At 61.6% G+C, this 57,671-nt stretch carries 56 protein-coding genes and 1 tRNA gene (2 of these 57 running past the window's edge); 35 read left to right on the forward strand and 22 right to left on the reverse strand.

Features of this window, described 5'->3' with window-relative positions:
- The 3 genes from WH87_RS12015 to WH87_RS12025 all read right to left on the reverse strand — a co-directional run.
- On the reverse strand, positions 1-382 hold the 5' end (the start) of the coding sequence (locus WH87_RS12015) for an NAD(P)H-dependent flavin oxidoreductase (protein WP_046137525.1). The gene continues 668 nt to the left of window position 1, outside the view; the window shows 382 of its 1,050 coding nt (coding positions 1-382); its start codon is at positions 380-382; its stop codon lies off the left edge, out of view.
- Between the two features lie 126 nt (positions 383-508).
- Positions 509-985 carry an ureidoglycolate lyase gene (locus tag WH87_RS19075; RefSeq protein ID WP_052726191.1) on the reverse strand — a complete coding sequence of 159 codons (477 nt, stop codon included), beginning with the start codon at positions 983-985 and terminating at the stop codon, positions 509-511.
- A gap of 11 nt (positions 986-996) precedes the next feature.
- On the reverse strand, positions 997-2,301 hold the full coding sequence (locus tag WH87_RS12025; RefSeq protein WP_052726190.1) for an aminotransferase class III-fold pyridoxal phosphate-dependent enzyme: 1,305 nt from the start codon (positions 2,299-2,301) through the stop codon (positions 997-999).
- A 146-nt stretch (positions 2,302-2,447) separates the two neighbouring features.
- Here WH87_RS12025 and WH87_RS12030 point away from each other — a divergent pair, with 146 nt between their 5' ends.
- A complete protein-coding gene (locus tag WH87_RS12030) occupies positions 2,448-3,494 on the forward strand; it encodes an amidohydrolase family protein (RefSeq protein ID WP_046137524.1) in 1,047 nt (348 codons plus the stop codon).
- Here WH87_RS12030 and WH87_RS12035 read toward each other — a convergent pair.
- From WH87_RS12035 to WH87_RS12070, 8 genes are all read right to left on the reverse strand, one after another.
- Entirely contained in the window at positions 3,491-4,384 is an 894-nt protein-coding gene (locus WH87_RS12035; protein WP_046137523.1) for a hypothetical protein, read from the reverse strand. The genes WH87_RS12030 and WH87_RS12035 overlap by 4 nt on opposite strands.
- A 69-nt stretch (positions 4,385-4,453) precedes the next feature.
- Entirely contained in the window at positions 4,454-5,383 is a 930-nt protein-coding gene (locus tag WH87_RS12040) for a dihydrodipicolinate synthase family protein (RefSeq protein ID WP_046137522.1), read from the reverse strand.
- A gap of 23 nt (positions 5,384-5,406) precedes the next feature.
- Positions 5,407-6,453, reverse strand: coding sequence for an ABC transporter ATP-binding protein (locus WH87_RS12045; RefSeq protein WP_046137521.1), 1,047 nt, complete (start codon positions 6,451-6,453; stop codon positions 5,407-5,409).
- Positions 6,440-7,456 (reverse strand): ABC transporter ATP-binding protein, encoded by a 1,017-nt coding sequence (locus tag WH87_RS12050; RefSeq protein WP_046137520.1) that lies wholly within the window; start codon positions 7,454-7,456, stop codon positions 6,440-6,442. Before WH87_RS12050 ends, WH87_RS12045 begins: the two co-directional genes overlap by 14 nt.
- Positions 7,457-7,460: 4 nt before the next feature.
- Positions 7,461-8,396 carry an ABC transporter permease gene (locus WH87_RS12055; RefSeq protein WP_046137519.1) on the reverse strand — a complete coding sequence of 312 codons (936 nt, stop codon included), beginning with the start codon at positions 8,394-8,396 and terminating at the stop codon, positions 7,461-7,463.
- 5 nt (positions 8,397-8,401) lie between these two features.
- Complete coding sequence (locus WH87_RS12060; RefSeq protein ID WP_046137518.1) at positions 8,402-9,364, reverse strand: ABC transporter permease; 963 nt, start codon at positions 9,362-9,364, stop codon at positions 8,402-8,404.
- 74 nt (positions 9,365-9,438) lie between these two features.
- Entirely contained in the window at positions 9,439-11,064 is a 1,626-nt protein-coding gene (locus tag WH87_RS12065; protein ID WP_046137517.1) for an ABC transporter substrate-binding protein, read from the reverse strand.
- A 114-nt stretch (positions 11,065-11,178) separates the two neighbouring features.
- Positions 11,179-12,048 carry an FCD domain-containing protein gene (locus WH87_RS12070; protein WP_082092664.1) on the reverse strand — a complete coding sequence of 290 codons (870 nt, stop codon included), beginning with the start codon at positions 12,046-12,048 and terminating at the stop codon, positions 11,179-11,181.
- Positions 12,049-12,265: 217 nt separating this feature from the next.
- Between WH87_RS12070 and WH87_RS12075 the strand changes: the two genes are divergently transcribed.
- Genes WH87_RS12075 through WH87_RS12105 form a run of 7 tightly spaced genes read left to right on the forward strand, consistent with a single transcriptional unit; the run spans position 12,266 to position 19,461 of the window.
- Positions 12,266-13,273 carry a Gfo/Idh/MocA family protein gene (locus WH87_RS12075; protein WP_046137516.1) on the forward strand — a complete coding sequence of 336 codons (1,008 nt, stop codon included), beginning with the start codon at positions 12,266-12,268 and terminating at the stop codon, positions 13,271-13,273.
- A gap of 11 nt (positions 13,274-13,284) precedes the next feature.
- A complete protein-coding gene (locus WH87_RS12080; protein ID WP_052726188.1) occupies positions 13,285-14,061 on the forward strand; it encodes an SDR family oxidoreductase in 777 nt (258 codons plus the stop codon).
- 5 nt (positions 14,062-14,066) lie between these two features.
- Complete coding sequence (locus WH87_RS12085) at positions 14,067-15,029, forward strand: Gfo/Idh/MocA family oxidoreductase (protein ID WP_046137514.1); 963 nt, start codon at positions 14,067-14,069, stop codon at positions 15,027-15,029.
- A 2-nt stretch (positions 15,030-15,031) separates the two neighbouring features.
- Positions 15,032-15,817, forward strand: a complete 786-nt coding sequence (locus WH87_RS12090; RefSeq protein WP_046137513.1) for an SDR family oxidoreductase — start codon at positions 15,032-15,034, stop codon at positions 15,815-15,817.
- A gap of 20 nt (positions 15,818-15,837) precedes the next feature.
- Positions 15,838-16,650 carry an HpcH/HpaI aldolase family protein gene (locus WH87_RS12095; protein ID WP_046137512.1) on the forward strand — a complete coding sequence of 271 codons (813 nt, stop codon included), beginning with the start codon at positions 15,838-15,840 and terminating at the stop codon, positions 16,648-16,650.
- Between the two features lie 11 nt (positions 16,651-16,661).
- The gene (locus WH87_RS12100; RefSeq protein WP_052726186.1) at positions 16,662-17,942 is read left to right on the forward strand and encodes an amino acid deaminase; all 1,281 of its coding nucleotides are present in this window, start codon (positions 16,662-16,664) and stop codon (positions 17,940-17,942) included.
- A 22-nt stretch (positions 17,943-17,964) separates the two neighbouring features.
- Complete coding sequence (locus WH87_RS12105; protein WP_046137511.1) at positions 17,965-19,461, forward strand: M81 family metallopeptidase; 1,497 nt, start codon at positions 17,965-17,967, stop codon at positions 19,459-19,461.
- A 98-nt stretch (positions 19,462-19,559) separates the two neighbouring features.
- Here WH87_RS12105 and WH87_RS12110 read toward each other — a convergent pair whose 3' ends face one another.
- Entirely contained in the window at positions 19,560-20,336 is a 777-nt protein-coding gene (locus tag WH87_RS12110) for a phytanoyl-CoA dioxygenase family protein (protein WP_197410798.1), read from the reverse strand.
- Positions 20,337-20,563: 227 nt separating this feature from the next.
- Here WH87_RS12110 and WH87_RS12115 point away from each other — a divergent pair, with 227 nt between their 5' ends.
- From WH87_RS12115 to WH87_RS12125, 3 genes are read left to right on the forward strand one after another with little or no spacing between them, the layout of a single operon-like run.
- Positions 20,564-21,286 (forward strand): helix-turn-helix transcriptional regulator, encoded by a 723-nt coding sequence (locus tag WH87_RS12115; protein ID WP_197410799.1) that lies wholly within the window; start codon positions 20,564-20,566, stop codon positions 21,284-21,286.
- Positions 21,287-21,293: 7 nt separating this feature from the next.
- Complete coding sequence (locus WH87_RS12120; RefSeq protein WP_046137508.1) at positions 21,294-22,373, forward strand: sialidase family protein; 1,080 nt, start codon at positions 21,294-21,296, stop codon at positions 22,371-22,373.
- A gap of 41 nt (positions 22,374-22,414) precedes the next feature.
- Complete coding sequence (locus WH87_RS12125) at positions 22,415-24,667, forward strand: MFS transporter (protein WP_156458210.1); 2,253 nt, start codon at positions 22,415-22,417, stop codon at positions 24,665-24,667.
- Positions 24,668-24,726: 59 nt separating this feature from the next.
- On the opposite strand, the gene WH87_RS12130 is transcribed toward WH87_RS12125, so the two are convergent.
- From WH87_RS12130 to WH87_RS12140, 3 genes are read right to left on the reverse strand one after another with little or no spacing between them, the layout of a single operon-like run.
- Complete coding sequence (locus WH87_RS12130) at positions 24,727-25,215, reverse strand: hypothetical protein (RefSeq protein ID WP_156458211.1); 489 nt, start codon at positions 25,213-25,215, stop codon at positions 24,727-24,729.
- A complete protein-coding gene (locus WH87_RS12135; protein WP_156458212.1) occupies positions 25,212-25,673 on the reverse strand; it encodes a hypothetical protein in 462 nt (153 codons plus the stop codon). Before WH87_RS12135 ends, WH87_RS12130 begins: the two co-directional genes overlap by 4 nt.
- Positions 25,663-26,847, reverse strand: a complete 1,185-nt coding sequence (locus tag WH87_RS12140) for an N-acetylglucosamine-6-phosphate deacetylase (RefSeq protein ID WP_046137504.1) — start codon at positions 26,845-26,847, stop codon at positions 25,663-25,665. The genes WH87_RS12135 and WH87_RS12140 overlap by 11 nt, the downstream gene beginning before the upstream one ends.
- Positions 26,848-26,911: 64 nt before the next feature.
- On the opposite strand from WH87_RS12140, the gene WH87_RS12145 reads away from it, so the two are divergent.
- The 21 genes from WH87_RS12145 (at position 26,912) to WH87_RS20075 (ending at position 48,123) form a co-directional block, all read left to right on the forward strand.
- Positions 26,912-27,676 (forward strand): SDR family NAD(P)-dependent oxidoreductase, encoded by a 765-nt coding sequence (locus tag WH87_RS12145; protein WP_046137503.1) that lies wholly within the window; start codon positions 26,912-26,914, stop codon positions 27,674-27,676.
- Positions 27,677-27,723: 47 nt separating this feature from the next.
- Positions 27,724-28,674: a GntR family transcriptional regulator gene (locus WH87_RS12150; RefSeq protein WP_046137502.1), complete on the forward strand. Its 951-nt coding sequence runs from the start codon at positions 27,724-27,726 to the stop codon at positions 28,672-28,674.
- A gap of 19 nt (positions 28,675-28,693) precedes the next feature.
- Entirely contained in the window at positions 28,694-29,092 is a 399-nt protein-coding gene (locus WH87_RS12155) for a RidA family protein (RefSeq protein WP_046137501.1), read from the forward strand.
- Positions 29,093-29,254: 162 nt separating this feature from the next.
- Positions 29,255-31,492, forward strand: a complete 2,238-nt coding sequence (locus WH87_RS12160) for an AI-2E family transporter (RefSeq protein ID WP_197410800.1) — start codon at positions 29,255-29,257, stop codon at positions 31,490-31,492.
- A gap of 137 nt (positions 31,493-31,629) precedes the next feature.
- The gene (locus WH87_RS12165; RefSeq protein WP_046137500.1) at positions 31,630-33,249 is read left to right on the forward strand and encodes an ABC transporter substrate-binding protein; all 1,620 of its coding nucleotides are present in this window, start codon (positions 31,630-31,632) and stop codon (positions 33,247-33,249) included.
- A gap of 65 nt (positions 33,250-33,314) precedes the next feature.
- Positions 33,315-34,064, forward strand: coding sequence for a glycerophosphodiester phosphodiesterase family protein (locus WH87_RS12170; RefSeq protein WP_046137499.1), 750 nt, complete (start codon positions 33,315-33,317; stop codon positions 34,062-34,064).
- Positions 34,061-35,044, forward strand: a complete 984-nt coding sequence (locus tag WH87_RS12175) for an ABC transporter ATP-binding protein (protein WP_046137498.1) — start codon at positions 34,061-34,063, stop codon at positions 35,042-35,044. The genes WH87_RS12170 and WH87_RS12175 overlap by 4 nt, the downstream gene beginning before the upstream one ends.
- On the forward strand, positions 35,041-36,021 hold the full coding sequence (locus tag WH87_RS12180; RefSeq protein WP_046137497.1) for an ABC transporter ATP-binding protein: 981 nt from the start codon (positions 35,041-35,043) through the stop codon (positions 36,019-36,021). The genes WH87_RS12175 and WH87_RS12180 overlap by 4 nt, the downstream gene beginning before the upstream one ends.
- On the forward strand, positions 36,018-36,944 hold the full coding sequence (locus tag WH87_RS12185; protein ID WP_046137496.1) for an ABC transporter permease: 927 nt from the start codon (positions 36,018-36,020) through the stop codon (positions 36,942-36,944). Before WH87_RS12180 ends, WH87_RS12185 begins: the two co-directional genes overlap by 4 nt.
- Positions 36,941-37,822 carry an ABC transporter permease gene (locus tag WH87_RS12190; RefSeq protein ID WP_046137495.1) on the forward strand — a complete coding sequence of 294 codons (882 nt, stop codon included), beginning with the start codon at positions 36,941-36,943 and terminating at the stop codon, positions 37,820-37,822. The genes WH87_RS12185 and WH87_RS12190 overlap by 4 nt, the downstream gene beginning before the upstream one ends.
- 41 nt (positions 37,823-37,863) lie before the next feature.
- Positions 37,864-38,706 (forward strand): inositol monophosphatase family protein, encoded by an 843-nt coding sequence (locus tag WH87_RS12195; protein WP_052726183.1) that lies wholly within the window; start codon positions 37,864-37,866, stop codon positions 38,704-38,706.
- A gap of 42 nt (positions 38,707-38,748) precedes the next feature.
- Positions 38,749-39,537: a MurR/RpiR family transcriptional regulator gene (locus WH87_RS12200; protein WP_281175249.1), complete on the forward strand. Its 789-nt coding sequence runs from the start codon at positions 38,749-38,751 to the stop codon at positions 39,535-39,537.
- A gap of 345 nt (positions 39,538-39,882) precedes the next feature.
- The gene (locus WH87_RS12205) at positions 39,883-41,460 is read left to right on the forward strand and encodes an ABC transporter substrate-binding protein (RefSeq protein WP_046137493.1); all 1,578 of its coding nucleotides are present in this window, start codon (positions 39,883-39,885) and stop codon (positions 41,458-41,460) included.
- 79 nt (positions 41,461-41,539) lie between these two features.
- The gene (locus WH87_RS12210) at positions 41,540-42,520 is read left to right on the forward strand and encodes an ABC transporter permease (RefSeq protein ID WP_046137492.1); all 981 of its coding nucleotides are present in this window, start codon (positions 41,540-41,542) and stop codon (positions 42,518-42,520) included.
- 4 nt (positions 42,521-42,524) lie between these two features.
- The gene (locus WH87_RS12215; RefSeq protein WP_046137491.1) at positions 42,525-43,484 is read left to right on the forward strand and encodes an ABC transporter permease; all 960 of its coding nucleotides are present in this window, start codon (positions 42,525-42,527) and stop codon (positions 43,482-43,484) included.
- The gene (locus WH87_RS12220; RefSeq protein WP_046137490.1) at positions 43,484-45,124 is read left to right on the forward strand and encodes an ABC transporter ATP-binding protein; all 1,641 of its coding nucleotides are present in this window, start codon (positions 43,484-43,486) and stop codon (positions 45,122-45,124) included. Before WH87_RS12215 ends, WH87_RS12220 begins: the two co-directional genes overlap by 1 nt.
- A gap of 14 nt (positions 45,125-45,138) precedes the next feature.
- Complete coding sequence (locus WH87_RS12225; RefSeq protein WP_197410801.1) at positions 45,139-45,795, forward strand: TetR/AcrR family transcriptional regulator; 657 nt, start codon at positions 45,139-45,141, stop codon at positions 45,793-45,795.
- A complete protein-coding gene (locus WH87_RS12230; RefSeq protein WP_046137488.1) occupies positions 45,782-46,300 on the forward strand; it encodes a sigma-70 family RNA polymerase sigma factor in 519 nt (172 codons plus the stop codon). The genes WH87_RS12225 and WH87_RS12230 overlap by 14 nt, the downstream gene beginning before the upstream one ends.
- Positions 46,300-47,061 carry an anti-sigma factor family protein gene (locus tag WH87_RS12235; protein WP_046137487.1) on the forward strand — a complete coding sequence of 254 codons (762 nt, stop codon included), beginning with the start codon at positions 46,300-46,302 and terminating at the stop codon, positions 47,059-47,061. Before WH87_RS12230 ends, WH87_RS12235 begins: the two co-directional genes overlap by 1 nt.
- A 51-nt stretch (positions 47,062-47,112) precedes the next feature.
- Positions 47,113-47,553, forward strand: a complete 441-nt coding sequence (locus WH87_RS20070; protein ID WP_245622401.1) for an NADP-dependent oxidoreductase — start codon at positions 47,113-47,115, stop codon at positions 47,551-47,553.
- Positions 47,554-47,586: 33 nt separating this feature from the next.
- Positions 47,587-48,123 (forward strand): NADP-dependent oxidoreductase, encoded by a 537-nt coding sequence (locus tag WH87_RS20075; RefSeq protein ID WP_245622402.1) that lies wholly within the window; start codon positions 47,587-47,589, stop codon positions 48,121-48,123.
- A gap of 1 nt (position 48,124) precedes the next feature.
- Here WH87_RS20075 and WH87_RS12245 read toward each other — a convergent pair whose 3' ends face one another.
- The 7 genes from WH87_RS12245 to WH87_RS12275 form a co-directional block, all read right to left on the reverse strand.
- Positions 48,125-49,123, reverse strand: a complete 999-nt coding sequence (locus tag WH87_RS12245; protein WP_197410802.1) for a LacI family DNA-binding transcriptional regulator — start codon at positions 49,121-49,123, stop codon at positions 48,125-48,127.
- Positions 49,124-49,269: 146 nt separating this feature from the next.
- Positions 49,270-50,214, reverse strand: a complete 945-nt coding sequence (locus WH87_RS12250) for an ABC transporter substrate-binding protein (RefSeq protein ID WP_082092668.1) — start codon at positions 50,212-50,214, stop codon at positions 49,270-49,272.
- 81 nt (positions 50,215-50,295) lie between these two features.
- Positions 50,296-51,291 (reverse strand): ABC transporter permease, encoded by a 996-nt coding sequence (locus WH87_RS12255; RefSeq protein WP_046137484.1) that lies wholly within the window; start codon positions 51,289-51,291, stop codon positions 50,296-50,298.
- Entirely contained in the window at positions 51,288-52,817 is a 1,530-nt protein-coding gene (locus tag WH87_RS12260) for a sugar ABC transporter ATP-binding protein (RefSeq protein ID WP_197410803.1), read from the reverse strand. The genes WH87_RS12255 and WH87_RS12260 overlap by 4 nt, the downstream gene beginning before the upstream one ends.
- Before the next feature lie 121 nt (positions 52,818-52,938).
- The gene (locus WH87_RS12265) at positions 52,939-53,742 is read right to left on the reverse strand and encodes an SDR family NAD(P)-dependent oxidoreductase (protein WP_245622404.1); all 804 of its coding nucleotides are present in this window, start codon (positions 53,740-53,742) and stop codon (positions 52,939-52,941) included.
- Between the two features lie 247 nt (positions 53,743-53,989).
- Positions 53,990-54,065 (reverse strand) — tRNA-Ile (locus tag WH87_RS12270).
- Between the two features lie 178 nt (positions 54,066-54,243).
- A complete protein-coding gene (locus WH87_RS12275; protein WP_046137482.1) occupies positions 54,244-54,990 on the reverse strand; it encodes a ThuA domain-containing protein in 747 nt (248 codons plus the stop codon).
- A gap of 199 nt (positions 54,991-55,189) precedes the next feature.
- On the opposite strand from WH87_RS12275, the gene WH87_RS12280 reads away from it, so the two are divergent.
- The 3 genes from WH87_RS12280 to WH87_RS12290 form a co-directional block, all read left to right on the forward strand.
- Positions 55,190-56,197 carry a Gfo/Idh/MocA family protein gene (locus WH87_RS12280; protein ID WP_046137481.1) on the forward strand — a complete coding sequence of 336 codons (1,008 nt, stop codon included), beginning with the start codon at positions 55,190-55,192 and terminating at the stop codon, positions 56,195-56,197.
- Between the two features lie 33 nt (positions 56,198-56,230).
- Positions 56,231-57,205 carry a LacI family DNA-binding transcriptional regulator gene (locus WH87_RS12285; RefSeq protein WP_046137480.1) on the forward strand — a complete coding sequence of 325 codons (975 nt, stop codon included), beginning with the start codon at positions 56,231-56,233 and terminating at the stop codon, positions 57,203-57,205.
- A gap of 325 nt (positions 57,206-57,530) precedes the next feature.
- Positions 57,531-57,671, forward strand: the 5' end (the start) of a protein-coding gene (locus tag WH87_RS12290) for a substrate-binding domain-containing protein (RefSeq protein WP_052726182.1). It continues 873 nt past the right edge of the window; only the first 141 of its 1,014 coding nucleotides appear in the window; it begins with the start codon at positions 57,531-57,533; its stop codon lies off the right edge, out of view.

A 57,671-nucleotide genomic window follows, 5' to 3' on the forward strand; every position in this document is an offset into this window, starting at 1 on the left:
CCACGGGCGGGGCGAGATCGACCAGCAGATCCTGCATGGCGCGGTCGTCGGCAAAGCTCTTGTAGATGGTCCGAAGATGCGTGGGCGGGCTGGCCTGATAGGCCGAAAACAGCGGCGCGAGGTCGTCCAGCCAGGCCGTCTCGCGCGCCGGATCGGCCAGCTCAGTGGCATGGACGAACACATTGACGTTGAACGCGCGCCCGGTCAGCTGCCGCGTCTCGGCGATCATGGCGCGGGCACCATCGCTATCGGTAGCGCCAATGCCGATCGAGCCAAGCGCGCCAGCATTGGACACCGAAGCGGCCATGGCCGGGGTCGACACACCCGCCATGGGGGCCTGGATGATCGGGAGGGCAATCCCGATCCGTTCGAGGAGCGTCATGAATTGCCTCCTGCAGATCAGATCGATTGACGGCAGCGATGAGATCACGGCTAGCCGCTTCTACGGCCCCACCCATAATCCCATCACCACCATTTGCAATCACCGATGCAGGTACACCGCCTTGGCTCAGATAGTGACGGCGATCGGCGTGTCGAGCTGATGGAGAATGCCGTCATCGCCAGCATCGGCCTTCCACATCACCATGCCGAATTCGGCTGGCTGATCAAACACAGTCAGACCGGCGTGCCAGACGTTGCGGCCAATGCAGATGGCATCTTCGGGACCTGCGACGAAGGCCTTGGCCCCAGACAGATTGGGCGAGCCATCGGCCGCCGTCGGCGCGACGAGAACCAGCCAGCGGCCCGCCGTGATAGGCAGGAAGCTCTGGGTGGAATGGGCATGCCGCTCCAGCGCCGACACGCTGATCACGCTGGCATCAACCGGGTTCGGGCACAGGATGGTGAAGGCGTGATGGCCGGGAACGTCGCCCTTTTCCAGCACCTCGGGCAACACGACCGCCTTGCGCTCGGGGGCGCGCAGCACGGTGGCGTAAGGCGCCAGCGCAGCAGCGGTCAGGGGGGCGGCTTTCAAGACGTAATTCATCGCAGGATTTCCTAGTTCAGGCGTTTGAAGCCGCTGTGGCAGACGGGGCCCTTGAGCAGGCTCATGACGTCGCGACCATTCTCGCATTCAGCGATGAGGCCAAAGACCGGGTCGAGCGCGTCGAAATAGCCGTCGACAATGTCGGGGGTGTGCTGGGTGCAGACATAGACGCTGTTGCCCGCAAGATAGCCCTTGGCTAGCATTTCCTGGGTGATCAGCGTCTTGTAGGCGAGCGCGTTGGGCCCGGCAAAACTAAAGCCGGTGAGCGCGGGCAGGCCAGCGGTGGTGATGGTCAGGCCATGCTTTGTGGCGAGCGTTTTCCAGCGCTCGGTGATGGCGCGGCCAGTCTGGGTGATGAACTCCCAGGACTGCTCCCGCTCCATTTCCTTGAGTGTCGCCAGCGCCGCCACCGACCCAATCCGCTCGGTCCAGAATGTGCTGCTGATAAAGGTATTCTGCGCGGCCTGCATGACCTCCCGCCGCCCGATGACGGCGGTCACCGCATAGCCATTGCCCAGCGCCTTGCCGAACACCGCCATATCGGGATCGACCCCGTAAAGCTTGTGCAGACCGCCAAAGCTCTGACGGAACCCGGAGGTGCATTCGTCGAAGATCAGCACGATGCCGTTGGCCGTGGCGAGGTCGCGCACCTTTTGCAGGAACGGGATCGATGGCTCGAAATTGCGCGACACTTCCATCATGATCACACCGATCTTGCCGGTAGCGATCAGGGTCTCAAGGCCCGCCGTGTCATTCGCGGCAAAGGGATAAACGCTGCCGCGTAGCGAGCGCGGCACGCCCTGCGGGTTGAGGCCGGGGAGCAGGTGACCAGCCAGGCTATCGTCTTCGCCCAGATTGCTGGCCAGATACCAGTCGTGCCAGCCGTGATAGCCGCAAATGGCCACGCCATCGCGACCGGACGCAGCGCGGGCAATACGCACGGCGACGGCGTCAGCCTCGCCACCGCTTCGGGCAAAACGCGCCATGTCGGCCCAGGGGTGCAGCTCGATCAGACGCTCGGCCAGCTCGACTTCTTCGGGAGCGTTGAGCGTCGACATGTTGCCGTCCGCGACGGTGCGCATCACCGCGGCATCCACCGCCGCATTGCCATAGCCCAGCGTATTGGCACCGACACCCATAATGGTCATGTCGATCAGCTCGACCCCGTCGAGGTCCCAGACGCGACAACCTTTTGACTTGCTGAAATAGGCTGGCCACTGCTCAGGCAGGAACATTTCCGGGCGCTTGGACAACAGCATATTGCCCCCCGGAATGAGTGTCTGCGCCTTGCGCCACAGGTCTTGCCCCTTACCCAAAATCTTCCTCCCAGAATGAGCTTGATTGACAACTTATATGGTTATCAGCGTAATATGATAGCCGTCAATTCATCGGTCTTTGGGGAGAGGCGGATGAGACGTTCACGACACCTGGTTATCCGTCCCCACCAGACAGGATTTCATTCGTGACCCACTACGCCCCCACCGACCTCGATACCCGCATCTGGACCGAAGAGCTCGACAGCTTTGTGCCGCAAAAGGTGTTCGATGTGCACACCCACATCTATCGCTGGGATTTCAATATCGACCCGGACAAGGCCACCGGCCCCTATCATGCGAGCATCGGGCGCTATTTCCCCGAGGTCAGCTGGGAAGTGGCGGACGCCTTTGACGCGGCGCTGATGCCGGGGCGGCAGGTGGACCGACTGGCCTTTCCATTCCCCTTCCCCCAGCCCTGCGATTTCACTGCGTCCAACGCCTATATCGCCGAGCAGACCGCCAAGGCCCCGACCTCGTCTGGCCTGATGCTGGTGCATCCGGGCATGAGCGATGCCGAGATCGAAACCACCATTCGTCGCCATGGCCTGATCGGCCTCAAGCCCTATCTGCTCTACGCCACCAATGGCGACCGCGCCGAAGCCGGGATCACCGACTTCCTGCCGGAGCGCCAGATCGCGTTGGCGAACCGGCTGGGGCTGCTGGTGATGATGCACGTGTCCAAGCGCCTCGCCATCAGCGACCCCGACAACATCTCCGAACTTCGCCGCCTCAGCGAGAAATACCCCAATGTGAAATGGATCCTGGCCCATTGCGCGCGCAGCTACTCCGCCTGGGCCATCGAGAAGGCAGCGACCAGTCTGCGTGGTCTGCCCAATATCTGGTACGACACCTCGACCGTGTGCGAGGCCGATGCACTGGACGCGCTATATACCGGCGTTGGCGTTGACCGCGTCATGTATGGCGGCGACGACATGATCGGCCCGACGCGGGGCAAATACATTGCCTTCGGCTATGCCTGGGCCTTCCTCTCGCCCGAAAACCACAGCCTGAGCCTGGGCCACTGCGACAGCCGGATGACCTATATCCGCTATGAGCAACTGCGCGCGATGAAGCGCGGTGCCCGCCAAATCGGCCTCAGCACGTCCCAGCGCGAAGCCCTGTTCTACGACACGGCCCGCAATCTGGTGGATCAGGTGCGGGCCGATGTCAGTACGGCGCTCAGTCGCGTCTAGGGCGCGACGAACCAGCGGATGGCGTGTCGGGTGCGGCTGCGCTCAAACTTGAGCGTATAGGGATTGCACAGCCAGCGCTCGACTTCGCCATCGGTACGGGCAACCAGCCAGCCAAAGTCCCAACCCTGGCTGGTATAGCGCAAGGGCATGTCGGGGCGCACGCGCACAACGGGGTGGGTGCCGGTGAGAAACAGCTTCTGCTCGGTGTAATAGTAGCAGGACCCGGCATGGACGAAGACTTCGTGCGCCAGCGGGGCATCCGGCGCCAGATCGGAGCAGAGACCGGCGATAGCCAGCTTGACCGGCAGCCCCTGCTTGAAGGCGTCCGTCAGATCGGAGAGCTCACCCGAGACAGCTCGTCCGGCGCTGTCATGGGCGAACACCTCCTGCCAGCGATCATTGACGAGAAAGCCATAACTGTCGAAGTCATAGATGAAGTTGCTGCTCGGCGCGTTGGTGCCCGCGTCCCAGCTATCGGCCTGGTGATAGCGCGGCATGGCGCTGTGATCATCGAGCGGCGACGGTCCCAGTGCACCATTGGCAGGCTGGCCATCCAGAAACGGACGAGCGATGGCCTGGTGGGCGTCCTGATTGTAGATGAAAAACGACATGGACGGGCGCGGGCCAAAGCCCGTCGGGATTTCCACCGGCATGCGGAGCGTCATGATCCCTGCCGACCATTGATCGTCCAGAAGCAGGGTCTGGCGAAACTCGGCTACCTCATCAACCAGCTCGGCGCTCGATGAGCTGGGATCGATATGTTCGTTGTGGCGGAAAGCCGTGCGCACGCGCAGATCGCCGCCGCGCCTGATGGCATCGGCCAGTGCAGACGCGCTGCCATTGCGCACGCTGCGGTCGCCATTCAGCGTCAGTGGATTGATAATGGGCATGCTCAGGTCCCCTCCCTCACGCCAGATTATGGAGCCACCGCCGACGGATCGGCGGTGGCAACGACAGGCTTACAGAGCGTCGAGGAACGCCACGCCGGTCAGACCGCGATCACGCTTGAGCCCACGGAAGTCTTCCTTGAGCTTGGCTTCGGACTCTGCGTCATAAAAATTGCCGAACGGCTTGCGGCAGTAGCCAGCATCGGCGCCGAGCCAGGCCATGCCGCGCTTGATGGCGGCGATTGGATTGCGGCTGAGCGAGAAGAAGATGATGGCGTTGGCCGTTTCCTGCAGGTCCTTGGCGCGCGCCATGTCGCCCGATTTGACGGCGTCATAGATGCCCAGGAACGTCTCGGGGATCAGGTTGTAGAACGAGCCGATAATGCCATCGGCACCGAACGACAGGCCCGACATCGCCATCTCGTCGGCACCCGAATAGATGATGAAATCCTTGCCGATTTCCGCCTTGATGCGCATGATTTCGAAATGCGTGGGGGCGGTATATTTGATGCCTTCCACGCCCTTGATCTCGGACAGGCGCTTGATCATGTCGAAGCCGAACAGACCTGCCAGCGGCACGTTGTAGGCGATCATCGGCAAGTTGGTGGAATTGGTGATGTCGGTGTAGTAGCCGATCACCTGATCCTGCGAGAAACCCCAATAGAACGGCGGCACTGAGGACAGCGCATCCGCACCTGCCTTTTCGGCGTGCTGCGCCAACTCGATGGACAAACGCGTGCTGATCGCGCCGATATGGGCGATCACCGGAATCCGGCCCTTGACCTGATCCACGACGACTTCGAGCGCACGCTTGCGCTCTTCGAGCGTCATCATGAACGCCTCGCCGGTGCTGCCGGTGAGATAGAGACCGTTGATGCCGCGCCCGATGAGGAACTCGACGATCGAGCGCATGCGCGCTTCGTCGAGATTTTCATTCTCGTCAAACGGGGTCACCAGCGCCGGGATGACGCCAGTTATTTCAGACAGCTTGAAGGCACACATATTGGCTCCGGGAACAGATAGGCTCAGGCCGAGATCGCCAGCGGCGCTGGCTCCATCTCGGGAAGATCGATGCGATGGCAGGAGGCAAAATGCTCATGACCATTGGTTTCGTAGCGCTTGAGCGGCGGCACGACGCTGCTGCACATCTCGATTGCCTTGGGGCAGCGCGGATGAAAGGGGCAACCGGACGGCGGGTTGACGGGGCTGGGAACGTCACCCTGCAGCACGATCCGGTCGGTCTTTTTATCGAGATCGGCCACCGGGATCGCCGATAGCAGAGCCTCGGTATAGGGGTGCAGATTGCCCTCGAAGAGATCTTCCGAACGGCACAGCTCAACCACGCGACCAAGATACATCACCGCGATACGGTCGCAGATATATTCGGTGACACTGAGATCGTGGGTGATGAACACATAGGTGAGGTTTTTCTCACGCTTCAGCTTCATCAACAGCTGCAACACCTGCGCCTGGATCGACACGTCGAGCGCACTCACAGCCTCGTCGCAGACGATCAGTTCTGGCTCGATGCTGAGCGCACGGGCGATGCCGATGCGCTGACGCTGGCCGCCCGAAAATTCATGCGGATAGCGATCCATATATTCGCGGCGCATGTTCACCGCTTCAAGCAGATCGCCGATGATCTTGCGACGTTCTTCGCGCGATTTGACCCCGTATTTCTTCAGCGGATCTTCGAGCGAACCAAAGATCGTAAAGGCCGGGTTGAGCGAGGAATGGGGGTCCTGAAAGACGATCTGCAGCCGCTTGCGGAACGGCACAAGGCCGGGATCATCCAGCTTGGTCAAATCGGTTTCTTCCGCTTCGGGTGAGCGATAGACGATCTCGCCATCGCTGGAACGCACCAGTTGCAGGATGGCCTTGCCCAATGTGGTCTTGCCGCAGCCGCTCTCGCCGACAAGGCCGAGCACTTCGCCGCGATAGATGTCGATATCGACGCCGTCGACCGCCTTGACGTGGCCGACGGTGCGCTTGAACACACCCTGCTTGACCGGAAAATGCGCCTTGACCCCGCGTAGCCGCAGGATGACGTCCTTGTCCTTACTCTGCTGCATGGCCCGAGAGCTCCTTATAGCGCCAGCACATGACCCGATGGGTCGGCGTGATGTGGGTTTCGGCGGGCATGGCCTCGCACTGGGCGGTGGCAAAGTCGCAGCGCGCCGCGAACTGGCACCCCTTGGGTCGATCATAGGGATCGGGCGTGGAGCCACGGATCGCCTGAATGTCCTGGTTCTTGCCCTTGCCGAGCACCGGCACCGAAGCCAGCAGCGCCCTGGTATAGGGGTGGGCCGGATTGCGCAGCACTTCGTCGACCGTGCCGGCTTCCACGATATTGCCCATATACATGACGGCCACATCGTCAGCGAGTTCGGCCACCACACCCATATCGTGGGTGATCAGCATGATGCCGGTGCCATGCTCGCGCTTGAGCTTGTCCATCAGCTCAAAGATCTGCGCCTGAATGGTCACGTCGAGGGCCGTTGTCGGTTCGTCGGCGATCAGCACTTTGGGGCTGCAGGACATGGCCATGGCGATCATGGCGCGCTGGCGCATGCCGCCCGAGTACCGATGAGGAAAGTCGTTGACGCGCTTTTCGGGCATCGAAATACCCATCTCGCGCAGCAGGTCCACGGCCTTCTCATGCGCCTTCTTGCGCCCGAGATTGGTGTGGTATTTGAGGCTTTCCTTGATCTGAAAGCCCACCGAATAGACCGGGTTCAGCGCGGTCATCGGGTCCTGGAAGATCATGGCGATCTCGGACCCGCGAATGCGCCGCATGTCCCGACCATTGCGCTCCAGCGCGTGCAAGGGAATGTCCCCGTCCTCGCTGTGATAGATGATCTCGCCTTCCTCGATCCGCGACAGGCGCGGCAAAAGCTGCATGATGGTCGCCGCCGTCACGCTCTTGCCGCAGCCGCTTTCCCCGACGATGCACAGCGTCTTGCCCTTTTTGATATCGAAGGAGACGCCGTTGATCGCCCGGTTGCAGCGATTGTTGGTGTAGAAAAAGGTCTTGAGATCCCTGACGCTGATGGCGACGTCTTGCGTGTCGGTCATGTCATTATCCTTGCTGTGTCGGGTCGGTCGCATCGCGCAACCCGTCGCCGATGAAATTGACGCTCAGCACGAACAGCGAAATCACCGTTCCGACAGGCAGCCAGATCCACCAATTGTTCTGCAGCACGCGCAGGTCCTGCGCGACATTGAGGATGTTGCCCCAGGTCGGCAGCGACAGCGGCACGCCAAGCCCGAGGAACGACAGCCCGGCTTCCTGCAGGATGAAGGCCGCCGTGCTGAGCGTAATGTTGACCATGATCGGGCCCAGAGCGTTGGGCAGCATGTGCTTGTAGGCAATCAGCGGGCGGCTGAGCCCGAAGCTGCGCAGGGCCAGCACATATTCCTCTTCACGCAGGCTCAGCATGCGGGCACGCGACAGACGATAAATACCGCCCCAGCCGGTGAGGGTGAAGATGATGATCAGGTTGAGCAGCGACTGGCCCAGGATCGACACCAGCAGCAGCACCAGAATGATCTGCGGGAAGGCCATGAAGATTTCCGAGACGCGCATCGCCAGCGCATCGAGCCAACCGCCGACATAGCCGGTGTAAACCCCGATCACCACGCCAAGCGCCGCCGACAGGATAGCGCTGCCGAGCCCGACAAGGATCGAGATGCGGCCGCCATAGAGCACGCGGGCGAACAGGTCGCGCCCGGTGCGGTCCGTACCGAACCAATGCTCCCAGGATGGCGCCTGCAGGATCGCCCGCAGGTCGATCTTTTGCGGGTCATAGGGCGTCAGCAGCGGCGCACAGATCGACGCCAGCACGATGATCGTGAAGATGATCAGCCCGATCAGCGCGAGCCTGTTGTTCTTGAACTTGTTGAAGAAGCGCGAGCCGCCAGCGGAGCGGGCAAGACCGGCCTCTTCAAGGGCGCGGATCTTGTCGAACTGGCTATCGAGGCGGGTGCGTTTGGCGAGTTTGATATTGGTGGTCATGCTGATCAGTCTCCCAGCCGGACGCGTGGATCGATAACGGCGGTCAGCACGTCAACGATGAGGCTGGCGACGAGCACGGTCATCACCGAGAGCAAAGCGATGGTCATCACCACGGGATAATCCTGGCCACGCACCGCCGAGATGAACTCGTTGCCGATGCCGGGCCACTGGAACACCTGCTCGATGATCACCGAACCGCCGAGCAGAACCGGCAGGCGGAAGCCGATCAGCACGACCACCGGGGTCAACGCGACGCGGAACCCGTGCAGCAGATTGACCCGCCACTCCGGAATGCCCTTGCTGCGGGCGGTCTTGATGAAATCCTTGCTGAGCGCATCGAGCATGGAGGAGCGCGCATAGCGCATCACGCCGGCCGTCAGCATGATCGAGAGCACCGAAGCGGGCATGATCAGATGCGGCAGGCGATCCCAGAACGTCACATAGCCCGGCATCATGCGGCCGCCGACCGGCAGCCAGCCAAGGTTGAGACCAAAAATCAGGATGGCCACGAGGCCGAAGAAAAACTCGGGCACCGAGACGCCCAGCATACCCACGACAGTGAGCGCGCTATCGGTCTTGCTGCCGCGCTTGAGCGCGCTGATGACGCCAAGCAGCGAACCCAGAATAGTCGAGAGCACAAGGGCCGCGACCGACAGCTCGAGCGTCGCCGGCAAACGGTCCGACAGGATGCGACCGATGGGCACGCCGCCGCTGGTGGAGTAGCCGAAATTGCCCTGCAACAGGCTAGACAGCCAAATCCAGAACCGCACGATGAACGGCTGGCCAAGGCCCAGCGCTTCGCGCATCTCTGCGAGCTGGGCGGGGTCCATGCTGCTGAGAGCATCTGGACTGATCATGAAGGAAACGGCATCACCCGGCGTCATTTCCAGTCCGAGATAGACCAGAAAACAGATCACCAAAGCCATGGGAATAAGGATCAGGACGCGCCTGATAATATAGGTCAGCATGAATACCTCGCTGGCGCGGTCCGACAGACGAGATGCCGCGCGCGCAGGCGCGGCATCTCCAGATTATCGAGCGATTATTTCGCCGGGTGCGGGAACTGGTTGATCCAGATCATGCGGGTGTACGGGATATCGATCGGCTTGACCGTCATGTAGCTGAGGCCTTCAAGGCCCGGCACGTCGCCAGCCGACTTGGTGTAGCCGAAGTCGGCCTTGCCAGCGGTCGCGTTCACCAGAAGGTTGCCGTCATTGTCGCCCGATGGACGTGCAATGATCTGCTCGATCTTGGGTGCACCACCATGATAGGCCGCAAAAGGCACCAGCGTGGTGTAGTCATTCATGCGCACTTCATCGATCATGAACGGACCCGAGCCGATTGGCTTCTGCCAGTATGCCGACTGCTGCAGTTCAACCGGATTGACGCCAGCAAACTGTGCCTTTGGCAGTGGTGCAAACTGGCTGAAGCTCAGCAGAACGTTCGGATCGATGTGATCGAACTTGAGCTTGACCGTATTGCCCTCGACAGAGACGCCCGAGACGTGATCGGCAGCGCCGGTCTGGAAAGCTTCAGAGCCGTCGATGGCCTTGAAGGTCGCCATCAGCACCGGATGGGTGATCGGGAACTTCAGCGCAGCTTCGATGCTCCAGGCCAGATCGTCGGCCGTCAGCGGTGTGCCGTCATGCCAGGTCAGGCCGTCCTTGAGCGTGAAGCTGACATCGAGGCCGTCTTCGCTGACCGAATAGCTCTCGGCCAGCTCACCGCCGATTGGCGTTAGGTTGCCATCAGCTTCAAGAACGGTGTCGAAGGCGAACTTGCTGTGCACCCAGATGCCAAGGTTCTGCCATGGCACTTCAAAGAACTGCGCTGGGGCAGCGTTGGTGTAGAGGACATTCTTGCCGTCCGCCGTCGGATCGACCGTCCAGTTCTGCACATCCCAGTTGTAGTTGTACTGCTCGTTGCCATAAGGCGCGCCGTTGCGGTGCAAACGGTTGCTCTCGTAGGTGTAGAGCTGCTGGTAGTAGAGCGGGATGATGTAGGCGTTCTTGTTGATGACGCGTTCCATCTGATGATAGCCCTCACGCTGGACTTCCGGGTCCGTCGTGCTGTTCACCTGGGCAACCAGATCGTTCATCTCAGGAACGTTTGGAATGGTCGGCATCAAGCCGTAACCGAACTGGTTGAAATATTCCTGCAGGGCCAGCGCAGCGCGGGCACCATAGAGGATATCCCACTTCACACCGGACGGACCGGCCACAGGATCGGCTGGCAGTGCTGTGATCTGTGGACCGACATCGCCTTCCAGCATGCGGTAGTTCATCGAAATACCCACGTCGGCCAGATAGGCCTGCATGGTCGCCATCAGGTCAGCGGTGCCCTGATCGGCGTAGTAATAGACAACGTCCAGCTCGCGGCTCGAATCCCAGCCGGCTTCGGCCAGAAGTTCACGCGCCTTGTCTGGATTGTAATCGTAGCGTTCCAGATCGTCTGGCTTGTTTGGTCCGTCTGGCAAGAGGCCGACGGCGCGAATGGCATTTCCCTCAAACAGCGTCTCGACAATCGTGTCCATGTCGATGGCGTAGGCGATAGCCTGACGCACGCGTGGATCAGAAAGCGGATTGCTGTTGATCGCCTGAGCCCAGGCACTCCCGATTGCAGTTGTCGACAGCAGCAGCGCCGTGCCGAGCATGAGCAATTTCTTCATTTTCGTTCCCCTTAATTGCATCAATTGTTTTCGTCTAACGCGATCCGCACCCCTCGCTGCGCAGACCCCGGACCAGCCCCAATGGCGCCGGAAATAAACCGATGAATTCCTCCCCTAGTCGCTCATTGAAGTTGTCGATGCGCGCCCGCCCACCGGGGTCAGCGCGTTGTGGACGTAAACCGTGTAATTGCGCGTCAGGTGACGGGTCAGCGCCGCAACAGCCGCATCGGCATCCTTGGCCACCAGCGCCTGCGTGATGGCCTTGTGCTCATCATTGATCCGCCGATTGTGCCCCTGCACATCCGGCGGCGCCGCCCTGCCCCGCATAAGGCGATCAACAAACGTGTCGTGCAATGCGACGAAAATCGGATTGCCAGGAATTTCGGCCAGCACACGGTGAAACAACACGTCGGCATTGCGGAACGCGGTGGCATCGTCGATGGCGGCATCGCCAGCCTCGATCGCCGCGATCAACCGCGCGATCTGCGCCGTTGTCACATGCTGGGCGGCATAGCGAACCATGCTGGTTTCCAGAAACAGCCGCGCTTGCTCAAGATGAGCCATGCCCTCGCCGTCGCGAAAGAAATAGCCCACAGCCTCAGCCGCGCCCGCCATCACATGCGACAAGGTCGGCGCCAGAACGCGCGGCCGAAACCCCTTCTGCTGCGAGATCAGGTTCATCGCCTCAAGCGTCGTCAGCGCTTCCCGCACAGCGGTCCGCCCGACGTTGAACCGGACGCATAGATCACGTTCCGATGGGATCATATCTCCCGGTTGCAGCACCCCGGAATGCACGTCTTCTGCAATGAGTCTTGCGATTTCAGCACCGTCGACCGCCGCCATGTCACCCTCCAGCGAAGTAGCGCCGGACTGTAACCACAGTCCACCATTTGGTGTCAAATTCCTATTTTTTGGTCGACCAAAAATAGAATCAACATCTCCAAAGGCTGTGAATCGTGGCGATGTGTGCGCCGCAATGCTCATGCTCAATCACCCTCCTTCACAGCCATTTTGCGCAAAGCCGACCAATCCGACTCGCCAGCAGAATTCAGTTCCCATAAACACGTGGACAGCAGACGTTTCTTCCCCAAAACTCCTGCCCGTGCCTTGTTGACACCCTAAGATATCTCATTAACATAACAACATACCTTTTAAAGGTGTCAAGCGGCAATCATCGGCCGTCTTGGAAGGGGGAGGGTTTATGCATAAGGTCTTGGTCATAGGCACCGGCGGTATCGGTAAGCGGCACCTGATCGGCTATTCGCAGACAGGTCGCGCGACGCTTTCGATTGTCGAGCCCGATCTGGGTCGACGCGGACAGGCGGTCGAGCAGTTCGAAATCGACCAAAGATTCGGCAAGCTTGAAGAGGCGGATCTGAGCCAGTTCGACCTGGCCGTCATCTGCGCGCCGGGCCATGTGCACGTGCCAATCATGCAGGCCTGCGCCAAGGCGCGCCTGCCCTTCATGGTGGAAAAGCCACTGTCGGTGACCATGGATGGCGTCGATGCCGCCCTCGCCGCCGTTGCCGAAACCGGCATTCTGGCGCGCGTTGGCTATATCCGCCGCGTCGCTCCTGAAGTGCTGGCGCTGCGCGAGCAGATTGCCGCCGGCAAGATCGGCGACCTGCGTCTGGCCTATCTCAATTCCAGCCAGGAATTCCCCAAATACCGCCCCGACTTCCAGCGCACCTATTATGCGCGCCCCGAAATGGGCGGCGGCGCCATTTTGGATGCGGCCAGTCACCTGTTCGACCTGCTGATCTGGCTGATGGGGCGTCCAGTCTCGGTCGCCGCCATGTATGACCGACTGGTTCTGCAGGGCACTGAGACCGAGGACACATGCCTGGTCACCATCCACTTTGAAAGCGGCGCCATGGCCAATGTGACGGTCAATCAGTTCCAGAAGCGCAATACCGCGCAATTCGAGTTCATCGGCACCGATGGCAATCTGATGCTGGAGCACTCCGTGTTGCAGTTCGGCGATACCGACGCCAAGGCCTGGGCCGAAAGCCGCGACTATATGGATGGACTGGTGCCCACCGAGGCCCATCAGGCGCGCTTCACCATTCAGGCCAATGCCATGCTCGACGCGCTCGAAGGCAAGCCATGCCATCTGGCGACGCTGGAAGAGGCGCGGCAGAACCTGCAGGTGGCTCTTGCCGCCAAGCAGTCATGGACCGACAAAACCATCGTCACCATTGCAGCCTAAGGGGGCAAACAGTGTTCGAACTCACAGGCAAAACCGTCCTAGTCGCAGGCGGCGCGGGCTTTCTGGGCACGCCGGTTTGCGAGGCCGTCGTCCGCCTCGGCGGCAGGGTGTTCATCGCGGACATCAATGAGGAGCGTTTGGAGCAGTCGCTGGCCACGGTCCGCGCCATTGCTGGCGCCGATAAGGCGGATGGCGCACGGCTTGATATTGGCGACGAGGCCTCGATCAGCGCAACCGTCGCAGCCTGCACCAAGGCCTTCGGCGTTTATGACGGCCTCGTCAACGCCACCTTCGGCTCCACCGGCAAGCGCTTTGACGATCTGACGGCGGAAGACTTCGACCGCACCAATCGCCTCAACCTGACCGGCTCGTTCCTGTTGGCCCGCCAGTCGGCCGCCCAGATGAGCGGGCCCGGCAGCATCGTCATGTATGCCTCGATGTATGGCGTGGTTGCCCCCAACCCCGCCAACTACCCCGAAGGCATGGCCCCCAACCCCATCGAATATGGTGCAGGCAAAGCCGGCATGATCCAGATGGTGCGCTATATGGCGGGCCATTTCGGTCCGCGCGGCATTCGGGTCAATGCGGTGGCCCCCGGTCCCTACCCGCACGCCGCGACCGTCGCTGGCTCCGACGAATTCAGCAACAATCTGCGCCGCGCCACCATGCTTGGCCGGTTGGGCGAGGCCCACGAAACGGCCGGCCCCGTCGCGTTCCTGCTGTCAGATGCGGCCAGTTACATCACTGGCCATGTTCTCAATGTCGATGGCGGCTGGACCGCGTGGTGAGTGAAATGAGCCGTTTCCCCCTGGGCGACAAAGAGCTGAAGCTGGGCATGCTGGGCATGGTGGAGGGCAATGGCCATCCCTTTTCCTGGAGCATCATTTTCAACGGCAGCTATGACCCTGATGCGCTGGCAAAATGCCCCTACCCGGCCATCAAGGACTATATCGGCAAGCAGCCGGCCTCGACGCTGGGCATTCCCGGCGCCAAGGTCACCCATGTCTGGACCGATAACCCCGCCGACGCCGTGTCGGTCGCTGCCGTCGCCAATATCCCCAATGTCGTAGCGCGCGCCGAAGACGTGATCGGCCATGTCGATGCCGTGCTGGTGGCCACCGACAAGGGGCACGAGCACGTCGAGCGCTGCCGCCCGTTTGTCGAAGCGGGCATTCCCATCTTCGTCGACAAACCGCTCTGCACCAGCGCGGAAGACCTCGCGACCTTTTCCAAGTGGGTTGACGAGGGCAAGGCCATCATCAGCTCGTCGGCCATGCGCTATTGCAAGGAGTTCGAGCCCTACCACAACGGCGCCACGCACGAATTCGGCGAGCTGCGCCATATCAGCATGACCATGGTCAAGAGCTGGGAAGCCTATGGCATCCACGCGCTCGAAGCGGTTTATCCCATTGTCGGACCCGGCTTTGTCTCGGTGCAGAACATTGGCGATGACAAGACCAATATCGTCCATCTGCGCCATCGCAGCGGCACCGAAATCACGCTGTCGGTGATCTCAGATCTCTATGGCGGGTTCGGACTGATGACGCTGGCCGGCACCCGTGCCAATGCCCAGCTCAAGTTCTTCGACAACTACTATTCGTTCAAGAAGCAGCTCGAGTCCTATGTCGGCTATCTGCGCACCGGCGTGCCGCCTGTGCCGTGGAGCGAGACGGTCGAGCTGATGCAGCTGGTGATTGCCGGCCTCGATAGCCGCGCCCAGGGCGGCGCCAAGATTTACCTCAACGAGAAGCACTGACCATGGCCGTCCTCGACACATTTTCCCTCAAGGGCAAGGTCGCCCTCGTCACCGGCGGCGCGGGTCTTTATGGCCGCCAGATCGTGGCTGCCCTGGCCGAAGCCGGTGCCACCACTTTCCTTGCCGCACGCGACCAGACCAAGCTCGAAGCCGTCGCCGCTGAAGAACGCGCTCTGGGTCGCGACGTGACAGCCCTGTCGCTCGACCTGTCGTCCGACGCCTCCATCGAGGCCCTGCACAAGACCGTCATCGAGCGTGCCGGTCGCGTCGATGTGCTGGTCAACAATGCCGTCACCCGTTCGGCCCTTTCCGGCTGGGGGCACGATCTCGACGCGTTCGACCAGAGCCTGCGCGTCAATGCCTCGGCCCTGTTCAAGATCACCCATCTGTTCGGCCAGACCATGCGCGCCCAGCGCTCGGGTTCGGTGATCAATATCGGCTCGATGATGGGCATGGTCGGCGTCGAAATGGCCAACTATGCCGGCACCGACATGACGCCTGACCCGTCCCCGATCTACCACTACGAGAAGGGCGGCATGGTCAATTTCACCCGTTGGGCCGCCAGTATCTTAGGCGCCGACAATGTGCGGGTGAACTGCCTGTCTCCCGGCGGCTTCTTCAACGGCCAGCCTGAGCAGTTCGTGAAGAACTACAACGCCCGCACCCAGCTCGGCCGCATGGCCAATGACACCGATCTCAAGGGCGCCATCGTCTTTCTGGCGTCAGACGCCTCCGCATACGTCACCGGCGTCAACCTGCCCATCGATGGCGGTTACACGGCCAAATAGTCTTTTCCGGAACAATCATCATGACCGACAAGCAAGCCTACTCCGCCACCCCCGCCACCAAATATCGCATGCGCCCCAGCCGTGTGCTGCGTACCATCGCTGCAGGTGGCGTGGCCAAGGTGCTCAAGCTCAATACCTATGACACCAAGGTCGCCGAGATTTTCGCGCAGTCCCAGCCGGACGCGCTGTGGCTCTGCATGGAACATACCTCGTCCAATTACGAGCAGATAGAAAACCAGATCCGCGCCGCCAAGATCTATGACGTCGACGCTGTCGTCCGTGTCGGTCGCGGCAGCTATAGCGACTATATCCGCAGCCTTGAGATGGACGCGGCCGGCCTAATCGTGCCGCATGTGATGAACGCTGCCGACGCCCTCGCGGTGCGCGATATGACCAAGTTCGCCCCGCTCGGCCGCCGCGCCGTCGATGGCGGCAATAACGACGCCCAGTTCACCCGCGTCGGCTTCCTCGACTATCTCGAGACCGCCAACAAGGAACGCTTCGTCTGCCACCAGATCGAAGACCCCGAGGCGCTCGACCAGATCGAAGCCATCGCCGAAATCGACGGCGTCGATTGCCTGTTCTTCGGCCCCGGCGACTATTCGGTGGCGCTGGGCATTCCCGGCCAGATCCAGGCGCCCGAGATTACCAAAGTGCGTGAACGCGTGGCCGAAGTCGCCCGCAAGCACGGCAAAATTGCCGCCACCGTCGCCGGCAAGGCCAACCTCAAGGACTATGTCTCGATGGGCTACAACATGCTCAGCGTCGGTGCCGACGTGGTGGCGCTCGCCACCTATGCCGACGACATGATGGCCGCGTTCGAGCAGATCTAGGACACTTCACGATGGACATTTCCAGCATTCGCCAAACCATTCTCGATGGCCGCACCAAGGGCATTCCGGGGACTACCGAACCCTTTGCCCTGGAGCAGATTGCCGAAAAAGGCTGGAATGTCCTGAACGAAGACCTGCCACTGCCGCTGATGGTGCTCAAGCGCTCTGCGCTTGACGCCAATGCACAGATTTTTGGCCGCTACCTGGCGGAACACGGCCTCTCCCTCGCACCCCACGGCAAGACGACGATGAGCCCGCAGCTGTTTGCCGAGCAATTGGCCAACGGCGCCTGGGGGTTGACCGCGGCGACGGTCAACCAGGTGCAGGTGATGCGCCACTATGGCGTGCCCCGTGTCGTGCTGGCCAACCAGCTGCTGGGCAAGACCCACCTCCACACCATCGATGCCGAGATCAACGCGGCAGACGATTTCAGCTTCTATTGCTTCGTGGATTCGGTTGCCCAGTTGCAGAATATGCAGCGCCATCTCGGCGGCGTACCGCTCCTGCGCCCCATCCGCCTTTTGATCGAGGTAGGGGCCGCTGGTGGCCGCACCGGACTGCGCACCAAGGCCGAAGCCGCCGCACTGGCTGAAGCCATCGGCAATGCCGACCAGAGCCAGTTCCGCTTTGCCGGCGTTGCCGCCTTTGAAGGCGTGGTGCCGGGCATCGACAAGACCCCGTCCCTGGTGAGCGACTTTGCCGACCTCGTCGTCGACATTGCCCGCGCCCTGCCCACCTCGCTCTATGCCGGGCTCGATGAGTTCCTGCTCAGCGGCGGCGGCTCCGCCTATTTCGATCTGGTTGCCGAGCGCTTCAAAAGCATCGACCTGAATGTGCCAGTGCGCGTGCTGCTGCGCAGCGGCTGCTACATCACCAATGACCATGGCAGCTATCAAAGCGCGCAGAACCAGGCGAAGGCCGATCCCAAGCGCTCGTGGAAATCCGACCTGATACCGGCACTTGAAGCCTGGGCCTATGTGCAATCGACGCCCGAGCCGGGCCTTGCCTTTCTCAGCATGGGCAAGCGCGACATTCCCTATGACGGCGGGCTGCCTGTGCCGCTCAAGCTCTATCGTCCAGGGGTTGGCTTCCTGCCTGTGGGGCAAGCCGAAATCTTCGCCACCAATGACCAGCATGCCTATGTGCGGCTGGGCGCCGACACAGACTGGCAGGTCGGTGACATGGTGGCTTCGGGTATTTCCCACCCCTGCACTGCCTTCGACAAATGGCGGTTCATCCCGGTAATCGACGACAATTATGCCGTGATCGACGGCGTGCTGACCTTCTTCTGATATCTCCAGCAAGGCGAATGCGGTGAGCAAGACTGTACTTTTCGGCGGACTCTTTCACGAGACCCACACTTTCCTGAGCCAGACCACGACCGTCGCCGATTTCGAGGCCGTGGCGCTGCATCGGGGGCAGGACGCGATCACGGCCAATCTTGGCAATGCCTCCCCCAGCGACGGCTTCCTGTCCTATGCGCTGGAACAGGGCTGGACCATCCTGCCCACAATCCAGATGGCGGCCATGCCCGGTGGCAAGGCTGCTGATGCGGCGGTCACATTGTTCCGCGACGCCTTCTTTGCCGGGCTGGCGCAGCATATGGACCAGCTCGACGGCATCTACCTGGTGCTGCACGGCGCCATGGTGAGCCAGAGCTCGGACGACGTCGAAGGTGAATTGCTGGCCGACATTCGGGCCGCTCTGCGCAAGGCCGGTCGCGATATCCCGGTTGTTGCCGTGCTCGATCTGCATGCCAATGTCTCCCACGCCATGGTCGACAACAGCACCGCCCTGCGCGCCTATCGCGAAAACCCGCATAGCGATGCCCGCGACGCTGCCGTCGCCGCCGCAGTACTGCTGGGCCAAAGCATGGATGGCCTCGCCATGGCGCAGGTGCACCTGCCGACACGCCACGTGCTGCCGCCAACCGGCGTTGGCTCGGCCAGCAATCCGATGAAGGCCGTGCTGGCCGCCGCCCGCGCCATTGAGGCCCGCGATCCCGCCATCCTCAATATCAATGTCATGGCGGGTTACGCCTATTCCGACATTGCCGATTGCGGCTTCAGCCTGTCCTGCGTCACCACGGGCGACATAGCAAAAGCCTCCACATACCTCAGCGATCTCGCCGCCCTGCTGGAAACCCACCTGGCGGAGGGCTATCCGCTGGAGGATGACCTCGCCACAGCGCTTAGGCGCGCAGATGCCCTGCCCGATGGGCGTGGACCGATCCTTTTGATCGAAGCCGCTGACAATATCGGCGGCGGCACACCCGGCGATGCGACGGGCGTGCTTGGACCCTTATTGGCAGCTGGCCGCATGGGCGTCATGGCGGCGATTGCCGACGAGGATGCCGTCAAAAGCTGTGTTGCAGCGGGCATCGGTGGCACGATTGATATCGCCATTGGCGCCAAGACCGACCGCCATCACGGCGAGCCGGTGCAGTTTCGCGGCATTGTGCGCAACCTGACAGATGGCCACTTCGAGCTTGAAAACCCGAAGTCGCACCTGGCCTCGATGGTCGGCACCCATGCCGATATGGGCCCCTGCGCCGTGATCGAAAACGAACAGGCTATCATCCTGCTCTCGACCCGAAAAATGCCGCCCATGGATATCGGGCAGCTGCATTCGCAGGGGATGAAACCCGCCGAGGCCAGCTACATCGTGGTCAAGGCCGCCGTGTCCCACCGCGATGCCTATGACCCGATCGCGCGGGCGAGCTTTTATGTCGACAGCCCGGGCCTGTGCACCAGCAATCTCAAGCGGCTGCCCTATTCCAAGCTCAACAATAAAAGCATCGCCCTCGATTGAGGTGACGGGAGGCCATAATGACGGAGCGCGGGGGGAGACGCGACGTAGAGCGAAGGGCACGACGACATGCACCGGCATGCCGTCGCGCCACGTGCCCGTCAGATCTTGTTGGCCGCCCGCAAATCCGCCTGCAGCTTGGCCTGATAGGCGGCCTTGGCCACCTCATCGACCTTGGCGCTGACTCCGAAATAAACAAAGCCCAACGCTCGCCGCGCCCGCGTTCTGGACTGGTTGGCGCCCGCCCAATGCACCGTCTTAGAGTGGTGCATCAGCAAGGTGCCGGCATCGCCCGGAAACGCCGCCGTATTGGCCTTGTCCTGCGCCGTGCCAAAATCGGTGATCCCCTGCGAAAAACCAAGGATTTCCGAGCGCCCATGCGGGCGATACCCCTCGGCCAGGTGCGAACCGGTCACGTAGTGGATGCAGCCGTTTTCCTCATCGACTGGCTCCAGTGCCAGCCAGCCCGTCACGGCGGCGGGCGGGTTGAAGTGGAAATAGTAGCCGTCCTGATGTGGCGGGGTGGGCTTGCCGATCCCGGCGGGCTTGTTGAAGTATTCCAGGTTGACCGCGCGCACTGGCTCACCCAGCGCCATTTCGGCCAGATCGTGGATTTCGGCGGCCTCCAGCAGCACGCGGAAATACTCGTCATAGGCCTGCATGTTCTGCATCTGCTTGAGCGAGGTTCGGTCCGCCTTGTCTTCGTAGAAGGCCTCGGTTTCCTTCATCTTCGGCAACGCCTCGATCAGGTAGCGGTCAAACTCCCGATTGATCTCGGCCATTTTGGCGGCATCGAACAGCGGGCGGATGGCGATGTAGCCGTCCCGGTCAAAATCCTGCTTCAGGCTGCTCATCGGCTTGGCCATGGATTGGCTCATCGTCTCTCTCCCTGTGCGCTGGCCTCCAAGGGCCTCACCCCATCAAAGGCCAAGCCAGACGCATCGTCTTGTGATGAGTACGACGCAAAACAAGGAATTCCGATTGGCGCGCCATCGGGACGATGGCCCCGCGCAACGAAGTCTGCTGGTGTCGCCGCATGACCCCGCTGCCCGGACCCGAGAGCATCATACTGAAGGAACACCGCCTCGGTCGGTTTGATCGACGCATGCCAATTGGGCCCGCCCAATGGGCGTTTCATGACCTTTTGTGGATTCACGAGGGCAGCGTCAGCCTCCACTTTGAGGGGCTGGAGCAAAGCCTTGTCCTGACAGCGCCAACCGGCGTGCTGATCCTGCCCGGCACAGCCTTTTCCGGTGGCGCGATCAAGAGCTATGCCACGGCATCGATCTGCCATTTCATCGCCGATCATCCGGCAGGACCCGGTTTTCTGGTGCCCAATCCCGGCGAGGAACTGCACATTCAAAACCTGCTGCGTCTGAGCCTGGAGCTGGCGCGAAAGCCGGACGAGGCCAATGCGATGCGGCGCAAGCGCCTGCTGCTTGCCATTCTCGATTGTTTCGGCCCGCCTTCAGCGGTGAGCCAGCCCGTGGCCTCCTCGCAGAACGAGCGCCTGGCGATGGCCTGGCAACAGGCCGATACGTCCCTGCGCAAAATGCGAACGCTCAGCGATGTGGCGGCCCTGATCGGCGTCCATGAAAGCGCCCTGCGCTCGATGCACCGCAATGTGCATCAGACTTCAGCCGGAACCTATCTGCGTGAGCTGCGCCTCAAGCGCGCCGAGGAGCTGTTGGCCACCACCGGCTATACCGTCAGGGAAGTCGCGCGGCTTGTCGGCTATGGCCACGCCGAAACACTCAATTCCGCTTTCCTGAAAAGTCGGGGCCGCACGCCCGGACAATTTCGACACTGGTCCAATCCCTTTGCCTGAGGACACTATGCGTCTGCTCGACACTGTTACTATCTACGCCAACCCTGCCCCACTGCTGGTCAGCCGGCAGGCGATGTTTCCGGGCCTCGTTCGTCTGGACAATGGCGAGCTGATCGCCATGTTTTCCATCGGCCAGGCCTTCGACGCCGCCGACACCCGCGCCCATGTCAGCCGCAGCACCGACAACGGAAAAACCTGGTCGGCTGCAACGCCGCTGCATGACGCGACAGGCGCGGCTCTGGAGTCAGAAACCTTCAAGCCGCTGCTGCTGGCCGATGGCACCATCCTCGCCACCGGCTATGTCTTTGTGCGGCCCGACGCGCTTACCCCCATCGTCGATCCCGAGACGCTCGAAGTCCTGCCACTGCACAACAAACACGCGCGTTCGACCGATGGCGGGCTGAGCTGGACCGTGCCGGAGCGCTTCGAAGTCGATGGCCGGGGCCTCGAGCTCTCTGGCCCCTGCATCCAGCTTGCCTCCGGCCGTATTATCGGCGCTGCGCCACCGTTTCACCTCGGCGCGGATGGGCATACCGGTTGGATCATCGCCAGCGATGATAATGGCCAGAGCTGGTACAAGCTCTCCGAGTTCTTCGCCTCCCCCGCCGGCAATGTCTCTGCCTGGGAAAGCCGACTTTGCGAGTATGCGCCAGGCAAGGTCGCGGTCCTGTTCTGGGCCTATGACAACGCCACGGGCACCAACCTCAACAATCACCTCGTCCTGTCCGATAATGGCGGGGCCTCCTTCGGCACAGCGATCGACACCGGCATTCACGGGCAGGCATCCAACCTCGTGCCGCTCGATGCTAACAGTCTGCTAACCATTCACGCCCATCGCGAACAGCCTGTGGGTCTCGTGGTCAGGCGCATCGCGCTGGGCGAAACCGGCATCGCCGTGCAGGAAACACTCGATCTGTTCTCCAATAATGCCATGGCCAGCAACAGCGCCGACATCGCCCAGCAGTTCGGCAGCCTCAAATTCGGCCAACCTTCCCTGCTGCCATTGGGCGGGGGCGAGTACCTCGCCGTCTGCTGGCAGCTCGAGAATTCTCAGCACATTATCAAAGGCTTCCGCCTTACACTTTGATTGCAAAGGCCCTGCGGGGCCGCAACATTCCGGACAGAACCATGGCCAGCGCTGAACTCAGCGACTACGACAAGCTCAAGCGCATTCCATTCCTCTATGGCTACTCCGTCCTGACCGCGACCGCGGTGATGTGCACGGTCGGGGCGCCACTGGTGCTGTTTGCGGCGGAGCTCGGCGTCGACAAGGATCGCATCGGCCTGATCGGCGGCATTCTGCCGTTCTTTCAGGTGCTTGGCGTTGCCTTCCTACCGCTGATCATGCGGTTTGGCGCGCGCAACGTTGCTGCTTCCGCCCTGATTGCCCGCTATCTCTTTGTTCTGCTGTTCCTTTTGGCGCCGATGTTCGCCAACTCGCCGGACACGGTTTTCGCACTGCTGTTCGCGGCCATGGCCGCCTATGGGCTCTGCCGAACGCTGTCGGAAGCGGCAGCGGTGCCGTGGTCGCAGGAATTCATGCCCAAGCTCATTCGCGGCCAGATCACGGGCCGTCTCGCCTTGGCCTACCTCCCGGTGGCACTCATCGTCTCCTTCCTGATCCAGCTCTGGCTGGATGGGCACCAGGGGATCGAACGGTTCTTCCCGGTCTTCGTTGTCGGTATTGTCATAGGCATTTTGGGAGCGCTGAGCCTCTATGGTCTCGGCGGCGGCAGGCCCCGGCCGGACGCCCGCAAGGGCCTCGACTCCATCCGCGCGCTGTCCGATCCGATCCGCGATGGCAACTTCCGGGCGTTCCTGTTTTCGTCGGGCACCCAATATCTGGTGTTCTCGGCACTGAACATTTTCCTGCTGCTGTTCTTCCGCGAACGGCTGGGTATTTCCAGCGGTCAGCTGGTGCTGATGTCGGCGCTGATCCCCGTCGGCGGCGCAGCCGGCAGCATGGCCGCGGGCTGGTTCGTTGACCGCTACGGCACACGCGCCATCCGCGTGACGCTGCAGAGCCTTCAGGTGCTGCTGATGCTCGCCCTGCCCTTCGCCCACAAGGATATGCCGGGCCTGGAGCTGGCCGTGGGCGCGACCTTCTTCGCCATCGGCATGCTGCTGCAGGGGAGCATGGCGGCAGGCAATATCTATATGCTCAACTACGTCCCACCTGAGCGCCGCGAGAGCTACATGGCTCTGGCCTATAGCAGCGACGGCATCTTTGGCGGCGGGCTGACCTTCCTCGCTGGCGTTCTGCTGCAGCAGCTGGAGGCCAATGGCCTCGTCATCGGCACCGCGCACTTTGGCGGCTACGAGGTCTTCTTCGTTATCTGCGCGCTGCTGATTGTCGCGTCAGCAGTGTCGTTTGCGATGCTGACTGAAGATGGCGCAACGGGTGTCCGTGACTTCCTTGGGCAATTCTACTCCGGCAATCCGCTCCGCGCGTTCTGGGGCATCAACCGCGTCGGCAGCCTCACCTCTGAAGAGCGGCGTCGCGACCTGGCCTATGGCTTTGGCGGCATTGGCAGCACGCTGGCCAAGGAAGAGCTGATCGCCTCGTTGGCCGATCCAAGCTTTGATGTACGACATGAGGCTATCCGGGCGCTGGGCCGCCTGCCCCACAATGCGACCGTGGTGCGCGCGCTGGAGAGCATGCTCGACTATGATGGTCTGATCGAGCTGCAATATGCCGCTCTCGACTCCCTTGGGCAGATCGGGGCACGGCAAAGTGGGCCCAAGCTGGCACGCTTTCTCGACGATCCCAATCCCCTGCTGCGCGCGCGCGCCATGCGCAGCCTTGGCGATATCCGCGACCACAACTATCTGCGCGACATCCGCCTGCTGCTGGTGCGCGATAAGGAAGTGGACTGCCGCCTCGCCGCAGCGTCAGCGCTTGGCAAGTTTCAGGACCGCGAAAGCCTGGGCAATCTGCTGCTGGTCTATCGAGAGCAGGCAACAGACGAGCTGAGCATGGCGGGCGAACCCCGCAGCAAAGTGGTCCTGCTGGCGATCTCGAAAGTGTTGGGGATCGAGGCGCGGTTCTCGCGAAACTGGCGGCGCGAAGAAAAGCTCTCAGGCTATCGCCTGCCCGAGCTTTTGGCACGCATCGCCACCAGCCTGCCTCGTCACGCCGGAGAGATGGTAGAGCAACGCCGTCGCAATCTGCTGAGAGCAGCGAGCGAATTGGGCACCGGCAGCACCAGCGAGAGCTTTACGGCCCTGCAGGCTCTGCGGCCCGATATTGCCGCGCATAACCACGCAGACACGGCGCTTGTGCTGCAATTGATGGACGCTACGGCCGATATCATGGAGCCACATCGGGCGCTGATGATCCTGCTCTGCGTAGCAATCGAAAAGGTGCTGCGCGCCGCCTGAGGCCAGGGGAACAAAAAAGACAGGCCCGCCGAATAGGCTGGCCTGTCGCAAAGGCCCCGTCAGACGGCCTGTTTGCCGGGCCAGTTGGCGAGGAGCTGGGCCGATTTTTCGGCTTCGCGCGCCAGCGCAGGGTCCTTGAAGATCTTCATGACGCAGCGCGGCTCGGTGCGGCTGATCATGTCGTAGACCAGGTGATAGCCGGTCTTGTCCATGATCGGCCCGATCCAGCCAGCGCAGTGATCGCAATAGCGCTTCATCGGCTCGGCGTCGTTGTCCATCGCCTTGGTGAGGCTGGGACAGACGTGCATCTGCAGCTCGAGATGGTTCTCATCGACCATCAGATCGAGCTCGCAGTTTTCCTCATCCTTGATGACAGACCAGTACTCATGCATTCCCTCGAAGCCCTTGGTCTGGATCAGATCAAGGATGTGCCGTTCCTGGTTCTTGCTGATTTCCAGCCAGTACAGGTCCAGCTCATGCTGCCCAAGCGTTTCGATGTACTTGAACACCTCATTGTAGAACCGCGTGAAGTGATCGCTGGGAATCAAGCGCGCCTCCTGATGACCTGGCGGCATGCGCCCGGCCCGGTGATTTCGGTGGTGATGGCAAAGGGCGTGCCCTCGGCAATCGCCTCATTGGTCTTGGTCGTCTGATCGCAAAAGTGGGGTGAAACGCTTGGCGCGATCTTGGCAACGTGGTGATAGGCCGTGCAGCGGCGGACCGTCAGAACGATCTCGTCATCCCCCACCGCAATGTCGTAGTCCGCGCCCTCGCGGTCAAAGAAATGCTTCCAGTGTCGCGCCATCTCGTTGGGATCGTTGTCCGCAAGGTGCTGATGCAGATCGCGATAGACGTCCTTGCCGACCCGCGCAAAAATCTCGTGCAGCACACCAACGCCATAGCGCGCGACGATGAAATCGATCGTCGTGTTGACGGCGCCGTGGAAGTCGAGATGGACATTGCCATCTTCCTGATAACGCATCGGCGGTAGGGGCTCAGTGATCATGATGGCTCCGATACAGCGATTGTCCGCCGACGACGGTTTCAAGAACAGTTAGCGTTTCAGGATCAAGCACGACGAAATCGGCCAGTTTGCCAATCTCGATGCTTCCGAGATCCTTCTCCATGCCCAAGACCCGCGCCGGCACGAGGCTTGTCGCATGGGCCGCGCGCACCAGGTCCACACCGGCCATGGCAATGTAATTTCGCATGCCTTCGTCCGACGTCAAAGACGAGCCACATAACCCACCATTGCGATCACGCACGGCCTTGCCGCGTGCGCTGCGGACCCAATAGCCGGGATAAAATTCAAACTCTGTGTCTTCCCCACCGGCATATTTCATCGAGTCTGTTTCGAGGAAGATGCGGTCGGCGGGCAACTGCCCCAGCAATTGCAGCAGCTTTGGATGGACGTGAATGCCATCGGCGACCACGCCCAGCGCCAGACCTGGCTCTGCCAGCAAGGCATCGGGCAACGAGAACACATGCACGCCGCTATCGTCGGGCTCGAGCGCACGCATCACGTTGTACATGTGCGTCACGGCATCGATCCCCCACGAGACGTAGCGGGACACATCATCAGGCTTGGCCTGACTGTGACCGAGGTGAACAGACACACCGGCGGCCTTCATGATTGCGATGAAACTCTGCGCGCCGGGCAATTCCGGGGCAATCGTCACAGCCTTCAGGCGGCCCTTTGCTGCATCGAGCATGCGTTTGGCGAGATCATCGCTCGGCAATTGCAGGTTCTGCGGATTGTGCGCGCCGGGGGAGTTAAAGCACGGGCCTTCGCTGTGAATGCCCAGCGCCCGCGCTCCGCTTGCCTTGGCCACCTCATCGGCAAGACGGGACAGCGTCCCCTCCATCTCGGCGGGCGGCAAGCAGCTGATGGAGGGCAGAAAGCCGGTGACACCGCGCGAAAGCTGGCTATGCGAGCTGTCCGCCACACCGCCCGGCTCGGCATCATTGTAGAGATGAGACTCAAAACCATGCTGCAACAAGTCGATCAGACCGGGCGACAGCAGCTTTCCCGATGCATCGCGCACCTGCCAGTCATCACCGACAGCCGTGCCGGGCTGGACAATATCGGCAATGCGATCGTCCACTATCAGCAAATCTCGCGCGACCACACCGGCTGGCGTGACCAGCGATGCGTTCGACCACTTTTGCTTGACTTGCATCCGACATCCCTTATTAGCATGTTATTATGTTAATGATCTAATTGAATTCCACGAGGGTGTAAATATGGATCGGCGGGTTGTCTGCGTTTCTGGTTCGACACAGGGGATCGGCCTTGCAATTGCCGAGGCTTTTGCGCGGACCGGAGCCCGGCTGGTCATCAATTCCCACCGCGAAGATGACGCCAGCGCGCAGGCGCTCAAGACACTTTCCGCGCTGACCGATGTGCAGTTCGTGCACGCGGACCTGTCCAGTGCGGGCGGCGCGGCTGATTTCATTTCCAAGGCGCATCAGTGCTTTGGTCGCCTCGACACTCTCGTCAACAATGCCGGCACATTCCGTGATAGCGCCTTTGACGAGCTGACCGAGCAGATGTTCGACACCACATTCGCGCTCAACGTGAAGGGCTATCTGTTCGCAACGCAGGCCTTCGTGCGGCGCCTCGCAGCCGAGCAGCAGAACCCCAGCATCATCTGCATTGGCTCGACCAATTCGGAAGCCGCGGAGAGGGACAGCGTCATCTATGACGCCTCCAAGGGTGCCGTCCTGATGCTGGTGCGTTCGCTGGCCGTGACGCTCGCGGGACGCGGCATCCGCGTGAACGGCATTGGCCCGGGGATCGTCGAAACGCCCCTCACCCGCGCCGGACTTGACGCCCCAATGGTGCGCAACCGGCTCAAACAACAGATCCCAATGGGGAGAATTGCCGAGCCGGACGATATTGGTGGTGCTGCAGTCTTTCTTGCATCGCCAGAGGCGCGCTATATCACGGGGCAGATGCTGTTCGTGGACGGCGGCATTTTGGCAAATCAAATGTCCTGGGGCGACTGACCGTGAATGCAGAGCTGACACCGCGGCATCTACAACTACGGAACATTTTGTTCCGCCGTTGGAAAACCAATGGCCTCAAGGTCGGCGACAAGATCGAGTCTCAGAACGAGATCACGAAGTTCTGTGATTTTTCTTTGATCACCGTGATCAAGACCCTCAAGGACTTGGAAACCGAAGGGGTTATTCGTCGCCAGGTCGGCAAGGGCTCGTTCCTCGTCAAGGCTCCGTGGGCCGAGGCGCATCATCGGATTGGCTTTTTCTATAACCGCGACATCGTCGGCGGCGGCATCTTCAACAACGAGTTTTATACCCGTCTGGTGATCGCACTGGAAAAGAACATCGTTTCGGACGGCCATGAGTTCATCATGGGCAGCTTCACCCATAACAGCATGCCCATCGTGCTGTGGGATCGGCTGGATCTGGTGCTGCTTACCGGCGTCACGGGGGAAACCTCCGTCAAGTCGATCGGGACGACTTCCAGTCAGGTCAGCGTTATCGACGCGGTGCTCGATCTGCCGTTCGTGCACAGCTACCGCATCGATTATCGCCCGGCTTTTGATGCGCTGTTCGACCGCTTCGGCAGCACCCATAACCGCGTGCTTTACCTCGATACCGTGTTCGACTCGACCGAACGCGAGGCGCGCCTGGAAGCTTTCCAGCAGGCTTGCTCCAATAGTCGCGAGCTGCAGGACCTGCGCGTTATCCGGGTCAATCAGGAAGGCACCGACGACGATACGGCTGCGCTGGAACAGGCGATGATCGAGTTTCAACCCGATCTGGTCTGCGGCTACATGCGCCACAGCTGGCACAAGCTCATTCCCGAATACCTCACCAAACCCGTCCGCGTTTATCCGTATGTGCTCGACAGCAGCCGGCCAGGTTTCGTGGTGGATAGCGGCACCTGGATGAGCACCATTCTCCCCATGATCTACGAAAAGCTCGAAGATCGCCGGGCCGAAAGCGAAATCCATAGCTTCCCGGCCCGTTTTGTCCCCTGACCCGAAAGCAATTGCCTTGATGAAAATCGTCGATAGCGGCGCTCGCTCCAATCTGCCCTTCAGCCCCGGCATCATCGCCGGCGATTTCATGTATGTCTCGGGCCAGGCCTCGGTCGACCCGACCACGGGCGCGATCATCAGCGGTTCCTTCGAGGAAGAAATGCGCCGCTCGATCGACAATCTCCGCGCCATTTTGGAAGCTGGCGGGCTGAGCCTCGATCATGTGATCAGCGTCAAATCCTATGTCGCAGACCAAGCGGACCTCGCGCTCTACAACAAGATCTATCCAGAGTATTTCGGCCAGCCGACCCCGACGCGCAGCACCATTGTTGGCGTTCTAGGCACCATGCTGAAGTTCGAACTCGACTGCGTTGCCTATGTGCCAACCACCCGCCAAAACGCGACGAAAATAGGCTGATTGCCTGAGACTGAACAGAAAGGGGCCGGCGGAGCGATCTGCCGGCCCCTTTTGTTCGTTTGTCCGGCAGGACGACACGGGACACCGCCCTGTGCCGGAGCGGGCCCTTTGCGGAACCTATTGGGCGCCGTGGTGTTCATCCCCCGAACTGGGGGAATGTCTGTGGCCGATCATCAGCTTGATGCAACGGGTGGCAGCCCGAAATTGTCGATTTTTCAGGGTGTCGCGACTTTCGCGATGGTGGCCGCGCTTCTGTATCTGGGCGCAGGCATTCTTGTGCCGCTGGTGCTGGCCATTCTGCTGGCCTTTGCGCTGACGCCGCTGGTCACCTGGCTTTCACGTCGCGCGCACCTGCCCGATCCGCTGGCGGTGATCGTGGCTGTCGTTCTGGCACTGGCCATGCTCGGCGCCCTCGCCTTTCTGGCGGGAACGCAGGTGGTCAAGCTGGCCCAGGAACTGCCGGGCTATCAGCAGACCATCATGACGAAGGTCAGTAGCCTGCAATCCCAGTTCGGCAACACAGCGCTGTTCGACCAGATCAATGGCGCCATCGCCCATGTGACGGCACCGGCAGCGGGGCTTGAGGGTGGCGGCGCTGCATCGCGGCCCGGCGCACCGATCCCCGTGACCATCTCCAACGCCATCGGCCCGGTCGGTATCGCCACCTCCATGCTCGGGTCTATCGTTGGCCCCGTGGCCATGGTGGCCATCGTCACGGTGTTCCTGATCTTTCTGTTGATGGGACGCGGCGACCTGCAAGACCGGTTCATCCGCCTGGTCAGTGCCGGCCGCTATTCCAAGACCAACATGGCCATCGCCGATGCCAGCCATCGCGTCGGGCGCTACCTGCTGATCCAGCTGGGCGTGAACATCACCTATGGCGTGATCTTTGGTACCGGACTCTGGCTCATCGGGGTGCCCAGCGCCGTGCTGTGGGGGCTGCTGATCATCCTGTTCCGCTATATTCCGTTCGTCGGTGCCTTACTGATCGCGACCGTTCCGGCCCTGTTGGCCTTCGCCGTTGATCCCGGCTGGAACATGCTGATCCTCACAGTGGGACTGTTCCTGATCCTCGATCTCACTACCGCCAATGTCATCGAGCCCCGTCTTTATGGGTCGAGCACCGGCGTCTCGCCCATCGCCATTCTACTGTCGGCCATGTTTTGGGCCACACTCTGGGGCCCGGTCGGGTTGATCCTGGCCACGCCGATGACGGTCTGTCTGGTGGTGATTGGTCGCCACCTGCCCCAGTTTCAGTTCTTTGAGACGCTGTTGGGAAGTGAACCTGTGCTGTCACCGGCCGAACGGCTGTACCAGCGGATGCTCAAGGGGGATGCCGAGGACGCCATCGATCTCAGCGAGGACTATATCGAAGCCCATGGCACCGAGGATTTCCTCGACACTGTGATGATGCCCGCGCTGTCTCTGGCAAATCGGGAGATGTCGGATCGTCCCGAGGCCCTGCCCCAGCGCCGCCAACTGGTGCAGTCATTCGAAGCTGTCATCGACGAAATCGCCGATACCCCTGCGCCTGAAACCAGCAAGCTGCTGTTGATTGGTGGGCGCAGCGAAATCGATGAATGTGCGGCAAGGCTGCTCGCCTATCGCTTTGCCCAGCAGGACATGCCCAGCCGGGTGCTGCCGCCCTTCGCCATTCGCCAGGAAGCCATCGGCCGACTGGACCTCGAGGGCGTAAAGGTCGTCATCCTTGTGTTCATGGGCGAAGATATCCGCGCGCAGACGCGTTACGTAGCGCGGCGCATCGCGCGTATGGCACCAGACATCCGCCTTCTGGTCTGTGCCCTCAACGAGGTCAGCATCAGCGAGACCCCCGACACCTTGCACGTAGACGCTATTGTGCACAGCCCGGACGAAGCGCTGGAGATGGCGCGTGTGACCCATGTTGATCAGCAAGCAACCACCATCGCGCCCGCCAAAAAACGTCCCTTTGCCGGGGCCGGTCGGGGCGATGATGCGCTCGGCAAGGCAATCCAGAAGGTCGCCGACGACTTCGCCATGCCGGTCGCGGCCATCAATCTGTTGAGCGATGAGCGCCATATCGAAGACACCGACGCCTATGCCCTGACCAAGATTATCACCGAAACACGCCAGCCCCTGATCCTTCAGTCCGATAGCGCCAATCCGCTGCTGGATGACAACGCGTTTCTGCAAACCAACGGCATCGATCTCTATGCCGGGGCACCACTCATCCTGGCCGACGGCGAAAGCGTGGGCGCCCTGGTTCTGCTCGATCACAAGCCCCGCAGCTTCACCACCGATGACATCGAACGCCTGAGCAAGGCTGCTGAGGATCTGGTGAAGCAGTTTGGTGGCGAGCCAAAGCCGCGTGCCCGCGCACCCTCACGACGCCGAACGACCAAGACCGGCACCGCACCATGACACAGTGACAGGAGGAACCATGGCCGAATAAGCGGCCTTGACGAGGACGACGACAAAAGCAAAACTACAGTCACATAACATTCATGTAGTATTGCTACAAAGTGCGTACCACAGTCCTCGTTACCTAGGAAAAGGTCATGGTTTCTATCACTCGGCGCGGCGCGCTTGGGCTCTTTGTTGCTGGTGCAGCGGGCGCCGCATTCCCTCGGCTGGCATTCGGTCAGGACGCACGTCCATCGATCCGCATTGCTGTCCCCTCGCTTCCCACACGCAATACACTCGACCCCTGGAACGAGCAGTCGATCCCCGGCTCGCGCATTCTGCAGCCAAACGTCTGGGAAGGCCTGCTTCAGCGCAACCTTCAGGGCGATCTCGAAGTTCAGCCGGGCCTGGCCACTGACTGGAAGATCATCGATGACAAGATCATCGAAGTCACCCTGCGTCAGGGCGTCAAATTCCACAATGGCGACGAACTGACGGCCGAGGACGTAGCCTTCTCCTTCTCGCGTGAGCGTGTTTTCGGGTCGACCGAGCCCGCGCAGGGCGAAGCTCTGGCGCAGGCTGGCGACGCACCAAAGGCGCTCGATCTGCCTGAGGCCCTGCCAAGCTATGCCCGTTCGCTCTGGCCCTCTTTTGCCGGCGTGGAAGTTGTCGATCGCTACACCGTGCGCCTGCACAATGGCGTCGGTGACCTGACCATTCTCGGCCGTCTCGCCGCCGCTGGCACCATTGGCAGCCTGCGGTCCTGGAACGAGGCCGGCAGCTATGCGGAATGGGCCCGCAAGCCGGTCACCACCGCTCCCTACATCACCGAAAGCTTCGAGCCCAACGCTACGCTCACCATGGTCGCGTTTGACGACTATTGGGGCGGCCGCCCATCGATCGAGCGGATCACCTGGGTGGAAGTGCCCGAGGTCAGCGGCCGCGTGAATGGTCTCCTCGCTGGTGACTTCGACTTTGCCTGCGATCTGCCACCCGACCAGATCAAGGTCATCGAAGGCAATCCGAACTTCGAAATCCGTGGTGGCGCGGTACAGAATGCCCGCATCGTCATCTTCAACAAGGCCAACGAGCTGATCGCCAACCCGCTGATCCGCCGTGCCATGACCCACGCCATCGATCGTCAGGCCATTGTCGACGCCCTCTGGGGTGGCCGCACCGATGTGCCGAACGGGCTGCAGTTCCCCTCGTTCAAATCCGCCGGCATGTATGTCGATGGCTGGACGAACCCGGAATACAATCCCGATCTGGCCCGCTCCCTGCTGCAAGAAGCCGGCTATAATGGCGAGCTGATCAAGTTCCCGATTTCCAACAACTACTACGTCAACGAAGTCACCACGGCTCAGGTCATGGCGCAGATGTGGAAGCAGGTTGGCCTGAACGTCGAAACGCCGTTCACCGACAACTGGGGCGCGGTCATCAAGGACCCGAGCACCGGCGTTGCCAACTGGTCGAGCGGCGCATCGATGCCCGATCCAATCTCCGGCATGGTCAACAACATCGGGCCCGGCTCGTTCATTCGCCCCGAAGTCTGGTCCAATGAAGAGTTCGACAACCTCGTCGGCACGCTGGAAACCAGCCTGGACGGCACCGAACGCCGCGACGCTTTCGCCCGCATGATGGACATCGCCGAACGCGAAGACCCCGCCTATATGGTGCTGCACCGCAATGCCAGCTTCACCGGCGTTCGCAAGGACATCCAGTGGCAGGCAAGCCCCGACTTCACCATGGACTTCCGCCCCTCCAACTGGGGTTGATGCATCCGGCTGCCGGGGCCCTCACCCCGGCAGCACCTTTCCATCCGTCAGCGCAAGAGAATCAATTGCCCCGCATCGTCGCACATCGCGGCCGTCTCGATGATGGTCAGGTGGAAAATGCCCTGTCCTCCATGCAGGCGGTAATTGCCGCCGACATAGAGGTGCTCGAGATTGACCTGCGCCTGTCGAAAGACGGGCATTGCTTCGTTCTGCATGACGAAACGCTGGACCGCTGCAGCACCGGATCCGGCCCCATTCTTGATGCCTCAGACGAGACCCTTGCCGCGCTCAAGTTGCGCGGCCCGGACGGCGCGGTGAGCGCTGACGGCATCCTGTCGCTCGACGCACTGCTGGATTGGACGGCGAGCCATCCTGCAATGGAACTGATGCTGGATGCCAAGCATGTCGGCTGGGATGATCTGCTGACAACGCTATCCGAGCGGAACCTCGACGCGCGCTGCATTCTGTTGACGTTTTCGCCCGAACAGGCCGCTACGGCGATACAGATGGCACATCGCGCATTGGTGTCCGTTCTGGTGACCAGCGCGGCAGACATAGCCCACTATGCCGATTTGGCGTCCAGCCATCGCCTGGCGCTGTATGTTCCGCAGGATGCGTCCCTCGCGCTGTTTGCGACCGCCAAGGCCAGCGGACACAAGATCATCACCGATGCCGTCATGCCGGTGGCTGGCGGTGCCCTCGATAGCCTCGCCGCCACTTCAGGCGATGGGCTCTATCGCGATTTCTGCGCCCTCCGTCCGGTTGATTATCTGGTGACCGACCGGCCACTCCGGGTACAGGCGGCCCTGCCATGAACAGCGCTCCATTGATGGCCATTCGTGGTCTTGAGGTCACGTTCGGCACCAGTCGGGTTGTGCATGGCATCGACCTCGATATCGCTGCCGGGGAAGCCCTTGGCGTCGTGGGCGAATCTGGCTGCGGCAAGTCCGTCACCTGGCTGGCGGCACTTGGCCTGCTGCCCGGCATGGCGGCCACATCCGGCTCGGTGCGCTTTCAGGGGCAGGAATTGTGCAACGCCCCGCGCGCAACACTCGAAAACGTGCGCGGCAGGCGCATTGCCATGATCTTTCAGGACCCCTCCAGCTGCCTCAACCCAGTGCGCCGCGTTGGTCCGCAGCTGGTCGAGGCGGTGACGCTGCACACCAATCTGCGCGGCGACGAGGCCAAGACCGAAGTGCTGCGGCTGATGGAATTGGTTGGTATTCCCGACCGTGCGGCGCGCTTCAATCTCTATCCGCACGAGTTTTCCGGCGGGCAAAGCCAGCGCCTGATGATCGCCATGGCCCTGGCTGGCCGCCCCGATATTCTCGTTGCCGACGAGCCCACAACGGCGCTCGACGCCACCATTCAGGCGCAGATTCTGGACCTGCTGGGCCGCTTGCGCCGCGAAACCGGCATGGCTCTGATCTTTATCAGCCATGACCTGGGCGCCGTGTCTCAAGTGTGCGACCGCATTGCCGTCATGTATGCCGGGCGCGTTGTCGAAACCGGCGCGGTCACCGAGATTTTCGCCCATCCGCGCCATCCCTATACCGTGGGTTTGCTGAACTCCATTCCGCGGCTCGATGGCGGGCAGGATGATCTCCTGACCATTCCAGGCGCCGTGCCCGATCCATCGCATCTGCCCCCCGGCTGCGCCTTCGCGGCACGCTGCGCGCGGGCCGACGAGACCTGCGCCACCGCCATTCCGCCATTGCGCGGAGACGGCGCCGCCGTGGCCTGCTGGCACGCGGCCCTCCCCAATCCATCACTGCGTGAGGCCGCGCTGGCATGAGCCCAATCATTGAAGCCAACAATGTCTCGCGCACCTATGCCGGGCACGGCGGCCTGTTCCGACCCAAATCCTACGTGCGGGCTGTGGAAGATGTCAGCCTGAGCGTCGAGCAAGGCGAAACCCTTGCTGTCATTGGCGAATCCGGTTCCGGCAAATCTACTCTCGGCCAAGTGCTGCTGGGCCTCGCCCCCGCCTCTGCAGGCGATGTGCGCTTTCGCGACGCGGCCTTGAGCCCTGCCGGGTCACGCCAATGGCGGGAACAGCGCGCCGAAATGCAGCTGATCTATCAAGACCCGTTGGCCGCGCTGGACCCGCGCCTCACCATCGCCGAACAGATCCGCGAGCCGCTCGACATTCACCAGATCGGCACGCCTGAAGAGCGCGCGCAGCGTGTCGACGAGGTGGCCCGCGATGTCGGCCTGCAGCCCGTGCATCTGTCGCGCCGCCCACACGAGCTGTCCGGTGGCCAGCGTCAGCGCGCGGTAATTGCCCGCGCCATGGCTTCAAAGCCCGTGCTGCTGGTGTGCGACGAACCGGTTTCGGCACTCGACGTTTCGATCCAGGCGCAGGTCATCAACACCTTCCGCCGCCTGCAGCGCATGAGCGGAGTGGCTATGGTGTTCATCAGCCATGACCTCAAGGTGGTGCGCAACATCGCCCACCGCGTTGCGGTGATGTATCTCGGCCGCATTGTCGAGGAAGCTCCGGCCGACGTCATCTTCGCCAATCCGCAGCACCCTTATACAAAGGCGCTGGTGTCGAGCGTGCCCATTCCCGGCAAACCGCTGGGCGATCGGGTGATCCTGCAGGGCGAGCCGCCCAATCCAGCGGCCAGACCATCCGGCTGCGCCTTCCATCCGCGTTGCCCGGTTGCGGTCGCGCAATGCCGGACCTCCGTGCCCGAACTGCATTCAAACGCCGAACACCGCCGGGTGGCCTGTCATCTGGTTGCCGAAGTCCGGGGAGCTGCCGCATGATGAGTTTTGCGCTGACGCGGCTGCTGCGGGCCTTTGCCACGCTCATGCTCGTCATTACCTTCGCCTTTTCTATCCTGCGCCTGTCGGGTGATCCTGCAATTGCAGTGCTGGGCCCGATGGCGCCCGCCGCTGCTCTCAATGCGTTCCGCGAGGCCTGGGGCCTCACTGAGCCATTCTGGGTGCAGTATTCCAAATATGTGCTGTCGATCTTTGCCGGTGACTTTGGCGACTCAATGCGCGATGGCCTGCCCGCCCTGCCGCTTGTGCTGGAACGGGTGCCCGCAACGTTGTCGCTGACTATCCCCTCGCTGATCCTGACGCTCACCATCGGCATTCCGGCTGGCATCGTCGCGGCGCTGCATCGCAACAGCCTGCTCGATCGCACGGTGATCCTTGCCGCAGTCGCCGGGTTTACCGTCCCCTCCTTCGTGGTGGGCCTAGTGCTGGTACTGATCTTTTCGGTCACCCTGGGCGTGCTGCCCTCGGGCGGTCAAGGCAGCTGGCTGCATGGCGTTCTGCCGATCATCACCATGAGCACGGTCAGCATTGGCCTAGTGGCGCGCTATTCCCGTAGTGCCATGCTCGAAGTGCTCAACGCGCCCTATATTCGCGCCGCTTCGGCCAAGGGCCTGAAATGGCGCGACGTCATCAGGCTGCACGCACTGCCCAATGCCATCCTGCCGCTGCTCACCATTATCGGGCTGATGGTCGGCTCGCTGATTGCGGGCTCGGTTGTGGTGGAATCCATCTTCTCCTGGCCCGGCATGGGACGTCTGCTGATCATCTCGGTCGCTGCGCGCGACCTAGCCGTGGTGCAGTGCATCCTGATCCTGATCACGGTGCTGATGGTCTGCGCCAACCTCACGGTCGACCTGCTGCAGGCCTGGCTTGATCCGAAATCGCGCAACAAGGCTCACGCATGACGGACATGACCGCCCCCCCTGCTGCAATAACGCAGCCATCGCGCCTTTCCCGCGCCATCGCCGCCCTGCGCCGCCTGCCGCTTGCGGTGGAACTCGCCTCGGCCTGGTTGCTGGCCATGTTCGTCATCGCCGCTCTGGCCCATGTCCTGGCGCCCTACGAGATCAGCGAAATCGACCTGATGAGCCGTCTGGTGCCGCCGGGCAGTCCCGGCCATTGGCTGGGCACGGACGAACTTGGTCGCGATGTGCTGTCGCGGCTGCTCGTCTCCATCCGCTCGTCCCTGCTGATCGCAGCTTTGGCCACAATCCTTTCGGCGACCATCGGCACGGTGCTCGGGTTTCTCGCTGCGCAACGCCGGGGTGTGTTCGAACACGCCATCCTGATGTTCGTCGATTTTCAGGCCGCCCTGCCCTTCATTATCATGGCGCTGGCCGTGTCCGCCTTTGTCGGCGCTTCGGTTCCCGTGCTGGTTGGGCTCATGGCGTTCTATGGCTGGGAGCGGTATGCGCGCCTGGCCCGTGGCCTCGCGCTCTCTGCCATGGGCAAGGGCTATGCCGGTGCCGTGATGCAACTGGGTGCTTCGCCGATGCGCGTGTTCATGCGCCATATCCTGCCCAATGTTTCCGCCACGCTGGTGGTCACCATGACCCTGAGTTTTTCTGAGGTCATTCTGGCCGAAAGCGGCCTCTCGTTCCTCGGCCTCGGCGTACAGCTGCCGGATTCAAGCCTTGGCAACATGATCGGGTTCGGTCGCGATTACCTGACCACTGCTCCCTGGATCATGCTGGCCCCGGCAGCCGTCATTACCCTGACAAGCCTCTCCGTCTCCATACTCGGCGATTGGCTGCGTGATCGCCTCGACCCGAGCGTTTCATAAAAATCCATAACGGGCCGCAGAGCCCGATCGAAAGACCAAGCATGACCAATATTGACCGGGCAGCCATCATTGCCGTTGCCGAAGACGCCGCCCGCAAGGCCGGGGCATTCATTCGCGAAGCCTTTCTGGCCGCCGCAAGTGGAACCTCACTTGCCATCGAACAGAAGGACGGCTTTGCCGACCTCGTCACCGTCGTCGACCGCCAATCTGAAAAGCTGATCCGCGACATTATCGGTCAAGGCGTTCCCGGCTCGCGAATTCTGGGCGAGGAAACCGGCTGGCAGGGTGAGGGCGACGTGCTCTGGTTCGTCGACCCGCTCGATGGCACCAGCAATTTCGTCTCGGGTCTGCCATTCTTCTGCGTCTCGATTGCTGCCACCACCAGCCAGGGCGAAGCGCTGGCTGGCGTGGTCTATGACCCGATGCGCGACGAGTTGTTTTCCGCCCATGCCAGCGGACTGCACATCAATGGACAATTGCTGGCACCGGGCAGTCTGGGCGCGACCGACGATCTGGCCGAAGTGCTGACCAACCTGCCACGCGAGGGACGCAGGCCCTCTGCGCACGAGCTCGAACGCTTTGCCGATCTCGTTGCCCATTTCCGCTCGGTGCGGCGGCTCGGCTCGTCCGCGCTGCATCTTGCCTATGTTGCGGCGGGGCGCGCCTCGGTCGCCGTCGATCTCGGTTGCGGTGCCTGGGATATCGCAGCGGGGATGCAGCTTGTGCAAGCGGCTGGCGGACAATTGCTGTGCCGCGCCGAAAACACCAGCCAAACCATGCTGGCGCCCTTGCTCGACATCGAACGAGTGCATAGCCTTGTCGCCGCGACCGCAGGGTATGAGCTTGAGGGATCAGCAGCTTTTTCGTATCTGGAAGCGTCTTGAGAGCGGCCGTAGCGGAACGGTGTGTCGGAGAGGGTGAACGACGTGCTGGCGCAAATCCGGGCATCGCTGAATGAAATGAGCGCTTCCGAGCGCAAGGTGGCTGAAACCGTTCTGGCCAATGTGCAGGCGGTGATTTCGTGGTCTCTGGCCGATGCCGCCAAGATTGCCGGGGTCAGCGAGCCGACCGTGCTGCGGTTCTGCCGCCGCCTCGGCATTGATGGTTATTCCGAGTTCCGCCTGAAGTTTGCGCAGGCGGTGGCTGTCATGGTGCAGACCCCGCCCCGCGATCCCAATACGTCCAAGGACCCTATTCGCAGCATTCTGGCCGAGGCCTGCCAGCGCTCGATCGCGGCGATCAATGACCTGACCCTGGACTTCGACAGCGCGCCGGTTATCGCCGCGGTGGACGTGCTGACGGCGGCGCGCCGGGTGGACATTTATGGCCACGGCGCCTCCGGCTTTTTGGCGGGAGAAACACAGATCCGCCTCGCCCGGCTCGGCCTGTTGAGCACGGCCTATGCCGACCCGGCCCTGCAGATGTTTTCGTCGCTGTCGCTGACGCCATCGGATGCGGTGCTGGTGCTGTCCTTCTCCGGCGTCACCACCTACCCCATGCCCAATATTGAAGTGGCGCGCACGGCAGGCGCCAAGGTCATCTCCATGTGTCCAACGGGCTCGCCCCTGGCGCAGGCTGGCGATATCAATATCCCGATCAATGCCTTCCGCCAGAAAAGCCCGTTCGGCTTTGTGCCGACGGAGCGCGTTGCGCTCTCGGTGATGATCGATGTGCTGATCAACATCATCAGCGATCAGCTCGGCCAGCAGACCTGATCTGACTGTTTGGCAACGACAAGCCGGCTATCCACGAGTTTCTGCCGGCTATTCGCGCTCACGGAAATTTTTCTGACACAGATGGAAGAAATGTCGGCTGGGCTCCGTATACGAGGCATGCCAAGTGCAGGCTCTCGTATAGTTTCCCGGCGAAGCAGAATTACGAAGTACCCATCAGAAATATTTCCTACATTTTCAGATATTACCGAAAACATCTCACCGCAAAATCGAATGCTGGCCATATTTGGCGCAATTGATTTGAGAGGTGAACTAGGCTTTCGTGTGACTTAAGCCTCCCACTAGACGAATTTGAGGAGGCACTAGTTAAGGAACGGAGAGAACTAGATGCAGAAGTCACTCGCAGGCCTTACGGCTGCGCTTATCGCCTCGACTATGCTTGTCGGGGCTGCCAATGCTGAGACCATCCGGTGGGCGCGCGCCTCTGATGCGCTGACCCTGGACCCTCACTCGCAGAACCAGGGCGTGACCCACACTTTCGCCCACCACATCTATGAAACCCTGCTCGACCGCGACAGCGACGGCAATTTGCAGCCACGTCTGGCGACCGAATGGTTCGTCAAGGACGGCGACCCTACCGTCTGGGTGTTCAAGCTGCGCGAAGGCGTCAAGTTCCACAACGGCGCTGACTTCACCGCTGAAGACGTGGTCTTCTCGTTCAACCGCGCGCGCTCGGACGGCTCCAACCTCAAGCAGCTGCATGCTGAAGTGGCCGAAGTCACCGCCATCGACGACCACACCGTCGAAATCCAGATGATCGGCCCTTCCCCGCTCTATCCAAACAACATCACCAACACCTTCGTGATGGATAAGGACTGGTCCGAAGAGCACAGCCTGCAGAACGTGCAGGACTTTGCCGCTGGCGAGAGCAACTACGCCGTTCTCAACACCAACGGCACCGGCCCTTATGTGCTGAAGTCCCGCGAAGTGGACGTGCAGTCCGTGCTGACCGCGTTTGAAGGCCACTGGGCCGACGCGCCAGCCGTTACCGAAATCGTCTACCTGCCAATCACCGATGCGGCGACCCGTATCGCAGCGCTGCTCTCGGGCGACGTTGATCTGGTGCAGGACGTTCCAGTGCAGGACATTGAGCGTCTGCGCAATTCGGCCGGCTTCAAGATCGAAACCGGTCCAGAGAACCGTTTCATCTATTTCGGCTACCGCTTTGGCGAAGAGCCGCTGAAGTCGTCCAACATCACCGACAGCAACCCGATCAACAATACGCTAGTGCGTGAAGCCATCGAACTGGCGCTCGATCGCGATGCGATCAAGCAGGTCGTGATGCGTGGCAACTCGATCCCAACCGGTATCCCGAACCCACCATTCGTGAACGGCTGGACCGCAGAGCTCGACGCCTATCCAAAGCCCGACCTCGAAAAGGCCAAGGCGCTGCTGGCTGAAGCCGGCTATCCAGATGGCTTCTCGATCACGCTCGACACGCCGAACAACCGCTATGTCAACGACGAGGCGATCTCGACAGCCCTCGTGGGCATGCTCGGCCAGATCGGCATCAAGGTGACCCTCGCCTCGCGTCCAGTAGCCGAACACTCGCCACTGGTCATCAACAACCAGAGCGACTTCTACCTGCTCGGCTGGGGCGTTCCGACCTTTGACTCGGCCTATGTGTTCAACGACCTCGTGCACACCAAGACCGACAAGCACGGCACCTACAATGGCGGCCTCTACTCCAACCCAGAACTCGATGAGAAGATCATTGCGCTGGGCACCGAGACCGATCTGGATGCTCGCAATGCGAGCATTGCCGAGATCTGGGCCGTGGTGAAGGCAGACCGCGTTCTGCTGCCGATCCACAACCAGGTGCTGTCCTACGCCATGCGTGAGGGCATGACCCTGCCGGTCCATCCGGAAGATCAGCCACGCATGACCACGGTCACGTTCCAGTAGTCTTTCCTGCAAGTCCAGAACCGCCGCACGCCACCTTTCTCGGGGATGTTGCGGCGGTTCTCAATTTTGGAGGGACACCGTGCTCGCCTTCGTTGTTCGACGACTCTTGCAGTCCGTCATCGTCATGCTTGTCGTGGCGTTCATTGCCTTCCTGGTGTTCCGATATGTCGGTGACCCTGTCACCTCGATGCTCGGCCAGGATTCCACCATTGCTGACCATGAAGAGCTGCGGGAGCGGCTCGGGCTCAACCAACCCTTCTACATCCAGTTTTATCACTTCGTGACCAATGCCCTGCAGGGCCAGTTCGGCATTTCCTACCGCCTGCAACAGCCGGTCGCCAAGCTGATCATGGAGCGCCTGCCGGCAACCATCGAGCTGGCACTGGCTTCGGCCACCATCGCGCTCGTCGGCGGCGTGGTCATGGGCATCTACACCGCCCTGCGCCCCCGCGCTTTCACCAGCGGCGTCATCATGACGGCATCGCTGATTGGCGTGTCGCTGCCGACATTCCTGATCGGCATCGGCCTGATCTACGTCTTCGCCGTCGAGCTCAAAGTGCTGCCATCGTTTGGTCGTGGCACGGTGACCGATATCGGCTGGTGGCGGACGGGGCTTCTCACGGAGTCCGGCCTGCGCTCGCTGATCCTGCCAGCCATTACCCTGTCGCTGTTCCAGCTCACGCTGATCATGCGACTGGTTCGCGCCGAAATGCTCGAAGTGCTGCGCACCGACTATATCCGCTTTGCCAGAGCACGCGGATTGTCGACGCGGGCCATCAATTTCGGCCATGCGCTGCGCAATACCATGGTGCCGGTGATCACCATTACCGGCCTGCAGCTGGGTTCGGTCATCGCCTTCGCCATCATCACCGAGACGGTGTTCCAGTGGCCCGGCGTCGGCTCGCTCTTCGTCAACTCGGTTCAGGTCGTCGACGTGCCGGTGATGGCTGCCTATCTGGTCTTCGTGGCCCTCGTCTTCGTCGTGATCAATCTGTTCGTCGACATCCTCTATTTCATCGTCGATCCGCGCCTGCGCGACGGCGTCCGCAGCGGGAAATAGCCCCATGACAGACCTGCCGCACAGCCCCGAACAACCAGTCGTTGCCGCAAAGGTGTCGCGCTGGAAGATGTTCCTGGCTTCTGACATCTTCTGGTCCTACCGGCGCTCGCCGGTGACCATCCTTGCCTCCATCATCGCCCTTATTCTGGTGCTGATGGCGGTCTTCGCGCCCCTTCTGGCGCCATACGATCCGTTCAACCCCGCCACGCTCAACCTCATGGACGGCATGACGGCGCCGAACACCGAGTCCTACACCGGCAAATACTTCGCCTTCGGCAGCGACAATCAGGGCCGCGACGTGCTGTCCTCGATCATGTACGGCAGCCGCGTATCGCTGTTCGTCGGCTTCGCCGCCACCATGTTCGCCATGGTGATGGGCGTCGGCCTCGGCCTTGTGGCTGGCTATTTTGGCGGCCTCTGGGATGCCTTCATCATGCGCGTTGCTGACGTGCAGCTGAGCTTCCCGGCCATCCTCATCGCCCTGCTGATCTTCGGTGTCGCCCGTGGCGTCATTCCGGCCAATCAACAGGAAGGTGCGGCCATCTGGGTGCTGATCTTTGCCATCGGCCTCGCCAACTGGGCACAGTTCGCCCGTACCGTTCGCGGTGCAACCATGGTGGAACGGCAGAAGGACTATGTGGCTGCCGCCCGCATTCTGGGCGTCAATCCGTTCCTGATCCTGCTCCGCCACGTGCTGCCAAACGTGCTCGGCCCCGTGCTGGTTATCGGCACCATCGGGCTGGCTCTGGCTATCATCGAGGAGGCGACGCTGTCCTATCTCGGCGTCGGCGTTCCACCGACACAGCCATCCTTGGGCACGCTGATCCGCATCGGCCAGCAGTTCCTGTTCTCGGGCGAATGGTGGATCCTGCTGTTCCCGGCCATCACCCTCATCCTGCTAGCCCTGTCGGTCAACCTGCTCGGTGACTGGCTGCGCGATGCCCTCAATCCGAAGTTGCGCTGATGACCGAACCCGTTCTTTCCGTCAAAAACCTCATCGTCGACTTTCCCTTTCACAACACGAACTTCCGTGCCGTGAACGACATTTCCTTCGACATCATGCCGGGGGAAGTTGTGGGCGTGGTGGGCGAATCCGGCGCCGGCAAGTCGATGACCGGTTCGGCCGTCATCGGCCTGATCGAGCGTCCGGGGCGCATTACCTCGGGCGAGATCCTGCTCAAGGGGCAGCGCATTGACAACCTGCCCGAAGCCGACCGCGCCAAGCTACGCGGCAAGCGGATCGGCATGGTGTTTCAGGACCCGCTGACCAGCCTCAACCCGCTCTACACAATCGGGCGGCAACTGATCGAGACGATCCGCACCCACCTGCCGCTCAGTGAAGAGCAGGCCCGCCAGCGGGCTATCGACCTGCTCACCGAGGCTGGTATTCCCAAGGCCGCCGACCGCATCGATGCCTATCCGCACCAGTTTTCGGGTGGCATGCGGCAACGCGTGGTGATTGCCCTGGCCATCGCGGCCGGGCCGGAGCTGATCATTGCCGACGAGCCCACTTCGGCGCTCGACGTATCGGTGCAGGCTCAGATCATCAAGGTGCTCAAGGAACTCTGCTCCAACCACGGCGCAGCCGTGATGCTGATCACCCACGATATGGGCGTGATCGCCCAGACCGCCGACCGCATGGTGGTGATGCATCAGGGCAAGATCGTCGAGACCGGCACAGTGGGCGACATCATCCGTCGCCCGCGCGAGCCCTATACGGTCAAGCTGATCAACTCGATCCCCACTATCGCCAGCGATCGTTCCGGTGCCCCCGCATCAGCGCCCGCCAACGATGATGGCGCGTTCGTGCAGATCAAGGGCCTGGTGCGCGACTTTGAACTGGGTGGCGGCAGCTTCACCAAGGTCTTCAAGTCCAAAACCGAGATCTTCCGTGCGGTGAGTGATGTGTCCTTCTCCATCCAGAAGGGCAAGACCTATGGTCTCGTCGGTGAATCCGGTTCGGGTAAATCCACCTGCGCCAAGATGATCGTGGGGCTTATACGGCCCACGGAAGGCAAGATCCTTGTCGATGGACACGACGTCTGGGCTGGTGGCGCGGGCGAGCGTGAGCGGCGCAAGCGCGTACAGATGATCTTCCAGGACCCCTATGCCAGCCTCAATCCGCGCTGGCGGGTGGCTGATATCATTGCCGAGCCGATGCGGACCCTCGGCATTGCCACCAACAAAGGCGAAGTCGAAGGCCGCGTGGCGGACCTGCTCAACAAGGTACGGCTTGACCCGTCCGTAATGCGCAAGTTCCCCCATGAGTTTTCCGGCGGCCAGCGCCAGCGCATCGCCATCGCGCGGGCCCTGTCGAGCCAGCCTGAGTTCATCGTCTGCGACGAGCCCACCTCGGCGCTCGACGTGTCGGTGCAGGCGCAGGTGCTCGATCTGATGCGGGCGCTGCAGGACGAGTTCGGGCTCACCTATCTGCTGATCAGCCACAACCTGGCTGTGGTGCGCCAGATGTCGAGCGCCGTTGGCGTCTTGCACAATGGCGTGCTGGTGGAATCCGGCCCGACCGACGACATCTTCGACAATCCCCAGGCGGACTACACGCGGATGTTGCTCGACGCCGTTCCGGATATTTCCAAAGTCGCTTGAGGCGGATGACTCTCGTGGACACTCTCGAAACGCAACGCCGCCGTCACATCATCGATTGCACCATCAATGTCTTGGTGCGCGATGGCGTGGCGGGGACGTCGCTCTCGCGAGTGGCCCGCGAGGCCAAGGTCGCCAAGGGCATCATCTGCTACTATTTCAAAAGCAAGGACGGCCTCTATGACGCCGTCCTGACCAGCGTGCGCGAACGCACGGTGGCCGCCGCCATCGCCAAGATCGAGCGGCTGGAAGACGCCTGGGAGCGGATTTCCGCCTTCGTCGCCGCCTATGTTGCCCATGTCCGCGACCACCGCGCCGAAATCCTCGCCCTGCGCCACCTGGCCTCGACCAAGGCGGGGGGCAGCGCCGCCTCTGACCATCTCTCCGTCTGGCGCGAGCAACAGGCCTGGCTGGCCGATGCCTTGGCCGAGGGACAGGAGACCGGCGCTTTCAAGGAGTTCGACGTGGACATTGTCGCCAATGCCATGTCGGGGGCCATCGAAAGCGGCCTGCTCCAGTGGGCGCATGATCCGGAGACCGATCTCGAGCACCGCGCCGATCAATTGCTGGCGCTGTTTGAGCCGGGTGTGCGAGACACCCAGTTTGACCCGGTTCGACAAAATCCGCATCTTGAGGGGAACACCCAATCCGGCACGGACCATGGCACCCCGTAAGCTCCGCAAATCAGATGTGCTCGACGAGCTGCCTGCATTGCGGCGCTATGCACTCAGCCTGACGCGCCACGCCGTCGATGCCGAAGACCTGGTGCATGACACGCTGGTGCGCGCCATCGAGCGCAGCTCGACATTTCGCTCGGATGGCAATCTGCGCGGTTGGCTACTGTCGATCCTGCACAATCTGCATGTCGATGGTCGCCGTTCTGGCGCCAGCGCAGCGGGGCGCGACGGCGAGTTTGCGGCCCGTACGGGCGAGAACCTGCCACCCAATCAGTTTGACAATCTTCGGTTGGCGCAAGTGCGTCGCGCGTTTGATCTGCTGCCAGAGCAACAACGCGAGGCAATGCATCTCGTGACCATCGAAGGTTTGAGCTATGACGAGGCCGCGGCGGTGCTCGGCGTGCCTTCGGGAACGGTGATGTCGCGGATTTCGCGTGGCCGCGAGGCCCTGCGCCGTTGGGAAAGCGGACCATCCCTGCAATTGGTCAAAGGAGGCGAGTGATGCCAAATATCGAACCCGTCGATCCGGTTGAACTTGCCGCCTATGTCGACGATCAGCTCGACGTGAGCCGCCGCATCGCGGTGGAGCACTGGCTGTCACAAAACCCAGGTGCGGCAGCCGACGTCATGGCCGACCTGCGCCTTCGAGACGAGTTGCGCTTTCTGCGCGGGAGCGACGACGCACAGGGATCAGCCGAGAACGAGGCCCTCGCCCGCCGTCTCGGTGGGCGTCTGCAACGCGATGGCTTTATCCGGCGCGTGCGCCCGCTTCTTGCCGCTTCGCTGCTGCTGACCATCGGCTGGTTCGCCCATGGCCAGGTGGGCAATACGACCGCCCTCGCGTCCAGCACCGTGCCGGAATACGTCTCGGCAGCGCTTGAGGCGCATTACGTCACCGAACTGCGCGCCAAGATGCATTCGCAGGTGCGAGCGACGGAATACGACCCTGCCGAGCTGTTGGCCGAGACCGAAATCGAGCTGCCGGCCCTGCCGGCTGGCTGGGCCATCACCGACGTTCAGGTCTACCCCTCCGAGTTCGGGGCAAGCGTTGAAGTGGCGGTTAATTCAGACGACCTCGGCGCCATTTCGATCTTTGCGGCGCGCCCCGGCAAATACCTCGTGGCCGCCCCCGTGACCCGACGGGTCGGCGCTACCACGACCGCTTACTGGCAGCTCGGCGACACCGCCTATACGCTCGTCGCCTCCTCTGCCCCGCAAGACGTGGCGCGCGCGGCAACAGCCCTGTTCGAGTCCATGCATTAGGCATCGGTTTTGCGCTAGAAGGACAATGTCCAGCCCGCCGGAGAGCACACAATGACCATGCAAGCCCTTGTCCTGAACCGCTATGGTGGACCGGAGGGAACTGCCATGACCAGCGTGCCGCGCCCGCGCCCATCCGGCAAAGAGCTGCTGGTGCGCGTGCATGCTGCCGGGCTGAATCCGGTCGATTTCAAGACCCGCCAGGGCCAGATCAAGCTGATCCATAATTACGCGCTGCCAACGATCCTCGGCAATGAGCTGGCGGGCGTGGTGGCTGAGTGTGGCGAAGACGTCACCCACTTTGCCGTGGGCGACCGTGTGTTCGCGCGCATGCCCAAGGACAGCATGGGCGCCTTTGCCGAATACGCCATCGTTCCAGAAGACTGCGCCGCCAAACTCCCGGCGACGATTGATTTCAAAACCGCCGCAGGCGTTCCTCTCGCAGGACTCACAGCATTGCAGGCCCTGCGCGACGAGCTTGGACTGAAGCAGTGAAGCCGGGTCTTTATTCCCGGCGGCGCTGGCGGCGTGGGTACATTTGCTATCCAGATCGCCAAATGGCTGGGTGCGGAGGTAACCACGACGGCCTCCCCACGCGGCAAGGGTCTGGTCGAACGACTGGGCGCCGATGTGGTGATCGACTACACGACGCAGCGGTTCGAGGACCACGTCAGGGACATGGACGGCGTCTTCGATCTGCTCGGCGGCGACACATTGACGAAGTCATTCAGTGTGGTGAAACCGGGCGCCATGGTTGTGTCGATCGCTGGCATGCCGGAGCCGGCCACAGCGCAGAAGGACTTGAAGCGGGGCTTGGGCCTCACCGCCCTATTCTGGCTGGCAAGCTTTGGCCTGCGGCGCAGTGCCAAGCGCCACAATGCGCGCTATCGCTACCTGTTCATGCATCCCAGCGGCGCTGAACTTGCCGAGCTGGCCCGCCTGATTGAGTCTGGCACCCTCACCCCGATCATCGACAGGGTGTTTCCCTTCGCCGAAATCAACGACGCCTTCGCCTACCTTGAGACGGGTCGCGCCAAGGGCAAGGTTATCGTGACGATGGTTTGATCTAGCGCGTCGGAGCTGGGCCGGTGCTTTCTCGCGTGATGATCCGGGCATCGAGTTCGACATGCCTGCCATTGCCCTCGGAGGCGATCTGCGCCTGCATCAGCGCCCAGGCCTGAGCGGCAATCTCCTCAATGGGCTGCGCAACGACGCTGATCGACGGCCGCAAGACGTCCATCCAGGGGGCGTCGTCAAAGCCCAGCAGAGAAATATCGTCGGGCATGGCCAGCCGCGCATCCTGCAGCGCACGCAGTGTGCCCAGAGTAGCGATACCGCTGGCGGTGAGGATCGCCGTTGGCCGCGCGAGCGCCAGCTCGGCATTGAGCTGATCTGCGGTTTCCCGCGCGGTCAGGCCAACTTCGATCACCCTCGCCCTTATGCCGTCCTTGCCCAGCGCCGCGGCCTCAAAACCTTCGGCACGCAAATTGGTGTTCCAGATCGAGCGCGAGTTCACCACCAGCCAGATATCGCGATGGCCGAGATCATAAAGATAATCCACCGCCAGCTTCACCGCGCCGACATTATCCAGCGCCACCGACGGCAGGCCTTCGGTGGGGCGAATACGGTCGACAACGATCAGCGGCGTTTCAGGATCATGCGAACCAGACCAGGTGGCCGTGGGCACCATGAAGACGCCCCGTACCCGATTGGCATAGAGCGTCTCAAGCTTGGCGGCCTCGTCGCGACCATCTTCACGGGTTTCCAGCACCAGCACGTCAAAGCCGTTGCGCTCGGCGATGCTGACGATGTTCTGCATAATGTCGCAGAAGAACGGATTATCCAGCGCCGGAATGCAGAGCCCGAAGGTCCGTGGCGTATTGCGGCGCAGATTGGCGGCAACGAGATTGCGACGATAGCCCAATTGCTTGGCCGCCTCGAGCACGCGCTCCTTGAGGTCAGCACCAACGGATGGGCGATCGGACAGGGCGTTCGACGCCGTGCCCAGCGAGACGCCGGCAGCGGCGGCAATGTCTTTGATCGTCACTGCTCGAGCGCGAGCCATGCCGCTTCCTCGCATAATCGGTTCATGGCGGGCTATGGCCTGCCAGCCTGGCTGTCAATTGGCGCTGCCTGAAACAATCAGGGCGCCATCACCTCAATAGCGATGACGCCCCGTTCGGTCGATGGCCCATGGGCCATCTCGTCAGATCAATCGTAAAGAACGGCCGCGATTTCCGGGTCGTTCATGTTGGCGGCGTCGTAATAGTAGAAGCCGGTGTCGACGATCTTGGGCACGGTTTCGCCCTTGAGCGCAGCCACTGCGGCCTTGACGGTTTCATAGCCAATACCGACCGGGTTCTGCGTGATCGAGCCGTTCATCAGGCCCGATGCCACCATGGCCTTCTGCGCCGCGCCGGAGTCAAAACCAATGACCACGACATTGCTGTTCAGCTCCTGCTTGCCATTGGCAACACCGATTGCCGAACCTTCATTGGCACCAAAAATGCCCTTGAGATCAGGGTTGGCGAGCAGGATCGACTTGGTGATTTCGGTCGAAGCGAGCTGATCGCCAGCACCGTACTGAACCGTCACCACTTCCACATTCGGATGCGCTTCCTTGATGCGGTTGGTGAAGCCCTCGACGCGATCGATACCGGTACGGCTGGTCTGGTCGTGCGCAACCACAGCGATCTTGCCGGAATTGCCGATCAGCTCGGCCATCTTGTCGGCAGCAAGGGCTGCCGCCGCCACGTTGTCGGTGGTGGCGGTTGAAAGCGGGATGTCGCTATCGACGCCGGAGTCAAAGGCGATGATCGGAATACCTGCAGCCGAAGCCTGCTGCAGCAGCGGAATGGCCGCCTGGCTATCGAGCGCGGCAAAGCCAATGGCATCGGGGCCACGCGAAAGCGCAGCGGCAAGCATGTCCATCTGGCGATCGACCTGGCTTTCGGTTTCCGGACCTTCAAACGTGATGGTCGCGCCGAATTCCGCACCGGCCTTTTCGGCGCCCGCCTTCACGGCCTGCCAGAACTGATGCTGGAAGCCTTTGCAGATCATGGCGATGTCATACTTGTCCTGAGCGAACGCAGATCCGCTGGCGGTGAGCATGGCGAGGGCGCTGATGGCGCCGAGTAGAGTACGTCTGTTAAACACGGGTTCCTCCCAAGTGTGCGTGTCGGTTACGGGCTTTTCGCCTCTTATTGGTGCCCAGACGGGCACGGGGATCGTCGGCGCCTAAAGTGAGCGGCGCCGCAGGATATCGGCGTAGACGGCGAGAATAATGATCGCGCCGGTCACAACGGTCTGCCATTCCTGGGGGACGGACAGGATGCGCAGGCCATTGGCCAAAACTGAAATGATGAGGGCGCCGATCAGCGTACCCAGAATGGTGCCCCGGCCACCGGCAAGCGAGGTGCCACCAATAACCACAGCGGCAATCGCGTCGAGCTCATAGCCTTGGCCAAGCGCGGGCTGGGCCGAGTTGAGACGGCTGGCGATGAGCAGGCCCGCCACGCCGCAAATGCCACCGGCAGCGGCGTAAACCGCGATCTTCCAGCGATCGACATTGACGCCCGAAAGCCGCACGGCCTCTTCATTGCTGCCCAGCGCGAAGGTGTATCGCCCTAATGCTGTCTTGGTCAGCACGAACGCGGCCAGCAGCGCCACGCCAAACAGGATCAACACACCATTGGGGATGGGGAGAGCCGGAAAGATGCTGCCGACGATGGAGCCAGAGGAAATCTGCGTGAAGCCGGGCGTGTCATTGAAATAGATGGGCTTGGTGCTCGAAATGACCAGAGACAGGCCCTTGAGGATCAGCATCATGCCAAGCGTAGCGATAAACGGCGGTACCTTGAGCTTGGCCACAACCACGCCTGACACCAGGCCACAGCACACCCCAGCCAGAATGGCACCAACCACACCGACCGGCAGCGGCAGACCAAGATAGGTCAGCAACACGCCCGCGATGACGGCGCAGAAGGTCATCAACGTGCCCACCGACAGATCGATACCGCCGGTGATGATGACCAGCGTTGCGGCAATGGCCAGCACGCCATTGACCGACGTGGCCTGCAGAATGGCCAGCACGTTCTGGGTCTGCATGAAATTGGGCGACGCCAGTGAGAAAACGACGACCAGCGCAATAAGGCCGGAGAAGGCCAACAGGCGATGGAATGCCCCCGAAATGCGGGGGCCGGTGTTTTGGGCGGGGGCGGCAGTATCGGTCATGTCGACCTCCGTTCGATGGATTGTTCGGCAACAGCGCTCGGCCGCAGGGTGGCCAGACGCATGATGTCTTGCTGGCTGGCACCACCGGGCAAAAAGCCGGTGAGGCGGCCCTCGCACATCACGGCGATGCGGTGGGACAGGCGCAGCACCTCAGGCAGCTCGGAGGAGATGACGATGATCGCCTTGCCCTGCCCTGCCAGCGCGTTAAGCAGTTTGTAAATTTCGGACTTGGCGCCGACATCGATGCCACGCGTCGGCTCATCGAAAATCAGGATGTCGCAATCGCGCAGCAGCCACTTGGCGATGACAACCTTCTGCTGGTTGCCGCCGGACAACAGCCGCGCCTCCTGCACATCGCTCGGCGTCTTGATGGCAAGCTGGCGGATATAACCAACCGCCTTCTGCTCCATCCCGGCTTCATCCAGAATACCGCCCAGACCGGTGAAACGGTCGAGGCTCGCCAGCGCGATGTTGTTGCGCACGTCCAACCCGGTCGCGAGGCCAAAATGCTTTCGGTCCTCGGAGAGATAGCCAATGCCCGCATCGACCGCGTCCTTGGGCGAGGTGATGGCGATGGGCTGGCCATGCACCAGGATTTCGCCACCATCGCGACGGTCGGCGCCAAACACGGCCCGGGCAACTTCTGTGCGTCCCGCGCCCATCAGCCCGGCGAATCCGAGGATCTCTCCCTTCCTCACCGCAAAACTGACATCGCGGATTTCGCGACCCCGATTGAGATTGCGCACTTCGAGCGCGATCGGCGCGGCCGATGTATCGGGCACCACGAGAGTGTCGCCAGACAGCGTGCGCCCCACCATCATCGAAATAATGGTCTCGATAGGCGTATCGGCCGCAGGCACCGTCCCCACATACTCGCCGTCGCGCATGATGGTGACGCGGTCCGAGATGCGTTTGATCTCGTCCATCTTGTGGGAGATGTAGACCACGCCCACACCCTCGGCCTTGAGCCGATTGATGATGGCAAATAGCTCGGCGATTTCAGCGTCGTTCAGCGCCGCCGTCGGCTCATCCATGATCAGCACGCGGGAGCGATAGGACAGCGCCTTGGCGATTTCGACCATCTGCTGCTTGGCGATGGTTAGCGTCTCGACGCGCACGGTCGGCTCAAGCGCGAGGTTCATTGAGGCAAAGATCGCCGCGGCATCCCGATTGAGCTGCCCTTCGTCCAGAATGCCAAAACGGCGCGGCTCGCGACCGATGAAAATGTTCTGCGCCACGGTCAGGTCGCGCATCAGCGCAAGTTCCTGATGGATGATGCCGATGCCCAGATCCTGCGCCTGGCGCGGCGACGCAATCTCGACATTCTGCCCATCAAGCCGGATATCCCCCGCATCTCGCGCATAGACGCCGGACAGGATCTTCATCAGCGTCGACTTGCCGGCGCCGTTCTCGCCCATCAGGGCGTGCACCTCGCCCGGCTTCAGCTCAAAGTGCGCCTTGGCAAGCGCCCGCACGCCTGGAAACGACTTATCGATGTCGACCATTTCAACAAGATTGGTGGTCATGCTGTCGCCCTGCCCCCAAAGGCGGGAAGCGCGATGCGACCGGTTCCGATGAACCTTTCTGCTGATCGATCTGACACATACCCCTCCGTGTATCGTTTCATTCGCATGGACAGTTTGAAGCCTAGTCCGGCAGAGCCACGCCCAGCTTGGCCAACAGGCCCCCATCCACCTTGAAGTCCGACCCCGTGCAAAAGCTCGCGCGGTCCGATGCCAGAAACGCGATCACCTCGGCCACTTCGCTGGGTTGCCCCACCCGGCCCAGCGGCTGCATCTGCCCCCAGGATGAAATCAGCGCGTCCACCTTGTCCGGGGCAGCGTTCATCTGCGCCGAAAAATGCGTCATTGGCGCATCGATGCAGCCCGGGCTGACGGAATTGACGCGAATGCCATCCTCGGCATGGTCAATCGCCATAGCGCGGCTCAAGGCCAACAACCCGCCTTTGGAGGCTGTGTAAGCAGCAACGCGCTGCTGAGTGGCGTGCCCCTGAACCGATGCGACCAGAACGATCGATCCACCACCAGCCTTCCGCATGCGTGGCACGGCATGGTGCGACGCCAGATAGGCGCCACGAAGATTGACCGACAGCACGCTATCCCAGACGGACGGCTCGGTGCCTTCCACCGTGCCGTATGGCTGTATGCCGGCGTTGCAGACGAGGACGGACAGTGCCCCAGCCTGACGCTCGAAATCCTCGAAGGCCGCAGCCATGGCGGCTTCATCCGCAACGTCAGCCACAAGCCCAATGGCGCCGCGCCCTACCCCGTCCAGTTCGGTGACCGCGTGCTCGACCGCGCCCCGGTCATGGCCAAGAATACCGACCAATGCACCACGCTCCGCCAACAGACGCGCCGTCGCAAAGCCAATGCCGCTTGCGCCACCCGTTACGATCGCGGTCTTGCCGCCAAGTTCATCAGAAACAGACACAGTCACACCCATTCATACTCACGCAAAACCGATCTAAGGCCTTAAATCAAAAGGCAAAAACCAGCCTCCAGCCGTGGACAAGCCACACTGCACATTCAGCAATCCAGAAACTCCTCGCGAACGCCTCCCCTGTCTTTCGCAGGTCAATGAAACGTTTCATAACTACGCTATAAACAGAGCGCAGGCTTGTCAATGGCCTCATATCGTCCTGCTGGGGACGGAATTGATCGCTGTGTGAAAGGGAGAATGGTGGGCCCACCAGGACTCGAACCTGGAACCAGACCGTTATGAGCGGTCGGCTCTAACCATTGAGCTATAGGCCCGGCCGGGAAAGCCCGACGCTTGCCGGTGTGTATCGGGCAAACATCGGGGTGTCAAACCGGCGATTGAGCGGCCGCAAACATCTCTGCATGGGGCCTCAATGGGTTAGCAGACTGTTAGCATTTGCCGTCACCAGACGGGCAAAAACGCCGCCGAGAAGACCTCAGCGGCGCGAACGCGTCAGACCTTGCCGTCAGGGCGGCCGTGGATGGGTTCGGCACGGTGCCAGTTTTCCAGAATGCGACCGTCGGTGTGCTTCTGCGTCGCCCAGCGGATGCCGTTGGAAATGACCTGATGGACCGTCTTGTTGTGATAGATCGGATAGGTTTCATGGCCGGGGCTGAAGAAGAAGATGTTGCCGCGACCGCGCTTGAAGGTGGCGCCGCTGCGGAAGACTTCGCCGCCGGAATACCAGGAGATGAACACCAGCTCGTCGGGCTGGGGAATGTCGAACGGCTCGCCATACATCTCCGAAGCCTCGACCTCAAAGAACGGCGGCAGGCCTTCAGCGATGGGGTGGGATGGATTGACCACCCAGACGCGCTCGAGATCACCGGCAGGCGTTTCGCGCCAGGACAGGTTGGCATTGGTGCCCATCAGGCGACGGAAGAGCTTGGAGTGATGGCCCGAGTGCAGCACGAGCAGGCCCATGCCCTTGAGCACGCGCTGTTGGATACGATCGATCAGCCCGTCGCTGACTTCCTCATGGGCCATGTGACCCCACCACAGCAGCACATCGGTGTCGTTGAGCACGGAATCCGGCAGCCCCTCATCGGGATCGTCCAGCGTACCGCGACGGATTTCGAAATCCGGATGGGCAACGCCGGCTGCAATCGCGCCGTCGATGCGATCTGGATAGATCGCCTGGACCTCCTCATGCAGCTGCTCGTGGCGGCCTTCGTTCCAGATGGTAACCTTGATTGTCATCGTATCCTCGCGTTCCTGAGCCCCGCTTCGGCCACTGCAGGCCAGCCTGCTGCGCGGGCAGCGGCGCAAAATGTACACGCAACCACAAATCTGACAACGGGCAATCTGCACATTCGTGAAACGACCCAAAACCAAACTCTTGCCAGCAGATCGGCATTTGCGTAACCGTGTACACAAATCTTTCAATGGAGGAGGTTCCATGTCTGAGAAATTGCGGCTCGGGGTGATCGGCTCAGGCCTGAAGGCGGCGGAATATGCGCAGAGCTGGGCCAAGATGGATGAACTGGAATTCGTGGTTCTGGCCGATACCAGCGCCCCTTCCCGCCAGCGCCTGATCGACGTCTGCCTTGCCGCTGGTGCGCCGGAACCGGCCGCCTATGACGACTACAAGCAGATGCTGGCCGAATGGCGCGACAAGCTCGACATCGTCTACATCTCGACCCCGCACGCCTTCCATGGCGAGCAGGCCGCCGCTGTCGCCGAAGCCGGACTCGACCTCTTTCTCGAAAAGCCGATGGTGACCACGGTCGCCGAAGCCAAGACGCTGATTGCAGCGCAGAAAAAGTCAAACGTGACCATTGTCACCGCGTTTCAGGGCGGCCTGTCACCACTGGTGCTCGACACGCGCAAGCGCGCGCTGGCCGGTGAGTTTGGCGAACTTGTCGCCATTTCCGGCATGATCTGGGAAAGCTGGGCCAGCAATTATGTCGGCCACTGGAAGCAGCAGCCAGAAATCTCTGGCGGTGGCTTCATGTTCGATACCGGCGCACACATGATGAACACCGTGTGCCTGCTGGCAAACTCCGATTTCGCCAGCGTTTCGGCCTATATGAACAACCACGGCAAGCAGGTCGATATCGCAACCGCCGTGTCTGCTCGCCTCGACAATGGCGCGCTGGTGACCCTGACCGCTGCGGGCGAAGGCCCTCCGGGCTGCGCGTCCTACATCACCTTCTTTTACGCCAATGCCATCGTGCGCATCGATGCCTGGGGCGGCTGGCGCGAAATCAGCGTCAACGGCAAGTCCGAGCCCCGCGAAGAGGCGGAGATCCTGGGCAACCCGATGAAGAACTTCCTCGCTATTCGCGCGGGAACAATGGACAATTCCGGCTCGGTCGAGATGGGCCTGAGATTCGCCGGGCTGTGGGACGCCATCAAGCAATCTGCTGCCGCAGATGGCCAACCGGTGAAGGTCGCAAAGAACTAGGCGTGGAGGCCAGGCGCAGTGAACAAGAAGCGGATGACCTCCAAGGAGCTGGCCAAACTGGCCGGGGTATCATCCGCCACCATTTCACGCGCTTTCTCCCCTGACTCGCGCATCGGCGACGCCACGCGTGAACGCATCCTGGCGGTCGCACGCGAGCACGGCTACCAGCCCAACGCCATTGCACGCTCGCTGAACAATCAGCGGTCGCGCCTTGTGGCTCTGGTGGTCAACGCCATCGGCAATCCCTGTGAGGCGGAGGAACAGCAATTGCTGGTCCATCGTCTGCAGGCGCGCCAGCTCCTGCCCATCATCCTGTGCTGCGCCGACCATGACGATCGCCTGCAGCTGATGCGACTGGCCTCCACCTATCAGGTTGATCATGTCGTGGTGTTCTCCGACATGGTGTCGATGCAGGATGCGGTCGACATCTTCCGCACCACCAAGCCCATCATCGTCTCGTTCGAGCCGCTGGAGCACAAGTCCGTCTCCAATATCCGCATCGACGGCTCGGCGGCCGCCGACGAGATCGTCGACAAGATCGTCAAGGACGGCAAAAAGCGCTTCGCCTATATGACCGGCACCAATTCGAGCTGGATCGACAAATTGCGCCGCCAGTGGTTCTCCGAAGCGCTGGCCAAGCGCGGCCTCAAGTTCGAGGCCAGTGCCTTTGGCGACTATACCTACGATTCCGGGTTCAAGGAATCCGTGATGCTGATCCATCGCGACAAGGTCGACGCCATCATCTGCGGCAATGATGTGATGGCGATCGGCGCCCGCGACGCCGCCCGCCGCGTCCTCGGCAAGACGACCCCGACCGACATCGCCATTGTCGGGCAGGACGGCATCGCCATGGCCGCATGGGACTGCAACGACCTGACCACGCTCAGCCTTGATCATGTCGCGTTTATTGACGCGGTGATGGAGCTGATCGAGCGGCATGAAGAAGACCTCGAAGGGCCGCACAGCATAACCCTCACCTGCACTGCTCGCTGGGGCAGCACGGCCTGACACAGGGCTGACATGTCCGTCGGCCATTCTGCTTCCCGAGGCGCGCAATACCCCCGCCTTTAGGTGCCGCCTGAGGCCCCACCGAGTCCGCATCCGGCTTTAACAATGAGTCACAATCGGGCACGAGATTATGTGTCACATAGCGACATGTTGCGGCGATAATTCATATATTTCAGATGTTTAGGCCGTCACAAACGCGTCATGCAACCGCAATAAAACTGTCGCGTGGCAACCATATGGTCTGCAGCGTCAAAGGGCGGCGCCGGAGTATGAACTTCCGGGTTGGCCAGCCAGGTTTGAAACGAATTCCGAGAGGGAAATTCCCATGAAGTCTGCACTTTACGCCAGCGCTGCCGTGATCGCGCTCGCCGCAATCGGCACCACCTCCGCTTTTGCCCAGTCGCGCGACACCATCCAGATCGCCGGTTCGTCCACCGTTCTGCCATTCGCTTCGATCGTTGCTGAA

The sequence above is a fragment of the Devosia epidermidihirudinis genome (assembly GCF_000971295.1).
GTDB classification, from domain to species: Bacteria; Pseudomonadota; Alphaproteobacteria; order Rhizobiales; family Devosiaceae; genus Devosia; species Devosia epidermidihirudinis.

Excerpts from the sequence above, each read along its gene's own strand:
- WH87_RS19075 (WP_052726191.1), bottom strand. The coding sequence starts at position 985 with ATGAATTACGTCTTGAAAGCCGCCCCCCTGACCGCTGCTGCGCTGGCG.
- WH87_RS12035 (WP_046137523.1), bottom strand. The coding sequence starts at position 4,384 with ATGCCCATTATCAATCCACTGACGCTGAATGGCGACCGCAGCGTGCGC.
- WH87_RS12040 (WP_046137522.1), bottom strand. The coding sequence starts at position 5,383 with ATGTGTGCCTTCAAGCTGTCTGAAATAACTGGCGTCATCCCGGCGCTG.
- WH87_RS12045 (WP_046137521.1), bottom strand. The coding sequence starts at position 6,453 with ATGCAGCAGAGTAAGGACAAGGACGTCATCCTGCGGCTACGCGGGGTC.
- WH87_RS12050 (WP_046137520.1), bottom strand. The coding sequence starts at position 7,456 with ATGACCGACACGCAAGACGTCGCCATCAGCGTCAGGGATCTCAAGACC.
- WH87_RS12055 (WP_046137519.1), bottom strand. The coding sequence starts at position 8,396 with ATGACCACCAATATCAAACTCGCCAAACGCACCCGCCTCGATAGCCAG.
- WH87_RS12060 (WP_046137518.1), bottom strand. The coding sequence starts at position 9,364 with ATGCTGACCTATATTATCAGGCGCGTCCTGATCCTTATTCCCATGGCT.
- WH87_RS12065 (WP_046137517.1), bottom strand. The coding sequence starts at position 11,064 with ATGAAGAAATTGCTCATGCTCGGCACGGCGCTGCTGCTGTCGACAACT.
- WH87_RS12070 (WP_082092664.1), bottom strand. The coding sequence starts at position 12,048 with ATGAGCATTGCGGCGCACACATCGCCACGATTCACAGCCTTTGGAGAT.
- WH87_RS12075 (WP_046137516.1), top strand. The coding sequence starts at position 12,266 with ATGCATAAGGTCTTGGTCATAGGCACCGGCGGTATCGGTAAGCGGCAC.
- WH87_RS12085 (WP_046137514.1), top strand. The coding sequence starts at position 14,067 with ATGAGCCGTTTCCCCCTGGGCGACAAAGAGCTGAAGCTGGGCATGCTG.
- WH87_RS12090 (WP_046137513.1), top strand. The coding sequence starts at position 15,032 with ATGGCCGTCCTCGACACATTTTCCCTCAAGGGCAAGGTCGCCCTCGTC.
- WH87_RS12095 (WP_046137512.1), top strand. The coding sequence starts at position 15,838 with ATGACCGACAAGCAAGCCTACTCCGCCACCCCCGCCACCAAATATCGC.
- WH87_RS12100 (WP_052726186.1), top strand. The coding sequence starts at position 16,662 with ATGGACATTTCCAGCATTCGCCAAACCATTCTCGATGGCCGCACCAAG.
- WH87_RS12110 (WP_197410798.1), bottom strand. The coding sequence starts at position 20,336 with ATGAGCCAATCCATGGCCAAGCCGATGAGCAGCCTGAAGCAGGATTTT.
- WH87_RS12115 (WP_197410799.1), top strand. The coding sequence starts at position 20,564 with ATGCCAATTGGGCCCGCCCAATGGGCGTTTCATGACCTTTTGTGGATT.
- WH87_RS12120 (WP_046137508.1), top strand. The coding sequence starts at position 21,294 with ATGCGTCTGCTCGACACTGTTACTATCTACGCCAACCCTGCCCCACTG.
- WH87_RS12125 (WP_156458210.1), top strand. The coding sequence starts at position 22,415 with ATGGCCAGCGCTGAACTCAGCGACTACGACAAGCTCAAGCGCATTCCA.
- WH87_RS12135 (WP_156458212.1), bottom strand. The coding sequence starts at position 25,673 with ATGATCACTGAGCCCCTACCGCCGATGCGTTATCAGGAAGATGGCAAT.
- WH87_RS12140 (WP_046137504.1), bottom strand. The coding sequence starts at position 26,847 with ATGCAAGTCAAGCAAAAGTGGTCGAACGCATCGCTGGTCACGCCAGCC.
- WH87_RS12145 (WP_046137503.1), top strand. The coding sequence starts at position 26,912 with ATGGATCGGCGGGTTGTCTGCGTTTCTGGTTCGACACAGGGGATCGGC.
- WH87_RS12155 (WP_046137501.1), top strand. The coding sequence starts at position 28,694 with ATGAAAATCGTCGATAGCGGCGCTCGCTCCAATCTGCCCTTCAGCCCC.
- WH87_RS12165 (WP_046137500.1), top strand. The coding sequence starts at position 31,630 with ATGGTTTCTATCACTCGGCGCGGCGCGCTTGGGCTCTTTGTTGCTGGT.
- WH87_RS12175 (WP_046137498.1), top strand. The coding sequence starts at position 34,061 with ATGAACAGCGCTCCATTGATGGCCATTCGTGGTCTTGAGGTCACGTTC.
- WH87_RS12180 (WP_046137497.1), top strand. The coding sequence starts at position 35,041 with ATGAGCCCAATCATTGAAGCCAACAATGTCTCGCGCACCTATGCCGGG.
- WH87_RS12185 (WP_046137496.1), top strand. The coding sequence starts at position 36,018 with ATGATGAGTTTTGCGCTGACGCGGCTGCTGCGGGCCTTTGCCACGCTC.
- WH87_RS12190 (WP_046137495.1), top strand. The coding sequence starts at position 36,941 with ATGACGGACATGACCGCCCCCCCTGCTGCAATAACGCAGCCATCGCGC.
- WH87_RS12195 (WP_052726183.1), top strand. The coding sequence starts at position 37,864 with ATGACCAATATTGACCGGGCAGCCATCATTGCCGTTGCCGAAGACGCC.
- WH87_RS12205 (WP_046137493.1), top strand. The coding sequence starts at position 39,883 with ATGCAGAAGTCACTCGCAGGCCTTACGGCTGCGCTTATCGCCTCGACT.
- WH87_RS12215 (WP_046137491.1), top strand. The coding sequence starts at position 42,525 with ATGACAGACCTGCCGCACAGCCCCGAACAACCAGTCGTTGCCGCAAAG.
- WH87_RS12220 (WP_046137490.1), top strand. The coding sequence starts at position 43,484 with ATGACCGAACCCGTTCTTTCCGTCAAAAACCTCATCGTCGACTTTCCC.
- WH87_RS12230 (WP_046137488.1), top strand. The coding sequence starts at position 45,782 with ATGGCACCCCGTAAGCTCCGCAAATCAGATGTGCTCGACGAGCTGCCT.
- WH87_RS12235 (WP_046137487.1), top strand. The coding sequence starts at position 46,300 with ATGCCAAATATCGAACCCGTCGATCCGGTTGAACTTGCCGCCTATGTC.
- WH87_RS20070 (WP_245622401.1), top strand. The coding sequence starts at position 47,113 with ATGACCATGCAAGCCCTTGTCCTGAACCGCTATGGTGGACCGGAGGGA.
- WH87_RS12245 (WP_197410802.1), bottom strand. The coding sequence starts at position 49,123 with ATGGCTCGCGCTCGAGCAGTGACGATCAAAGACATTGCCGCCGCTGCC.
- WH87_RS12255 (WP_046137484.1), bottom strand. The coding sequence starts at position 51,291 with ATGACCGATACTGCCGCCCCCGCCCAAAACACCGGCCCCCGCATTTCG.
- WH87_RS12260 (WP_197410803.1), bottom strand. The coding sequence starts at position 52,817 with ATGACCACCAATCTTGTTGAAATGGTCGACATCGATAAGTCGTTTCCA.
- WH87_RS12275 (WP_046137482.1), bottom strand. The coding sequence starts at position 54,990 with ATGACAATCAAGGTTACCATCTGGAACGAAGGCCGCCACGAGCAGCTG.
- WH87_RS12280 (WP_046137481.1), top strand. The coding sequence starts at position 55,190 with ATGTCTGAGAAATTGCGGCTCGGGGTGATCGGCTCAGGCCTGAAGGCG.
- WH87_RS12285 (WP_046137480.1), top strand. The coding sequence starts at position 56,231 with ATGACCTCCAAGGAGCTGGCCAAACTGGCCGGGGTATCATCCGCCACC.